Source organism: Prevotella sp. HJM029 (assembly GCF_000599605.1).
Taxonomy (GTDB): Bacteria; Bacteroidota; Bacteroidia; order Bacteroidales; family Bacteroidaceae; genus Prevotella.
The window spans coordinates 1-57,671 of the sequence record NZ_AZHT01000098.1; the positions used below are offsets into that span (position 1 = coordinate 1).

Genomic DNA, 57,671 nt, shown 5'->3' on the forward strand with positions numbered 1-57,671 from the left:
AAGCACTCTCCGAATGCTTGGAACTTTCCAGTTCTCTTCATAACTTCACTCTCGGAAACCAAACCAAGCATATAATGAACAGGAACGCAGATAAAGGCAATTCAGTGGACGAAAATAATACGCCCAAGCAAAGGAAGACTTCCTCCAAAAATGGTGAGATAGAAACCTATCTCTCCTCTTATTATGAGTTTAGGTACAACACGGTGTTGGGGCGAACCGAATACCGAAGCAAGGAAGATGCTCACTTCTCAAAAGTGGGTCGCTATGAAATCAACACGCTCCGCAGGGAACTTGACAACGATGTGGGGATTATCACATCTTCCGACAACCTCTATTCCATTATAGAGAGCAGCTTCTCTCCACGTATCAATCCCATACAGGAGTATTTCAATGGATTGCCCTTGGTGGATATTGGTAATAGCAGAGGTAATTATAGTGGCAATAGCGATAGTTGTAGTCATGGCAGTAGTGGTAATGGTAATAATGAACACAATAACCATTGTGATATTTCTTCCCTTTCACTGAAAGCCATTCCCGAATTGGCAAGTTGCGTAGTTGTGCGCAACTCTGACAAGTGGCTGCCATACCTTACCAAATGGCTCGTGGCTGTGGTCGCCAACGCCATGGACGACCGTGAATGCCGTAACCATACCTGTCTTGTACTGACAGGCGAGCAGGGCAAGTTCAAGACAACTTTCCTTGACTTGCTCTGCCCACCTGCCCTGCATGGTTACAGCTACACGGGAAAGATATATCCGCAAGAGAAGGACACGCTTACCTATATAGGGCAAAACCTCATCGTAAACATTGACGACCAGCTCAAAGCCCTCAACAAGCGTGATGAGAACGAACTGAAAAACCTCATCACCTGCCCGATAGTCAAGTATCGTATGCCCTATGACAAATATGTGGAAGAACACACTCACTTGGCAAGTTTCGTGGCATCGGTAAACGGCAACGACTTTCTTACAGACCCTACAGGAAGCAGACGCTTCCTGCCCTTTGAAGTGCTTTCCATAAATATTGAGAGAGCAAAAGCTATCTCGATGGACAATGTTTATGCGGAAGCCAAAGCCCTGTTAAAGTCAGGTTTTCGCTATTGGTTTGATGATGATGAGATTGCCGAACTATACAGGGAGAGCGAGGATTTCCAAGTGCAGACTGCAGAAATGGAACTACTACTACGCTACTTCGAGAAACCAGCGGAGGATGAAAACTATTCGTTAATGGCCACTACGGAGATACTTACCTATTTGGGTATTTATACTCACCAATCACTTGTTGCCAAGCGTATGGGCGAAGCCTTGAAGAAAGCAGGATACATAAAGGTGAGCAAACGAAGAAACGGAGGTAGCCCCATCTATGTCTACAAAATTAGGAAAATCTTGCCCTGCCCGCTCCTTAAAACTTGTAGTAGCCAAATGTAGTAGAATGTGTAGTATTGTCTTATACTAAAAAGTAACACTGATTATCAATCACTTATCACAGAATAGTATATAGTAAGAAGAAAGATGAAAAAGTTTGGAGGGGAAAAAGTTAGAAAAAGGGAAATTCATTCAAATGCAATCAAATATAATTCAGACAATCGATTATAACTCAATCACTTAAATTATTCAAGCAATGAAAGAAGAAGATTTATCACTCATCAAGCGATACTCCATCGTGGAGTATCTTGAAAGGAAAGGTATCAAACCCATGCGTAGAACACCTTCCTATGCGCTGTACCGCTCACCACTCAGAGAGGAAACGCATCCGAGTTTTAAGGTGGACACAGAGAAGAACCTCTGGATAGACTATGCCGAAGGTAGGGGCGGAAGTATCATTGACCTCTGTATGCGCTTGGAGGGCTGCACGTTATTGGAAGCCATTTGCCGTTTGGGACAAAACGCTTCCGAAAATATAACATATAATTCTTGTAAAGACTTCGTACTAAATAATTTACAACCTGCAATGGCTGCAAATGGGGCAAGGAAAATGATAGAAGTATCAGAAACCTTGCCGCCACATTTGCAGGAGTATCTTGCGAGGGAACGCTGCATTGACATGGAAAAGGCAACGCCTTTCCTCAAATGCATCAGTTACGAGGTAAGGGACAGGCGCTACCAAGCCATTGGCTTTGCCAACCTGTTGGGAGGATATGAGCTCCGAGACAATCACTCGTTCAAGGGAACGATAGCTCCGAAGGACATTACTCCTATATTCACCGACAAGATAATAAACCAAATACAGCCAACTTGTGTGTTCGAGGGTTTTATGGATTTTCTTTCTTTTCTTTCAATGAAAGAAGAAGTAACAAGTGCCTGCCTTGTGCTAAACTCCGTGAGCAATACCGCCAAAGCAATTCGGTATATGAATGCGCAGGGAATATCTTTCATTCGTACCTTTCTTGATAATGACGATGCAGGGCGGAGAGCTGTACAGGAGTTTGCAGGGGCAGGCTTTCATGTTGAGGACATGAGCATACACTACAAGGATTTCAAAGACCTCAACGAGTTTCATGTCAGTCGTGTCCGTGAGCGACAGAAGCATAAAGGGCAGAAACAAGCACACATGTCGGTTACAGACCAAAATCAAAACAAGGAATCAAAACAAGTCAAACATAAAATCAGATAGAGAAATGAAAAAGAAAACAATGATGAATGACAAAGACCTTTCGTGGTTCTTGGACAACCAAGATGATGAAATGGACAATGAGGTAATCCCACAGACGGAAGCACAACCCGTTCCTGTGGAGGAAACAACAACGGACGTAGAAATGAATGAGGACAGTGTTACTCAAGGAGAAGCGGATATCACTTCTGGGCAATCCGAGCATACACGGCATACTGAGAATTTGGCTGTTCAAAGACGTATCAGCTCCAAGATGAGAAAGAAAACACTCGAAGCCTACAAGCAAGCCTATCTTGTGCCGACCAAGTTAAACAACCGTAAGGCGGTCTATCTGAGCAGGGAGACACAGGAACGTGCCGACTTCATTGTGCGTAGATTAGGCGACAGGGGCAGCAACCTTTCAAGCTTTGTGGAGAACATCGTTCGTCAGCATCTGGAGGAATATGGTGAGGACATAGAGAAATGGAGAAGACTGTAATCCGTAAGAAAAGGTAGACGGTTTTCAGGGAAAAGGTCTACCCTTTCTTCAAAATAGGTCTACCTTTTCGAGCAAATAGATCTACCTTTTTTGCTAAAAGGGTCTACCCTTTCTTCTTCGGCTAAGTTCTCTATGAGAATGCCACGAATGCAGTTAGTCATAGAATGCACGGCATTCGTTTTTAGGCTATAAAACGTTTTAAGCGTATATAATTTGTTCGGTAGCATTGCAAGACGTCAGTTTGTACCCACAAACTGCTCTTGCTCCCCTCGTCAGACTGTCGGGGAGATAAGACCGTAATCACTCCGTTCTCATCGGTCAGCATTCAGAAATTAAGAGACAATGAATCATCTATAATGATTAACTTTCAAAGAAGCTTATATGAACAGATATAATAAAAAGACTGCCAAATGGCAGCAACAGAATAAGGAAGAGCAGAAGATGAACAAGACAGAGTTCATCAAAGTAAGATGCACCTCAGAGGAAAAGCAGCGTATCAAGTCAAAGGCGGAAAGTGCGGGACGTAAGTTCTCCGATTACTGTCGTGAGATACTCCTAAATGGAGAGGTGGCAGCCGTTCCTAAGATGACAGAAAATGAGAGGGAAGCCATTTGTATACTTCAGCATACAGGACGGTTCTATGGACAGATTTCTAACCTCATCAAAGTAAAAGATGAGAGATGGGTACATATTACACAGAACCTTTCGCTATGTGCCAAAGAGGCATTTAAGCGGTTTTACACCCCCCATTTTCATGTGGACGATGAGGTATATAAGGTCTTAAATCTAACAAAAAATGATAGGAAAATGTAAGGCGATAGCGCATGGCAGCACGGCTTTAGACTATATTTTCAGAGAGGGTAAACTCGGCAGTCGGCTTGCCTTCCACAACCTTTGCAGCAGGGAGCCAAAGACTATCTATGAGGAAATGAAAGTGGTCAGCGACTATAACAGCCGTTGCAGGAACAAGTTCCTGCGCATCGAAATTGGTATCGCACCACAAGACGAGAAAAGACTGCCTGTATCCGAGCTTATGGGAATAGCCCATCTGTTTGCCAAGCGAATGGGACTTGACAACCACCAATGGGTGGCGGTAACGCACAAGGACACCGACAACAGACATATTCACATTATTGCCAACCGCATCAGCCTTTACGGAGAAGTCTATGACACCACTTTTGTGAGCAACAGGGCAGCGAGAGTGGCGGAGGAAATAAGCAGGGAGAAAGGCTTGACCATCGCAAAGGAGATTAAGGCGGAAAGGAAATACCAAAAGGCAAAAGTCAGCCAGACGAGAGAGCAAGCAAAGAAAGTGGTGCAACAAATCTGTTATTCCATGCTTGACAAGTACAGAGATACAGGCATCACGGGGTATTCCATGTTCCTTTATGAATTGAACAAAAACGGCATTACCATAGAGCGTATGAAGAATAAGCAGGGCAAGGTATATGGCTTGAAGTTCTCCTTCAATGGACAAAGCTTCAAGGCTTCCGAAATCGGCAGGGAATTCGGCTACCGTTCCTTGCAAAAGAACTTTGAAGTAGCCAATAAAGCCGAAACAAAGGAGACGATAACAAAAGCTCACACAATGGCACACGAGACTGCAAAAGATAAAACTCACTCAGACACAGGCTATCAACTTGTTCCTCCCAGTCGTTCATACATACCGCCTACAAAAGCAAACGAAGGCTCTTCTATTGCACAAGCCGTAGGAAATGTAGCAAGCACCGCCTTGAATGCTGCCGAAGAAATGATTTTGGGAGCAGGTGGACTTATTAATCCACAGACACACGGTGATGATTATGCCGAGATGGCTTGGCAACGAAAACTCAGAAACCAAGCCAAGAAAAAGAAGAAAATAAGAAGAGGACTGTGATGGTAAATACATTAAAGATCTGAAATAAACTATTGGAAACTATCCATCGTAAATAAATTAGGCGATGGTGCAAATAACACATGATAATTGCCTTCAAAATTACACACTGTGAATTTCTAAAAAACACACCAAATAATTGGTCTAAATATTATTTTGTTTATATATATTGTAATTTAAATACGAAAAAGCTAAATATAATTTGCGGAATTAATTTTTATTTGTACCTTTACACCGTATAACAGATAAATTCAACGATTATGATAGCAGAATTCAGCATTGAGAATTTTTTCTCCATTAAATCGGCTCAGAAAATCAGTTTTGAGCCATCGGCAGATACTTTTATGTCTGATGAGTATTCGTATGAAGTTAAAGAAGGGGTAAGATTGCTGAAAGTAGGCATCATCTATGGTGCCAATGCTTCCGGTAAAACAAATATATTAAACGCCATCGAATTCTTCAAAATGTTGGTTTTGAGAATGCCTAAAGATCGGAATGAGAAAACCGGAGTAGTTCCTTTTATGCTGGATAACACTTCGAGGAATGAAACGACAAAGATGTCTATGGTGTTCTATATCAATCAATCGAAGTATATTCTTAGTTTTGAGTTGGATGCAAAGCACATTTATTCCGAGGCATTGATTGTTTATGATTCCATTCGCCCTACCAAATTGTATAATCGAAGTTATGATGTTGCGACAGATTCCACGACCATCGACTTTGGCGTGAATCTGAAAATGACAAAGAAAAGTCAAGATGTGATTTCCGGAAACACAATCAATAATTGCAGTGTGCTTGCCGCATTTGGAAAAAGCAATGTGGAACGCACTAGGCTGAATGATGTGTACGACTATTTTACCGAACAGGTAAAAGAAGTATTGGCTCCTGGTATGCGACTTTCGAGATATGTCAAATCACGATTGGATAAAGACGAAACAGGAGATTTAAAGAGATTCATTTTAAACTTCCTGAAAGCATCCGATTTCAATATAGAAGATGTTGTATTGCACGAGGAGGAAGAACTAATAACCCCTGAATTGGAACAGTTGATTCAGAATGCCCCTATTGATAAAGAGGCAAAGGCAGAAATGCTAAGGAAGGGTAAAATTACAAATACGGAGCTGACCTTCAAGCATAAGGCAGGCGACAAAGTATATGATTTATCGGAAGAATACGAATCCAATGGCACTATGAGGTTCTTGGGAATGGCAGTAATACTGAATTTCTTGTTAAAGACCAATCGATTTGTGTCTATCGATGAAGTAGAAACAAGTATTCACTATGAGCTGTTAGCTTATTTCATAAAAGTATTTTTGGCAAACAGTAACGGAACATCCCAGATGCTCTTGACTACACATGATATCAATCTTCTCAATGAGGATTTCATTCGCCGTGATACGATATGGTTCACTGATAAAGATGAATTCGGAGAAACTAAAATTGTGCGTCTTTCTTCTCTTGGGCTGCATAAGAATCTTTCCCCATACAATGCCTACAAGCAGGGAAAGTTAGTAAAGCTGCCGTTCTTGGGTAGTCAATATATCAACCTAAATGACTAATGATATGGGACGGACAGTAACAAAAAGTATCGCCATCATAGGCGAAGGGGAAACAGAATGGTTCTATTTCGATTCTCTGAGGATTATATGTCGCTATCCCTTCAAGGTTGCGCCAGCTTTTCCACAACATAGTGACATTTATCATATACTGAAATTAGTAGAATCCTATCTGAGCAAGCAATATGATTATATCGTATGCTTGTTTGATATGGACAGACTATTTAAGTATTCCTCTGAAATGCATCTATATCAGCGTGCAAAGAAGAAATATGCTGCAAAGAAATATGTCGGACAGGTGATGTTTGTAGAAACGAATCCTTGCACGGAATTTTGGTTTTTGCTCCACTTCTTACCTAATGTGGTTTGTCGGCGATATGAGAGTTACGAACAACTGCTTCCCGAATTGCAGAAATATATGCCAGGATATGAAAAGACCAAACGGTATTTCATACGTACCAATCTCTATAAATACTTGATAGAGAATGGTAACTTGGAACGAGCGATATCAAATTCTGAAAAGTTGTGCCAACTCTGCAAGGAATCGCCGGAGGATTTGAAGGCATATTCAGAAATACATAAAGCTATTGAATTACTTAATACACTCATTATAAGATAGTTGTTAAAAAGATTAGTTATTTGGCTTCCGTTAAAAACAGGCAGCATCTATTAACCATAAATTAGAAACTTATAATTGACAATAAGCATGGCATTAACATACAGTAGGTTTTTTAAGGTAAAGCATAGGGATTTTGTAAAAAAAGGGGTATATAATGCCTTTTTGGATCAAGACTCCTTGCTTCATATAGATCCGCTTCTTCTGAAAGGAAGTGAGATACCCGAATTTAAGAATGCATATACAGAATTCTTTAACTATTTTAGATTATTTATACCTTTAGTAAAAGCTTCAAAAGCTGACAATCTTCAGGACCGTTTCTTTAATCAAATGGTAAAAAGATTTACTTTCAAGGAAATCCCAAATACAGGATTGGGATTTTCAAAAGGTAATACAAGAGGAAGGGGTATCAGTGGCACTATTTCCATACAACTTGCCCATAGTGCATACACCATCATAAAGGCGGGTATTGAAGATCCTGAAATCTTTGGTTTAATGCAACTAATAGAGGATAATATGGCAGCTGATAGAATCAGTGACATGGCCATTGCCATCCTTCAAAGACACTTTCTTGAGTATACACAAAGAATAGCTCTGGAAATGGGACTAACAACTCATTCTTATACATTCGAGTATGGGGTCATGTTCCAAATCCCTTTCTACAAAGATAAGCCTATTCATTTTATTCCGGAATCATTTTTAGCAAATCTTCCCGTTGCACATGATTTTGAAGAGATAGACAATGTGTGTAATTATAATAATCGGCTCAAAAGAAAGATTGCAGAATTGATTGGTGTTAATTGGGCCGAGTACAAGGACTACAAAAAGAAAGATTGGAAGAATCTTATCGTTGGCAATAAAGATTGTTATAAAGCAGCAATTAGTTTCTATAAGAATCTCAATGCAATACCGTATGATTTCACAGCAGACAATAAGAAGCAATACCAAGTTGTATTGCTTCAAGAGCTATTGGACGAGATTCCATTCCAAAAGCCAACTGAGTATGAGAACGAAGAGGAGGAAGTTTATAAGCTCACGCTGGCAATGTGTCATCAATTCAAACATTTAGTTGAACACAATAGGATTTCGGAGTTGTTCTATCGAAATAATCGGACTCCGGACGAAACAGATTGGCAGCTTCTGCTATATACTGTGGCTGATACGTACAAAATAGCAGGTAATTTAGACCTATCTATAACACGAGAGGATAATCCTGGTGTTGGTGAGATTGATTTCCATATAACCAAAGGTTCAAGGGCAAATTCAGTTATAGAGATAAAACGTTCTACTAATGAAAATCTCATTCATGGGTATCGAACTCAGTTGCCTGCCTATATGAAAGCAGAAAGAGCACAATCAGGCATATTCATGGTAATCATGGAAAAGGATAATATTGATGAGATTAAACAGAAAATTGGAGAAGTGCAAAAGGATATGGAAAATAAAGGTGAGTATATACCTGAGATTGTCTATATCAATGGTATGCGACAATATTCTGCAAGTAACAGAAACTATATAAATCCAGAAATAGAATAAGAGTTCAATAAAGATTCCTCACGAAGCATTGGCTGACAGAAAATAAGGTGCATTGAATTACACCACATGAAAATGCAGCCATACAGCAGATGGAGTGTTATCGTGAGCATCTAAAAATCATTGTGCTTACCTTGAAATGATAAACTATCGAATTTAAACGAACAAGTATAATAGCGTGTTCTTGGCTATATAATTCAAGGACAAAAATTAGAAGGTTAGATATGGCTACAAATCCACCGTCAGGAGACGGACATCGCAAGGGCGCAGTGAGAAAACGTTCGCAGGTTTTTAATCCCAAAACAGAACAATGGGTAAAACGGGATAAAGATACAGGACGCTTTATCGACGTCAAACAGAATGGTACACCTTTTAAGGGCGTAACTAAAGAAAAGTAAATTTTTAACGAGGGCAAGAGTATGATGTTTGCCCTCGTTTATTTTTACATAGGTTTTAGCGTTGATTCTATGAAGGAGGTTTTAGTGTCTGATAGACCGTATTTCGTATAAAGTTTAATGTCTATTTTGGTAACACTATTATTTTAGATCTCTGCAAAAAACAATCAAACAGAGAGACCATAGAGATAACTCGCAAATTATCATTAGTAACAATTGGGTGTGAAAAGACTTTTGCAGAGGTCTCATATTGATTTTGCCGATAATAAGTTTGAAGTTGTGATGAAATGATAGGTGAAACGAAGAAAACCGAGACATTTGTTGCAGCCATACCGTTCGGTCATTGCGCCTACAGCGAAGCTGTATCGTCGCAATGCAAGGAAGACTTGATAAAGGGATGTAAGAATACCATACAATATTTTGAAGGTGTTCCTGGAGCCATAATCCCCGAAATAATCCGAAAGCAGATGTCATACAAAGCGACCGTAACGAGCCTGTCATTAATGATGATTTTGTCGCCTTTGCTGAAGATTGTAGCTGTGCGGTCTATCCTGCCCGTGTACGTCCCCAACAAAGCCTTGGTTGAAAATGCTGTAAAACCTCTCTACCGTTCCGTTTATTTTAATATGAGAATGGTTTTCTTCAGTCTGGATTAGTTCAATATTGCCATCATATTTCCCTGCTTGATTTCAATGAAAGGGTGAAGGCTGGCGGAAGATACCATGTAAGGGGAATATTTCTGCACAGCGAAAAAACTATCTTCGTCCGCTTTTTCAGAAACATTACGTGATGAAAGAGAGAAAACCCATGATCGTAGTAAGAATTTCTGTTCTTTGCCATTTAGCCAACAGATAAAGAGAAATCTTCATCAAAAACGCTTGTTATTCAAAACAAATGATTATCTTTGCAAATAGAATAACAAGCGTTCTTTGTTAATGTAGAAACATGCGACAGAAAGCATTTCGCTCGTTTCCAAATCGTTACCCATTTAGTTTGTATTATGAGGTAATTTCTTCTTTCTCAATTAGATACAATTTAGAAATCATCTTGATGTGTAATTGGTATGCTTTTGTGCAACCATTTGCTGTGTGAAGTGAATAATCGCAGGAGGAGCGATGGGAGTGTTGCAGAAATATTGTAACTTTGTGCAACGAGAACAACAAACAAAGTCCCCACAACGGGCATGAACACAAAAATGCATCACATGAAAAATGGCACGCTCTTCGGCTTCCTACTGTGCCTCATCGCGCTATGGCCGACCGCAATTTGTGCAGAAAACAGCGCCACTAATCCGGCACAGATGCTGCAAAAGCTGGATGAAAGCCTAACAAAAAAGATGCAATACGAACAGCAAAAGCTGCAACGCATTGCGCAACTGAAAGCACAACTCCCACGCACCTTTGACAGCAAACGCTACGTGCTTTTGCGACAACTCTACAAGGAATATGCCTCCTACCAGTACGATTCGGCCTACACCTACGCACTGCAACTGAACCAAATGGCACTGCAACTGTGCAGTCAAGACTTCCACATCGAAGCTCAATGTGCGCAGGTGTTTTGCCTGCTTTCAGCCGGATTGTTTCACGAAGGCGTCGCCACGCTGCAACAAATCGACACCAACCACGCCACAGCTCCCTATCGAAAGCTCTATTTTACCACCGCAGCTCGCCTCTATTATGATTTGGCCGATTACACCCATGCCGCTCCTTACGCTGGCGAATACATTGCTAAGGGTTCTGTTTTCACCGACTCGTTGCTCCACTATCTGCCGCGAAACAGCGATGAATGGCTCTACGCTTCAGCCATGCAAGCCATGAAATGGCGCCATTTCACAACGAGCAATCGTTATTTCAAACAGCTGCTTTCGCGCAACCATGTCGATGCCCATACACGCGCCATCATCACCTCTTGCATGGGATGGACCAAGCTTTTCCAGCACCAACAGAGCGCGGCCATCTGCCTGTTAGCGCAGGCTGCCATCTATGATAACGTCTCGGCAACCCGCGAAACCACCGCCCTATGCACGCTGGCGCGCATGCTTTATGAGCAAGGCGACATTCAACGAGCCACCGAATATGTGCGCCAATCGCTGCAAAATGCCAACTTCTATGGTGCACGCCAGCGCGTTATCGAGGTGAGTGGCATCTTGCCCATCATCGAACAAGACCGCTATCGCATGGTCGAAAACCAGCGCAACGCCTTGGCTTCCACAGCTATCATCGCCTTGTTGTTTGTCGTTGCCCTGCTCGTCTTCACCTATTTCATTCGCCGACAAATGCGCAAAACCAAGCAGGCGCAGGCTGTTATTGCACAACGCAAAGCCGAACTGGAGCGCATCAACGCCCAATTGCGCGAAGCCAACACCATCAAAGACGAATACATCGGCCAGTCGTTTTATGCCAATGCCGAATATATCAATAAGGTTGAGAAGCTCTATCGCACCATCGATGCAAAGATTGCAACGCGACAATTTGCCGATTTGCGCGCCTCGTTGAAAGAAAAGCAGCTCATTGACGAGCGCCAATCCATGTTCGAAGACTTCGATAAGACCTTTCTAAACCTCTTCCCTCATTTCATCACACGCTACAATCAGCTTTTCGATGACGCACCAGCGCACGAGAAAACCAACACGCTGACCACCGAAATGCGCATCTTTGCACTCATCCGTTTGGGCATCAACGACTCCGAACGCATTGCCAAATTTCTGCACTATAGCATCCACACCATCAACACTTATAAGACACGTGTGAAGAACAAATCGAAGGTAGACAACGACCAATTCGAAGCAAAAATCATGGAAATATAAGTCCGCTTGATACCATTTTGCACTGCATGGCGCACAAAGCTGCACACTTCAGCCCCAAGATAAGGTGCACGGCAGCCCATTTTCACGCCCGAATCATCCCGGCTTTTGCGCCAAAATCATGCTGCTACACCCTGTAACGGCACTGCTTTTGCGAAAAAACACCCAACTACACCCCGTAACTGGGGCACTTTTTTACAAAAACACCCAACTACACCCCGTTATGATATGGTTTTCAAAATAAAACTCCCAACTACACCCTGTAGTTGGGTTGCTTTTGCGAAAAACTCCCGAACTACACCCCGTAACTGGGCTACTTTTTACAAAACCACCCCAACTACACCCCGTAGTTGGGTGGTTTTTGCGAAAAGTCCCCGAACTACACCACGTAGTTGGGCCATTTTTGTGCAAAACAAGGCACTGTTGGAGTGCAAATCAGGATGAAATGGCCAACAAATGCCTTTTTTATCGGGCGAAGAACGCGGGTAAAAATGGCGAGCAAGTGCCTGTTATCAGGCAGAGAGCACAGCTGAAATGGCGAGCGATGTGGGCAACACCGCTGCGCTTATCGTGTGCCTTCGCGCTTCTTCCAATCGTCCTTAGTATAACTATCGGGATAGGTTGTCTCATAAAGAATGCGTCCGCCGCGCTCCCGAATATACGTGTCGAAGCTGCGTTTCCCCTCATAAAGCACTATCACGCGCGCGCCATTGCGCAGATGATTGTACTCGGTGTTGCCGCCCGAGAAGCGTCCATGGGCCAGCAACACGCGGTAATACATCAGCGAATAGTCATTATCGTGGTCGTGACCACAGAAGATTCCCATCACATCGCCACACTCCTTCACGGCCGAAAACATGCCGCTATTGAGGTTGGGTGCATAGGCTTTCTCCATGCGTGTGCCGATTAAAGTCACTTGTGTGTTGGCTACGGCGTCGTTATATTCGGGCAACGGATAGTGCATAAACATCAAACTATTGATGGGTTTGCCGCCATTTCGCTGGGTAAACGTGCCCGACCATCGGCGATAACGGGCAATCTGGTCGGCCGTCAGCCACTGATAGCCTCCCACACCTGCCATCTTGTTGTAGGCATGTGTGTCCATACAATAGAGCACTGCGCCCACCTTCGTGCCCGAAGTCGACTGAATCGCCAAGGCATAATCGAGCGCATTGCCCACCCGTTTGGGCTGCACGCAATAGGTATTCTGCTGCGCTAAGTCATAAAGTTGCGTAACAGGCGTGCCCTGTTCGGGGTCATGATTGCCCAAAAGATAGCAAAAGGGCGTTTTTAAGTCGGTCAACACCTTAAGCACTTCCTGCAAACACGCGTTGCCAGGTGACGAATAAATGATGTCACCAGTGAGCACAATGAGGTCGGGTTTCTCGGCCGTCACCACTTCAATAATGTTATCTGTGCCCTCTTTCGATGCAGGATTACCCTGTTTGTAATGCAAATCGGTGAACTGAACAATCTTAAACTTTCCATTTTTAAAGTGCAAATTCTGCGCTTGAATGCCACTCAAACAACCAAAGAACAAGGCTGCAGCCATCCATTTTTTCATTCCCATTTTTCTGAATTTTCGGCCAAAGTTACAGCTTTTCTATGAGTTGAGTCCGCCAAAATCGGTTTTTATTATTATTTTTGCATGGCGCAATGCAGGCGTTACCCATGCGTCACAGCGCACATTTCTTTGATTTCATTTTAAGATATTTTCCCTATGATCAATGATTCTGTCATGCATGCTCTGCGACATTGTCCGCTATTTTCGGGCATGAGTGAAGTGAGTATAGAGTTGGCTTTGGGCAGCATTGCCTATCAAATTGTGAGTCTTGAGAAGCGCGATGTTTATGCCTTGGCCGGCATGCCCTGCCATTTTGCCGACATTGTGGTCAAAGGTTCGCTGGTTTGTCGCATGGCTTCGATTAGCGGAAAACAAGTGGAGGTGAGCCGATTGCAGGCCGGCGACATCGTGGCTCCAGCGTTTATCTTCGCCAAAAACAACGCCATGCCCGTAAGTGTTGAAACCGATAGCGAGGTGAAGTTGCTGCGCATGACACCACAAACGCTGCAACAGCTCATGGATAAAGCACCCGATATCCGCATGAATTTCATTCAAACCCTCTCCAACATCGACGTGTTCCTCACGCACAAAATGAAGGTGTTGAGCCTTTTCACTGTGAGAGAGAAGGTGGCTTACTTGCTGTTGGAGACGGCAGGCGAGCAAAATTCGAACACCATTAAGTTGCAACGCAGCCGACAAGAGATAGCTAATTCGTTTGGTATTCAGAAGTTTTCGTTGCTGCGCGTGCTCAATGCGTTTGAAAAAGAGGGCGCTATTCGCATTGCAGGGAAGACCATTGAGATTCTACATCGTGAGAAATTGAAATAAAATATGCTCCATCTCCTGCCCAGCACAACAACCCATTTGCCCACAACGCTCAACAATCCATTCTATTATTCGCCCACACCCGTGTGTCGAGAAGCCGTAGAACGCGTCAAACAATGGATTGCAAAGGCGCCTATTTCGTTTCAACAAGAGGTAGAACAAGGCAAGATGTTTGGTGTGTTGGTGGTAGAAACGCAAGGCAAAATAGGCTTCTTAGCGGGCTATAGCGGGCAGATTTGTGGGCGTAGCGATTGGGATTATTTTGTGCCAGCTATAGTGGATTATCTACAAGATGGGGGCTATTTCAAACGTCATGAGGCTGACATCACGCTGCTCAATCAACGCATTGCAGCCCTAACCACACAGGAAAGTTATGTGCAAAGTCGACACGATGTAGCAGCATTGCAAACCGAAATTACCCAGCACATTGCTGCGGCTCAAGCGCAGATGCAGCAAGAAAAAGCACAACGCCCAGCCGTGTTAACCCCTGAACTCATCCGCCGTTCGCAGTTCCTCAAGGCCGAATTGCATCGTTACAAGGTGCAGAGCAAGGCGGCATTAGCCGAAAAACAGGCACTTGTTGCTGCGCACGAAGCAGAGATTGCAGCCCTGAAAGCCAAACGAAAAGACATGAGTGACGCCCTGCAGCAATGGTTATTCAAGCAGTTTGTGCTATGCAATCATCGGGGCGAGCGCCGCAACCTGCTCGACATTTTCCACCCACAAGTGCCACCAGCAGGTAGCGGTGAGTGTTGCGAACCACGCTTGTTGCACTACGCTTTCACCCACAAGTTGCGCCCTGTGAGCATGGCTATGTTCTGGATGGGGCGCAGTCCACAAAGCGAAGTGCGCCATGCACAGCAGTTCTATCCTGCTTGTAACAGCAAATGCAAGCCCATCTTGTCTTGGATGTTAGCTGGCTTTCCTATGGAGCGCAACCCACTTGACACCACGATTGCACAGCCCATCCGCATCCTTCACAAAGAAAAGAGCTTTGCAGTGGTGTGCAAACCTGCTGGCATGTTGAGTGTTCCTGGGAAACAGGTCAGCCAAAGTGTCCTTGAATGGGCAAAACAACACTTTCCAAATGCCACCGGACCACTCATCGTTCACCGCTTAGACATGGCTACAAGTGGACTCATGGTGGTGGCGCTCACCATGGAAAGCTATCACCACTTGCAACGGCAATTCAAAGAACACCGCGTTAAAAAGCGCTACGTAGCCCTATTATCACGCCCCTTTGCTGCCCCCATTGAAGGAGACATCTCATTGCCTTTACGTCCCGATTTCGCCGATCGTCCTCGACAAATGGTCGACAAAGTTGATGGGAAAACAGCCATCACACATTACCACTACCAAGGCCATCAGCGCATTTTCTTATATCCCCAAACGGGACGAACACATCAACTGCGCATGCATTGCGCGCATGCCGAAGGGCTCAACAATCCCATTGTGGGCGATGCCCTCTACGGAACACCCAGCCAACGCCTGCTGTTACATGCCGAAACGCTGCAGTTCTTTCATCCCGAAACAGGTGAGCTACTTACCTTTCATGCGCCACCCGACTTCTAATCCCTTTAGAAACCCATTCAAAAAAGCGATGACTTTGCCACGCAAAAGCATAGCTTTTAGTACACAAACAAGCGCAAATTACCCAGCAAAAGCGATGGTTTTCCGCCCTTTTTTGCGTAATTTTGCAGCCAAAGCAATAAAGTTTACAAGATAACAATGAAGGAAACGCAGTTTAAACGCACCACCGTTACGGCGGCTTTGCCCTATGCTAACGGAGGCGTTCACATTGGCCATTTGGCAGGAGTCTATGTGCCTGCAGATATTTATGTGCGCTATTTGCGCCTCAAAAAACAAGAGGTGATGTTCGTTTGCGGTAGCGATGAGCATGGTGTGCCCATCACTATCCGTGCGAAGAAAGAGGGCATCACGCCGCAAGACGTGTGCGACCGCTACCACGAGCTCATCAAAAAGTCATTCGAGGCGTTTGGCATCAGCTTCGATATCTATAGCCGAACAACCAGCAAAACACATCATCAGTTTGCCAGCGACTTCTTTAAAAAGCTCTATGATGAAGGAAAATTGGTGGAGAAAGAGACCGAACAATACTACGATGAGCAGGCTCATCAGTTCTTAGCCGACCGCTATATCATGGGCGAATGCCCCTATTGTCACAACGAAAACGCATACGGCGACCAGTGTGAGCGCTGCGGTCACGACCTCAGCCCAATGGAATTGATCAATCCCCACTCCACCATTTCGGGGTCGAAGCCTGTCATTCGTCCCACGAAGAACTGGTATCTGCCCCTCAATCAATACCAGCCTTGGCTGAAAAAGTGGATTCTTGACGACCATTCTGAATGGCGTTCCAACGTATATGGTCAGTGTAAGAGCTGGCTTGACATGGACTTACAGCCGCGAGCCATGACACGTGACTTGGAATGGGGCATTCCTGTTCCCATTAAAGGCGCCGAAGGAAAAGTGCTTTATGTGTGGTTTGATGCCCCCATCGGCTACATTTCCAACACCATTGAGCTGTGCAAGGCGCACCCCGAACGCTTTGGTTCGTGGGAGAAATGGTGGAAACAGCCCGACACACGCTTGGTGCATTTCATCGGAAAAGATAACATTGTGTTCCATTGCATCATCTTCCCCTCCATGCTAAAAGCTTATGGTGACTTTATTTTGCCCGACAATGTGCCGGCCAATGAGTTCTTAAATTTGGAGGATGACAAGATTTCTACCAGCCGAAACTGGGCCGTTTGGCTGCACGAATATTTGCAAGACATGCCTGGAAAGCAAGATGTTTTGCGCTATGTGCTCACGGCAAATGCGCCCGAAACGAAGGATAATAACTTCACTTGGCGCGATTTTCAGGAGCGAAACAACTCGGAACTTGTGGCCATCTATGGCAACTTTGTCAATCGTGCCTTGCAACTCACAAAGAAATATTGGAATGGTGTGGTTCCGGCTTGCGGAGAATTGCAAGATGTTGACCGCCAGACGCTGGCCGAATTTACTGATGTAAAAGCGAAGTTAGAGGGCTATTTAGACCAGTTTAAATTTCGCGAAGCGCAGAAAGAAGCCATGAACTTGGCACGCATCGGCAACAAATATATCACCGAATGTGAGCCATGGAAGGTGTGGAAGACTGATGCTAAGCGCGTCGAAACCATCCTTTATATCTCCCTTCAGCTTGTGGCTAACCTCGCCATTGCATTCGAACCGTTCTTGCCTTTCTCATCCGAAAAGCTGCGCCACCTTATTAATATGGAGGCTTTCGATTGGGTCGAATTAGGCAAAACCGACCTGCTCAAGGCCGGACATCAATTAGCTGAGCCCGAATTACTCTTCGAAAAGCTCGAAGATGACGTCATACAAAAGCAGTTAGACAAGCTCGAAGCCACCCGAAAAGCCAATGAAACGGCGGCCTATCATGCTGCACCCGTGAAAGAAACAGCATCGTTTGACGACTTCGAAAAGCTGGATATTCGTGTCGGGCACATCAAACATTGCGAGAAAGTGAAGAAGAGCAAGAAACTGTTACAATTCACTATCGACGATGGAACGGGTGTGGATCGCACCATTTTGAGTGGCATCGCCGCCTATTATGAGCCCGAACAGCTCGTGGGTAAGGATGTGCTTTTCGTAGCAAACTTTGCTCCTCGCACGATGATGGGCATCGAAAGCCAAGGTATGATCCTAAGTGCTGTGAACGCAGATGGAACACTTTCGGTCACAACGACGATCGATAAAGTGAATCCCGGCAGCCAAGTGGGCTAACCATTCACGCTCAACAAGCCACCCTATACCATCAACAGCACGGTTATTCTGCTCGAATAGCCGTGCTGTTTTTGCTTTTGAAGCGTGTGATTCTCCTGTAAATAGGGGCGCTAAGACATGTTGCCTCCCCTACTTCCGATAAGCCTTAGGAGAGATACCTGCCCTTTGTTTAAAGAAATTGCTAAATGCTGCTTGATCACTAAAATGCAATTCTTCGGCAATTTCGCCCATCGTTAAATCGGTCATTCGCAGCAATTTGCAAGCCTCAGTATATAAAAATCCCTGCAAATAACCATTGACAGTATTGCCCGATACCTCTTTCACTATGCGCGAAAGATAGGTGGATGAGATGCTAAGATGGTTGGCATAAAAACTGATTTGACGCTCTTGCTTGAAATGATTAGAAGCCAAATGAATGAAAATCTTAAAGATATTCTCTTTATGTTGCGCATCATGCAAGGTGCAAGGTTGATGTGCCAGCAACTCATTCACATGGATTTGGCACAAATGAACCAAATTATTCAATAGCTCTTTTTTATAGGTATGGGGGCTCACTATCGTACGCTCTATCTGCGAAAATAAGCCCACTAATTCCTTCATCGCATCTTCAGAAAGCTCTATCAAGACATGATTTTCAAGAATATTCAGTGCAAAGCTATCCCGCAAAATAGCGTCATCGCTTACTATCGAATCATAGAATGTGGACTCAATCAAGAGAAGTCGCCCAACCATATCGGGGCTACAGCGCACCACTTGCACTGCTTGTAATGGTGATGTGCGTAGGAATGTGTTGCGTCTAAGATAAGTCTTTTGCCCACAAATGGTTACTTCTGCCTCACCATTGGTCAACACAATGAGTGCATAAAAATTCACAACACCCGAAACCTCCATTAGCTTTTCGAAAAGAGATGCATTGAGAGATGTTGATGCCACCATTGCACCATAGACCGATTGGAGGGCTATCTTCTCGGCAAAGTCTTGCAAATTGTGAATGCGTTGTTGCTTCATATTCCTGATTCATGGATGCAACTACAAAAGTAAGCATTGTTTCTGATTTCGCAAAATATGGTTGCTTTTTTATAAATACACACTAAAATATTTTACATAACTTTGCCTCACGTTATTTAAAGTGAGATTAAAACTATATCAAAACGCTACGCAATAATTTATGGCGACTCTTTTAATTATTATTCAACTCCTATTGGTTCTCACACTTATCTTTATCGGTGCACGCGTCGGTGGCATCGGAATGGGTATCTACGGCATGATAGGTGTGTTCCTTTTAGTCTTCGTTTTCGGTTTAAAACCAGGCAATATTCCCATCGATGTGATGCTCATCATCGTGTCAGTTATCACAGCTGCAGCCTCTCTTCAAGCAGCAGGTGGCTTGGATTATCTCGTGCATTTGGCAGCTAAATTCTTGCGAAAACACCCCGAACACATCACTTATTATGGGCCATTGGTTACGTGGTTTTTTTGTTTAGTTGCAGGAACGGCGCACACAAGCTATTCGCTTTTGCCGATTATTGCAGAGATTGCGAAAGACACCAAGATACGTCCCGAGCGCCCATTGAGTGTAGCTACGATCGCAGCCTCATTGGGAATTACGGGCAGTCCAGTATCTGCTGCCACAGCAGCCATGATTTCTTCCGACTTATTAGGTGCTAAAGGCATTGAATTAAAGGATATTATGTTTGTCTGTATTCCTGCATCTTTGATCGCTATTTTAGTGGCATCGTTTGTACAAAACCGCGTAGGTAAAGAGCTTATTGATGACCCTGAATACCAAAGACGCGTGAAAGCAGGACTCATTCCATCCATGAGTGAAAGCCAAAAAGCGTTAGAAGACGATAGCAATCTCAATCCCCGCGCCAAATATTCAGTATTGGCTTTCTTGGCAGCAGTGCTTTTAGTAGTACTCTTTGGTTCCGTTCCATCACTGCGTCCATCATTCAATATTGATGGAAATGTAGTGAAATTACCCATGCCCGAGACCATAGAGATGGTTATGATGGCTATGTCTGCCGTCATTTTGATTGTTGGAAAAGCCAAAGTTAGTGATGCAGTGAAAGGCAATGTCTTTGGTGCAGGCATGAATGCCATGGTGAGTATCTTTGGAATTGCATGGATGGGCGACACGTTCTTCAATGGCAACTTGGCCTTCTTCAAGGAGCATATTGCCGGCATTGTGAGCCAATATCCATTCCTCTTTGCCGTGGCTTTGTTCGTCATGTCCATCATGTTGTTCTCGCAAGCGGCCACCGTTCGCACACTTTATCCCTTAGGCATTGGCTTAGGGCTATCGCCTTTAGCCCTCGTTGCCATGTTCCCTGCGGTCAATGGCTATTTCTTTATCCCCAACTATCCCACCGAAGTAGCCGCTATCAACTTTGATACTACGGGCACAACGCACATCGGACGCTACGTGCTCAACCACAGTTTTCAGCTCGCTGGCTTCATTACTACCTTTGTAAGCATTGGCGTTGGCTACCTCATCATCACGTTCCTTTTTTAAAATAACCAATCATAAATCCATAAATTAAATAGATTATGAGAACAATCAAGATTTCAATGCTGATGGTGTTCACTTTGATTTTCACCTTAGCCCTTAGTGCAAAACCCAAAATTCGCATCATTGCTACCGGCGGAACCATCGCTGGTGTGAGTGCTAGTGCCACCTCTTCGGCATACGGAGCAGGCCAAGTGGGCATTCAAACCCTCATCGATGCGGTGCCCCAAATCAAAGATTTAGCCGACGTAAGTGGCGAACAATTGGTGAACATTGGCAGCCAAGACATGAACGATGATGTGTGGTTGAAACTCGCGAAACGCATCAATCAGCTGCTCAATAACGAAGGCTATGATGGCGTATTAGTAACGCATGGCACCGACACCATGGAGGAAACGGCCTACTTCTTGACGCTCACTGTGCACAGCGATAAGCCCGTTGTGTTGGTCGGAAGCATGCGTCCTTCAACGGCTATCAGCGCCGATGGTCCTGCAAACCTCTACAATGGCGTGGCCACTTTGGTTGATCCTGCATCAAAAGGTCATGGCGTTATGGCTTGCATGAACAATCAACTCATCGACGCCAAGAGCCTCATTAAGACCCATACCACCGACGTTGCTACGTTCAAAGGCACCTATGGTCCCATCGGTTACGTGTATAATGGCAAACCCTATTATGTACACGAGCCCAACTATAAGCACACCACTGCCAGCGTGTTCAACGTGGACAACCTCATCAAATTGCCGCAAGTGGGCATCGTTTATGGCTATGCCAACTGCTCTCCCCTGCCCATTCTCTCGTTTGTCAATGCCAAATTCGACGGCATTGTGTTGGCCGGTGTAGGCGATGGCAACTTCTATAAGGATGTGTTTGACGTGGCATTGAAGGCGCAGAACAACGGCATTCAAATCGTACGCTCCAGCCGTTTGCCCACAGGTCCTACGTGTTTGAATGGTGAAGTGGACGACAATAAATATCATTTTGTTGCTGCTTTAGACCTCAATCCACAAAAGGCACGCGTGCTATTGATGCTCGCTTTGACCAAAACACACGATTGGCAACAGATTCAAAAGTATTTCCAAGAATATTAAAGTCATGAAAACAACCTTCATTGTATGCGCATTTTTGGCCACAACGACTATGGCCAATGCACAAAATGGCGGCAACATTGGCATGGGAGGTAGCGAAGGAAACTACACCTCATTAGCTGAGAGGGTGGCTCATTTGGAAAAGAAAAACGACGCATTCAACGTCTATTTCAACTATGCTGCCAGCTTCCGTGCCGAAAGAGACAGCCGTTTGAACAACTGGAATGCAGGCTTTGCCAACAAACAGTTGCGCTTAGAAATCAAAGGAAATATAGGCGATCACCTGTCTTATCGCTTCCGTCATCGCCTCAACAAAGCCAACACGGCACAAGGCGAAGACAACTTTGCCAAAGCAACCGATATCATGATGGTGGGCTGGAAGTTCAATGACAAAGTCAGTTTGCAAGGAGGTAAGATGTGTCAGATATGGGGTGGCTTCGAATTTGATGAGAACCCCATGGTCATCTACCAATATAGCGACATGGTTGACAACATGGATAACTTCATGGCCGGCGTGGTAGCGTCGTTCAAACCCGTGCCCACTCAGGAGTTGGCTGTTGAGGTTTCCAACGCTTATAACAACAAATTCAACGAGTTTTATGGCGCAAGCAGCGTTGCACGCGAGGCACTTGGCTATCGTAACCTTGAGGCTTCGAAGGCGCCACTCACCTATATTGCCAACTGGAACGGCAGTTTTCTCGACGGAAAACTCAACACCCGTTGGTCGTGGGGTCTGCAAACTCAGGCACGTCACAAGTATAGTCGCATGCTCGTTTTGGGCCAACAACTCAACCTCAACAAGCTGCAATGGTATGTAGACTATATGGGAGCCTGGGATGGTTTAGACCGTTTGGGCATCGCATCCAACGACCTTGCCGCGCATCTTGCGCCGTCCCCGTCTGCCAAAGCCTGGGCCAGCGATGTGCATTACAATAGTTTCATCACCAAGGTGAACTGGCAATTTGCACCCGGTTGGAACTTCATGGCCAAGGGAATGTATGAAACAGCCAGCGTCAGCAAGCTCGAAGTGGGCAAGAACTACCGCAAGAGCTATGGCTACATCGGCAGCATTGAGTACTATCCTATAAAGGATCAAGACCTGCGTCTGTTCTTAGCTTATGTCGGAAGAAAATATGATTTCAAGGCAGCTACAGGCTTAAAGAACTACAACACCAACCGCATTGAGCTTGGTTTTATGTATCGCATCAAGGCCTTTTAGTTCAGCAAATCTCACAAAGCAACTGGCAGCAGGCACCTTTTTGCAAGCTGCCGTTGCACCAAATAGAAATAAAAAGAAAATATCAATCCTTTAAACCAGCCACGAAGTGGTGCATTTTGCCTCGCAAAAGCATGCACATTACCACATAAAATGATAACAATCATCGTGCAAAAGCATAGCTTTTACAACGCCCCATGGCCAACACCATGCGGCAAAGGCTTGCCACAAACAGCGCAAAGCACCACCAGACGGCGCATTAAATTATGTCAAACGAACAATTCAGAGTAGAGAGCGACCTCTTAGGGGAACTCAAAGTGCCTGCCGATGCCTACTATGGCGTGCAGACACAACGCGGCATTAACAACTATCACATCTCGCGAAAAAAGATGCGTGATTATCCTGATTACGTCATCGCCATTGCCTATGTGAAGCTCGCTGCCGTGCAAACCAACCACACCCTCGGCGTAATTAATGATGAAATCGCTGGTGCCATCAGCCAGGCTTGCCAAGAGATTATCGACGGAAAGCTGCACGAAAACTTCCCCATTGACATGATGCAGGGTGGCGCAGGCACATCGGTTAATATGAATGCCAACGAGGTTATTGCCAATCGTGCGCTCGAAATCATGGGGCACAAACGCGGTGAATACCAATATTGCTACCCCAACGACCATGTCAACTGCGGTCAATCTACCAACGATGTCTACCCCACTTCTATCCGTCTGGCTTTGATTCGCATGAACAAGAGCCTCGTTTCGAGCCTCACTGGACTCATCAGTGCACTGCGTTACAAGGCTAACGAGTTTAAAGATAACCTCAAAATGGGGCGCACTCAGTTGCAGGATGCCGTGCCCATGACCATGGGACAAGAGTTCAATGCCTATGCCAATAACTTGGAAGAGGAGATTCTTAACCTCGAACGCAACATCAAACTATTGCACGAAATCAATATGGGTGGCACAGCTATTGGTACGGGCTTAAACGCTGTTCCTGGCTTTTCAAAGCTCTGTGCAGCCAACTTAAGCAAACTCACCGGCGAGACTTTTGTCCCCGCTACCGACTTGGTTGAAGCCACTCCTGACACTGGTGCTTACGTAAGTTATAGTGGTGCGTTGAAGCGTTTGGCCGTGAAACTCTCCAAAATCTGCAACGACTTCCGCCTCATGGCTTCCGGCCCACGTTGCGGTTTGAACGAGATTAACCTTCCTGCAAAGGCTCCTGGTTCATCAATCATGCCAGGAAAGGTCAATCCTGTCATTCCAGAAGTCACCAACCAAGTGTGCTTTAAGGTCATTGGTAACGACACAACGGTTTCGTTTGCAGCAGAAGCTGGTCAGTTAGAGCTCAACGTTATGGAACCTGTTATCACCGAATGCTTGTTCGAAAGCCTTTGGTGGCTCCATAATGCCATCGACACTTTGACCGAAGAATGCGTGATGGGCATCACCATGAACAAGGAACGTTGTTATGAAATGGTGAAGAACTCCATCGGTATTGTGACCGCTTTGAACCCTTATATCGGCTACAAAAACAGCACGAAGGTGGCCAAAGAAGCCTTGGAAACCAACCGCTCGGTCTACGACATCGTGCTCGAAAAAGAGCTCATGACAAAGGAAAAACTCGACGAAGCACTCGACCCCAAGAATATGTTGGTGTCGCATCAGCTCATCAAATAGTCGACGTTTTGTTTCACTCTAGGCCGCAGTGCATGAGCATTGCGGCCTTTTTATATTCCAGCAGTAAACCTTTGACAACTATAACTCACCAAATTAACCTCGAATAATTACACCAAAGGGCAGCGTCACTTGAAGTGGTTTTACACAGAAAAGAGGCCAGAAAAACCAACAAGCAATTGACCTTTCCGCTGCTTTTTTAGCCCCTTTCATAGCTGCTTTTGCGCATTTTTATGTACTTTTGTAGGCAAATAGAAACGAAAACGGCTGACCATTGCGTGCCAGCTCCTATCAATAAAACGAGATTATGGCTTTGAAATGTGGAATTGTTGGCTTGCCCAACGTTGGTAAATCAACTCTCTTCAACTGCTTGTCGAGCGCAAAAGCGCAATCGGCAAACTTTCCTTTTTGCACCATTGAGCCCAACTTGGGCGTCATTACAGTGCCCGATGAGCGTTTAAACAAGCTGGCAGCGTTGGTACATCCTGGCCGTATCGTGCCCGCAACCTGCGAGATTGTCGACATTGCGGGCTTGGTTAAAGGTGCTTCTAAAGGCGAAGGTTTGGGTAATAAGTTCTTAGGTAACATCCGTGAGTGCGATGCTATCATCCATGTTATCCGCTGCTTCGACGACGATAACATCGTGCGTGAGGGCGGCATGGCGGTCAATCCGTTAGAGGATAAGAGCATCATCGACACCGAGTTGCAACTGAAAGACCTCGAAACCATCGACAGTCAGCTGGCCAAACAGCAAAAGGCAGCTGCAGCAGGCAATAAAGATGCCAAGCTCATGTGCACCGTTCTCGAGGCTTACAAAGCCGTTTTGGAACAAGGAAAGAACGCACGTGAGGTGACCTTTGATAGCAAAGACGAGCAGCAAGTGGCTCACGATTTATTCCTGTTGACCACAAAACCCGTGCTCTATGTGTGCAATGTCGACGAAGCCAGCGCCAAAACGGGCAACGACTATTCACGCAAAGTAGAGGAAATGGCAGCCAAAGAAGGTGCCGAAGCCATGGTGATTGCGGCCAAAACTGAAGAGGACATCGCCTCATTAGAGACCTATGAGGACAAGAAAATGTTCTTAGAAGAGTTAGGATTGAGCGAAAGTGGCGTCAACCGACTCATCAGAAAGGCCTATGCTTTGCTCAACCTGCAGACGTTTATCACGGCAGGTGAGATGGAAGTGAAGGCTTGGACGTTTCACAAAGGATGGAAGGCACCACAATGTGCTGGCGTCATTCACACCGATTTTGAAAAGGGATTTATTCGCGCCGAAGTAATAAAATTCGATGATTATATGCAATATGGCTCTGAAGCAGCAGTGCGCGAGGCTGGCAAATTGGGCATCGAAGGCAAAGATTATGTAGTGCAAGATGGCGACATCATGCACTTCCGTTTCAACGTTTAAACTGAGTTTTAAAGCAAATCGCAGATGACAACACTCTTAAACTACATCGTTTGGAATCCTGATGTCTACCTCATTCAAGTGGGACATTGGGGACTTCGTTGGTATTCCACCTGCTGGCTTTTAGGTCTCTTGGGGGCTTATTTCATGGTAAAATGGTTGTTCTATCATCAACAGATTGCCGAGAAGACCGTCTTCATTGACGGTAAAAAACAGGTTATCAACGTGTTCGATCCGTTGTTTATCTATTGCTTCCTCGGCATTCTGATAGGTGCTCGCTTAGGCCATTGCCTGTTTTATCAACCCGATTACTTTCTCTCTTCGGGCACACACTTCATCGAAATGCTCATTCCCTATCATAAGATGCCCGATGGTTCGTGGCAGTTTGTGGGCTACGAAGGGCTTGCCAGCCATGGCGGAACATTGGGATTGATGATAGCCTTGTGGCTCTATTGCCGCAAGACGGGCGTGAAACTGTGGCAGGTGTTGGACGACATTGCCCTCGCAACACCCATCACCGCTTGCTTCATTCGTTTGGGAAACCTGATGAACAGCGAAATTATCGGTAAGGTGACCGACGTGCCTTGGGCATTTATCTTTGAGCGTGTCGACCAGCAACCGCGCCACCCTGGCCAACTTTATGAGGCACTTGCCTATGCATTATTCTTCTTTGTGGGCTGGTATTTCTACCGCATTCGCAAACAACCTGTTGGCAAAGGATTCTACTTTGGGCTATGCATCACGCTGATTTTCGTGTTCCGTTTCTTCATCGAATACACCAAAGATGTGCAGGTAGACTTCGAGAGTGGCATGCTTTTCAACATGGGACAACTACTCAGTTTGCCCTTTGTGGCACTCGGCATCTATTGCATGTGGCGCGCTAAAAGACAAAAATAACTTGTATTTCCATAAGTATGGGCAACCTGGCTGCTGTTTTTTCAGCACTGGGTTGCCTTTTTTCATACCTTGATGTCTGCATCAAGCCATCGCCAAAAGGCCCATCTTGGCAGACCCACCATGACAAACAGCACAAATGTTACCCGCGAACTGTGTGGCACAGGGCTTGCTGTAGCAAAAGCATAGAATTCACTTTCAGTAAACATTTAAAAGATATAAGCAATGGAGAAATTCGAGAAAGGTAAGGTTTTTGCCGCCAACAACGTGATTGACTATGCCGAAGGTGGCGTAGTGAGCAAAGAGTTTGTACACAATGCAGCAGGAAGCGTGACCGTGTTCAGCTTCGACAAAGGGCAAGGATTGTCTGAACATACAGCGCCCTTCGATGCACTTATCCAAGTGATTGATGGCACCATGCAACTCAATGTCGAGGGAACCGACCACCAAATTCATACAGGTGAGAGCTTTGTTATTCCTGCTGGTGCACGCCATTCGGTGCAAGCCAACGAGCGATTTAAAATGCTCATCACGATGATTCGCGGATAAGCGTAAGCCTCTCCCCGCAACATCCTGAAACAATATGGGCGGCATTACCGATGAATGTCGCCCATATTTTGTCCTAAAATGGTGCATATTGCATTCAAAAGTGGCGCATATTACTGAGCAATATGCGCCACTTTAGCAATGGTCATCGCCCACACTGCGCAGGCAAGACCTTCACATCAGGGCATAAAAAAAAGGACTCCGCCGAGCCCCTCTTATTAACCTTAAATCTAATACTATGAAAAACGTTGCAAAGATAATACTTTTTTAGCAACCAACGACACATCTACTAAAGAAAATGCAAAAAACTTTTTCCTCTATTATACATCGATAGGTCTCGCGACCCACTCATCCCACAATCCCATTTACAACGCTAAAGAACTTTAAAAACTTGCGCATATCAGAAATATACCCTATCTTTGCAAAAGTAAAAACATAGCGAATAGAAAGAAGGAGTTTGGAATTCTGACCAACAAGACGTGTCGGAATTCTTTCTTTTTTTGCTACTTCAACTTAGAATTTATTAACAAAAAGATAGTAATATATGGCTTACATGTCACAAGAAGGCTACGATAAACTCGTAGCAGAGCTGCAAAGGCTCGAAGCGATTGAGCGTCCTAAGGCATCAGCTGCTATTGCTGAAGCACGAGACAAGGGCGACTTGAGTGAAAATTCAGAATATGATGCGGCCAAAGAGGTGCAAGCACATTTAGAAAGTAAAATCAATAAACTGAAGCTTGACATTGCTGAAGCAAAGATTGTTGATGTATCACGCCTCTCAACCGATGCAGTTCAAATCATGAGTAAGGTAGAGATGACCAACCTTTCGACGAAGGCTAAGATGGTTTATACCATTGTAAGCGAGAACGAAGCCAACTTGAAATTGGGCAAAATCAGCATCAAAACGCCCATCGCACAAGGCATTCTGAACCACAAAGTGGGCGACACGGTGGAAGTTTCTATCCCACGTGGCACCATCAAATTGCGCATCGATAAAATCAGTATTGAGGCATAAGTTCAACATTTGCATATATAATAAGGTATGAGCACACTATTTTCAAAGATTGCTGCGGGCGAAATTCCCAGCTATAAATGTGCTGAGAACGACAAGTTTTTTGCGTTTTTAGACATCAATCCCGTTGCGCCGGGCCACACATTGGTCATTCCGCGCCAGGAGATTGACTATATTTTCGACATGAGCGACGAAGACATCGCTGCGTTTCAAGTGTTTGCCAAGAAGGTAGCACGTGCGCTAAAACAGGCCTTTCCCTGCCGAAAAGTGGGACAGGCCGTGATTGGTCTTGAGGTGAACCATGCCCACATCCACCTCATCCCCATGCAAAGCGAGGCCGACATCGACTTCAAACATCATGTAAAGATGAGCGAAGACGAACTGAAAGCCGCATCAGAAAAAATTCAAAAGGCATTTCAACAGCTATAAATGAGCGGCCCAACAAGCCGCATGCCAACAGAAAACATATAGGCAATCGTGCTATTTTTGCGCGGCCTATATGTTTTTTTTGTTTGTTTCTTTCACCAAAAGGCGACTTCTTTCAGCACAAACGACGTTGCACTATAAGCCCTTTCTGCTCCCTTTCAGCACCTGTTTTTTCCATCGAAGGCTCCATCAAAACCGATTTTCTCACATAGTTTGTGTATCTTTGTAGCAAGAACCAAAATATAACAATGATGGAAAAGATTCAATTAGTTAATGGGGTTGCGATGCCTTTATTGGGGTATGGCGTGTTTTTAGTGCCCTCAGATGAGTGCGAACGCTGCGTAAGCGATGCGTTGAAAGTGGGCTACCGCCTGATAGACACGGCGCAGGTCTATGGCAATGAGGAGGGGGTCGGTCGTGCATGGCGCAAGAGTGGCATCGCTCGCGATGAGCTTTTCTTGGTTACTAAGGTGTGGATTAGCCATGCTGGTGAGGCAAAAGCGGCTGCCAGCATTGAAGAAAGTCTGCGCAAATTGGATACCGATTACATCGATTTGCTGCTCATTCATCAGCCTTATGGCGACGTTTTCGGCACTTGGCGCGCTATGGAAAAGGCCTATAAAGATGGAAAAGTGCGCGCCATTGGTATTTCAAACTTCCAAGCTGCACGCTTCTATGGCTTCGTTCAGCACGTGGATATCAAACCGATGGTCAACCAATTGCAATGCAATGTGCTGGCACAACAGAACGACATACAGCCCATTTTGGCCGAAACCAATACCAAAACGATGGCTTGGGGACCGCTTGGTGGCCAAGGAGTTGATGGCATTATAGAGAGCGATTTGCTTTCGAGTATCGGGCAAAAGTATGGTAAGTCGGCCGCACAAGTGGCGCTTCGCTGGCTCACGCAACGCGGTATCGTGGCCATTCCAAAGAGCAGTCACATCGAAAGGATGCAGCAAAACTTCGACATTTTCGACTTCGCGCTCAGCCAAGATGAGATGAATCAGGTGGCCACGATGAACCAATCAGATACTGGTTTCATTGACTATCTGTCGCTTGATTTCGCAAAATATATCATCGATTACAAAATATAACCCTCCCACAGAGGCTATTTAGAACTGTAATAGACACTTCTTTCTCTCTCGATTTTTCTTTTTCGGAAATAAACAGGTTGTAAAATGCCACAAAATTGTTTTTTTTTCATTTTTATTTGGCGCGCATTTCGAAAAACTATATCTTTGCCCTCGTATTCAAAAGGGATATTTGTTTAATCGTATGCTCGCATAGGTTAGACAACAAAACGATTAATTTAACAAAAAGAGAGTATGAAAAAGTTTGTTTTAGCAGCTGTGATGATGCTTTCATCTGTAGCTACATTTGCACAACATGAAGAAGGTTCTTTAACCATTCAACCTCGCGTTGGTGTTAACATTGCCAGCTTAACGAAGAACGATGGCGGTAAAGCTCGCATCGGATTAGCAGCTGGTGCTGAGTTAGAATATCAGGTAAGCGACATCTTTTCATTGTCAGCTGGTGCCATGTATTCTATGCAAGGTGCTAAGAATGGGAATATTAAATTGAACTTAGATTATATCAATGTGCCTGTAATGGCCAACGTTTATGTAGTTCCTGGCTTGGCTGTTAAACTCGGTTTACAACCCGGTTTCAAAATAAACAGCAAAGTAGATGTTTTAGGAGTATCTGCAAACATTCCAGGTGCTAAATCAGTTGACTTGTCACTTCCTGTAGGTTTGAGCTACGAATACAAGAACTTTGTGCTCGATGGCCGCTACAACTTCGGCTTAACGAAGGTGAATGAGGTTGGTGATAGCAAGAACAGTGTGTTCCAAATCACTGCTGGTTACAAGTTCGACATTTAAAAATTGACGAAGGTTTTTGATTTTAATCATAATTTTTTAATTAGGTTAATAAAATTAGTTTATGGCAGGATGTATTGTGAAATACATCCTGTTTTTTTATGGTTTTGCACATCTTGATACAAAATTAGAATGCCTTTTTGGCCGTCGTTCTATTTTTTTGTAGCTTTGTAGGAACAATATTATAAGGCAATTAACAATGGAAAATCCGTATATAAAGCAGTTTCCGCAGCTCATGGCGGGCAAAACAGTGATGTATGTGCATGGCTTTCTGTCGTCAGCACAAAGCGGAACGGTGAAGATGTTGCGCGAGCTCATGCCCCAAGCGACCATCATCGCCGAGGATTTGCCCGTAGATCCAGAGGCCGCTATGCAACTATTGCGCGAGTTGGTGGCACAACATCAACCCCAACTCATCATCGGAACGTCGATGGGAGGCATGTATACTGAGATGCTAAGAGGCGTGGATCGCATTGTGGTGAACCCCGCTTTCGAGATGGGTGACACGATGAGTAGCATGATGGGACGGCAGGAATTTCAAAATCCTCGACAAGACAAAGTGCAGGAGTTGATGGTCACCAAGGGCCTCATCAAGACCTATAAAGACTGCACCACCCACTGTTTTGAAGGCTTGGACGAGGCCGATCGACAACGTGTTTACGGGCTCTTTGGCGACGAAGACCCCGTGGTGCACACCTATGATGTGTTTCATGCCCACTATCCCAACGCCATTTATTTCCATGGTGCACACCGACTCACCGACAAGATTGCGCTGCATGCCCTCATTCCTGTCATCAGATGGATTGACGATCGGCAAAACAATACCGAGCGACCTATCGTGTATCTGCATTACGATGCCTTGCATGATGCCTATGGAAAAGCCACCAGCAGCATGCACAAAGCCTATGAGCTGCTGTTGGAGAACTATCAGGTTTATGTCGTAGCGCCTGCGCCTACCGACAACCATCCCTATCTCAACGCGGTGCAAACCTGGGTAGAAGACTTCCTCTCCACGCCCGCTTTCAACCGCCTTATCTTCTGCAATCAGCCGCAACTGCTCTATGGCGACTATTTCATTACGCCCTATGCCATCCCCAATTTCATGGGAACGGTGGTGCAATGGGGTAGCGACGAGTTCAAGACGTGGGAAGAAATCATCACCTTTTTCGAACGTTTGGGCGGACAATGAGCACCCGCTACCATTAAACCCATCAACACAACGGCAGCACTCCTACCCTCTTGCATGCACAAGTAACATCCCCTGTGGCCACAATCTGCATGAAATTTGCCCACAATCAGCGCTACTTTGCAGCGTAAAATGCACCACATTTCATCACCATCTCATCCACATTTCTCGACAATGAACAACGAAATCGTTTATGGCTTCACCGAAACGCCCTTCGGAACCATCATCGTTGCCCGCACCATCGTTGGCATTTGCGATGTCGCTTTCCTTAGTTGGAACCGCGCAGCAGTCATCAAAGAGTTGGCAACCCATTGGGGAACCTATACGCCAACCACGCAAAACAACGTGATGGCCGACACGGTAAGGCGTGTCATCTTTGAGGGTTACGACCACCCTTTGACACTCGATTTGCAAGGAACGCCCTTTCAACGCAAGGTGTGGCAAACGCTTATGCAAACCCAACGTGGCGAGACGCTGTCCTATGAAGCGCTGGCTTTGCGCGCCGGTGAGCCCAAAGCCATTCGCGCAGTGGCCTCGGCTGTGGCGCAAAATCGCGTGGCAATGCTCGTCCCTTGCCACAGAGTAATCCACAAAGACGGCACGTTGGGCGAATATCATTGGGGGAAAACGCTCAAACAACAGCTCCTCGACTGGGAGAAAAACGCATAGTTCATGGCGCATTTCACCACGAGCGACGAACTCTTTCAGCGCATTGTCGACATGGTTCACACACCCGAGACCACGCCGATACAACAACCTTTGCACGACACTTTGGTGCTCGTTTGTCAGACAGCCTTGGCCGATAGTCCGCTCATCTTTGGCAATCTCTTTGCACAAGTCGACTACATTTGCCAAAAAGCCCATTGCACTGCGGCCGACACCCACGCCATTCAGCACATGAGAAGGGTGAGCAATCGCAGCGAAAAGCTAACGCGTGAAGAACGTTTACAGACCCTTCGCGCCTTGGCTTTGCTGGTTTCGGCAGCCTTTAAAACGCCCATTCCCAACACGTTAGTAGGCTTATTGCCCGAGCGAGAGGCCACCCCTATCACGGCCACCCACATTGATTATCGCTACATGCGCGGCATTGTGCAACGCGTGTCGGCCGACAGCATCACCTTGTTGATAGACCAAACGGTGCACGAAAACCCGTTCACTGTGAAGCTACAACCCCACCAGCATTATCTTCTTGACATCGTTCAGGTCGGCCATCAGCTCAACCTCATCGACGTAAACACCGCGCATGAGGCCGCCATCATCGTGTTCGAACCCGACTTTCTCGTCGACATCAGCAGCATTGCCCATTGCTTCACCGACTATGGCCACCATCCTTTTGCCTATTTGTTGCATGCTTTCGAACCCTCATTCATCAATCAACCCATCCTCTTAGGCTACTTTGCGGGAGCGGCACTCGACGACATTATCAACCAAAAAGGCGACTACCATTGGCAGAAAACCTTGAAGAAAAGTTTCAAAGAGCAGGCCTTAGCCTATTGCGCCTGCAAGGATTTCAATCAGAAAGAAGACTTCAAAACGGCCGCTATTCAGCAGACACAACACATCGAAAGCATTGTAAAAGCGCTCTTCGATGCACCACTTTCTCAGACAACAGCACCGACCGGCGAGGCCGTTTACAATCGCAATAAAGCCGTTTTAGAACCCTCTTTTGTATGCGAAGCCTTGGGATTGCAAGGCCGTGTCGACCTGATGACCACCGATTTCAAACTGTTGGTGGAGCAGAAATCGGGTAACAATTTCAACCTTCAGCGCCAACAACCCAACTCATTTGGCAGCTACCAGTTGGAGAATCACTACGTGCAGCTGTTGCTTTATTACGGCGTTTTGCGGCAGAATTTCAACGTGTCGACACAGCATATCGCCATGCGTTTGCTCTATTCCAAATATCCCTTGCCGGGCGGTTTGGTGGCCGTCAACTTCTATCAAAAGCTGTTTCGCGAGGCCATTGCACTGAGAAACCGCATCGTAGCCCATGAATATCGCTTTGGCAAACAGGGATTTCAAGGCATCATCGAGACGCTTTCGGTCGACATGCTCAATGAGAAAAAGCTCGAAACGCCCTTCTTCAAACAATGGATAGCACCTCAACTCAACGGCATTATTGCGCCACTTCATGCCCTAAACCCATTGGAAAAGGCCTATTTTGAGCGCATGGTTTCGTTTGTTTTCAGCGAGCAATTAGCGGCGAAAGTGGGTGCGAAAGAGGGCATCACCCACAGTGTTTCCGACCTGTGGAATATGCCTTTGGCTGCCAAAAAAGAGGCCGGCGAGATTTATACCGATCTCACTTTGGCCGAGAAACGCAAGAGCAAACCGATGCATGGCTACGATATCCTCACATTTAACGTGCCGCAGCAGGGCGAGAACTTTCTGCCCAATTTCCGCTTAGGCGACTTGGTTTATCTCTATTCCTACGCCGAAAACGAGGCGCCCGACGTGAGAAAGGCATTGCTTTTCAGAGGGAACCTCACCGAAATCAACAGCCAGCGACTAACCATTCAGACGGCAAACCCCGTGGCTTTGGATGGAAAATGCTGGTGTGTGGAGCACAGTAGCAGCGACATCACCACCACTTCGGCGCTCAAATCGCTCTACACCTTCATCACAACAGCACCCTATCTGCGCCAATTACTGTTAGGACAGGCGACCCCTCGAGCCGACAAAACCATCCGGTTAAGTCGCTCTTACCACCCCATGTACGACACATTGATTGAGAAAGTGTTTCAAGCGCAAGACTATTTTCTGCTCGTAGGCCCCCCGGGGACGGGCAAAACGAGCATGGCTTTGCAGTTCATGGTGCGCGAAGCCATGGCCAAACAGCAGACGGTGTTGCTGATGAGCTACACCAATCGCGCCGTGGATGAGATTTGCGAGATGCTGCAAAGCAACGCCATCGACTATCTGCGCATCGGCAACGCCTACACTTGCGACAAGCGTTTTCGCAGCCATCTGTTGAGCGAATGTATCGATGCGCAACCCCAACTGTCGGCCATTCAGGAGCGATTGCGCCGACAAGCCGTCATAGTGGGCACCACCAGCACGCTGCAAAGCAAGGCGTTTCTCTTTGATGTGAAGGCGTTTGACTGGGCGATTATCGATGAAGCGAGCCAGATTTTAGAACCGCAACTCGTGGGATTGCTGAGCCATTTGCCCAAATTTGTGCTCATTGGTGACCACAAACAGCTGCCCGCCGTGGTGCAACAAGATGCCGAAGTGTCGGCCGTTGCCGAGCCTTTGCTCCATGAGATTGGCCTCACAAACTGCCGAAATGCGCTGTTCGAACGGCTCATCACCCTCGAACGGCAGCACCAACGCACCGATTTTGTGGGCACATTGCGCTATCAAGGGCGCATGCATCCCGCTGTTGCGGCCTTCCCAAACGCCATGTTTTACGCTGAAGAACAGCTGCAACCCGTGCCGCTTCCTCATCAAACAGCCGAACGATTGGCCTACGACCTGCCCGCTGAAGACGCCTTAGATGAGGCGCTGAAGCAGCATCGTGTGCTGTTTATTCCATCGAAAAAAAGCCACGAAGTGCAGGCTTCTGACAAGGTAAATTGGCATGAAGCGCAGCTCGTGGCGCAGGTGTTGCGTCGCATTCATCGCTTTTATGGCGCGCGATTCGACGCTGATAAAACGGTTGGCGTGATTGTTCCCTATCGCAATCAGATTGCCATGATTAGGCAAGCGATAGAGCCTTTGGGTGTGCCGGCACTCGAAAACATCAGCATTGACACGGTGGAACGCTATCAAGGAAGCCAGCGCGACGTGATGATTTATAGTTTCACCGTGCAACATCGCTACCAACTCGACTTCTTAACCGCAAATAGTTTTGAGGAAGGGGGGCGCATCATCGACCGCAAACTCAATGTGGCGCTCACACGAGCTCGCCTGCAAATGATTTGCATCGGGTGCGAAGAGGTGTTGAAAGAGGATGCATTATTCAAAAAACTCATCGCCCATTCTGCAAGCATCACGCATAGAGAAAGGGAAGATGAGTTCTAATTATTAACGCTAAAAATTAAATCTTCAGTTAAAAAGAGGGGTCATTCCACCACTTTTAGCGGTGCTTCCCAGCCCATGATGTGGGCTATTTGGGGAATGAGCGACATGGCTACCTTGCGTTGTCCTCGGTAGTTGGGATGCCAAGAGGCACCATAATCGGTGGCATCATCGATGATGTTGTTCATCGAATGGCTCACAAACACGTGGCCATCCGCGGCTGTTTCGCGTTCCAAGAGGTCTAAAGCCAACTGCAAATAGCGCGAAGCCGACTGCGGACGAATGCAGAAAACGGACACGTTGCCATAATGAGTGCGCAAGCTTCGGAGCAGCTTTTTATACTGCAAGACATAGGCTTCGGGCGACGGAATGGCCAAGGGCGAGAAGTCGTTGGTACCCAAATTGACCACCACCAATTGGGGTTTGTAGGCCGAAAAGTCGTAGAGTGGCGCTTCATCGGCATCGAAAAGGCGATTGTGTTTGTCGAACATGTTGCCTTCGGATTGCGCTTTCGGCGCACCATAATTACGCAGAATGCCGCGCCCACTGTGGGCAACAAGGGCATAATCGGCATCGAAATAGCGTGCGATGATGCAGGCGTAAGCCTGGTTACAATTCTCGGTTTCCAACGTAAACGGCTCGTCATGGCTTGTGCCTTCGGTGCCATAACCGCAGGTATAGGAGTCACCATAGAACTCGATGAAACGCTGTTTGCGTGGCGATTTGCGCAACTGTTCGCCATTGTTGAGCAAGAAACCATGGATGGTTGTGCGCCCATGTTCGCCCTCAGTGCATTGTTGTAGGCGCAGGGTGTGCCAGCCTTTGCCGAGCCCTTCGGCCAAAACAATGCGGTGGGGTTGCGTGCCTTGCAGCAAAATCTTACGCACCAACCGGCCGTCAATCATCACATTGTGATAGGTTTTGCCTTGTGCCGAGGCCTGTATAGCGATGCTATTGCCCGAGAATTGCGTTTCTAAATAGGTGCCCACCCAATTATAACTGACGCTGCCATCGCCCAAAGTCTGGGTGCGTCCGACATAAGTCACGTTGGATTGCCACAGCCGTTGCTTGCTAAATGATGTGGCAAAGGCACTGAAAACAGGCAGCAAGAGTGCCAAAAGTAACCCATATTTCTGTTTCATGTTGCTGGATATAGCGCGGAATGAATGTGCCTTTGGAGGCTTCACCGGCGGCTATGTTTCGTTTTAAACGTTAAGAATTTAAGTAATGCACAGCAAAATTAAGCAATTATTTATGATTTCGTGCGCTTTAGTTCCATTATTTTTTAACGCTCACGCATTTTACTTTCTTTCTCGATGTCAAACACATGCCCACGGACTTCATCATCCTTTCGTGGATAAAAACAAGCGAAACGCCCCCAGGAGGCTCGGCTATTCCTTTTAAAAATATGCGAAACTCCCCTGGGGTTTCGACTGTTTTTCTCAAAAATGAGCGAAACACCCCCGGTTCTCAGCTATTTTTTTCAAAAATAAACGAGACGCCCCCAGTTCTCAATTGTTTTTCATAAAAACGAGTGAAAACACCCTATGGTTTCGCCTATTTTTATCAAAAACGGGCGAGAACCCCCTGTGGTTTCATCCATTTTCAGTAAAAACAGATGAGCACCCCCTGTGGTTTTGGGTGTTTTCGGCCTACACATGTGGGCTACCTGCTGTGGTTTCGTGACCGAAAAGAAGCGCTTCCACGCACTGCCTCATGCTTCATCGGCACGAAAAAAGGTCTATCCACCCTTGCGGATGAATAGACCTTTTGAAGTTTTATTACTTGAAGTTTAGAGCTGTGGGCCAGCAGCAACGAGTGCTTTACCAGCGTCATTAGTCTCGTACTTCTTGAAGTTCTTGATGAAACGAGCAGCCAAGTCTTTAGCTTTCTCTTCCCATTCTGCTGCGTTAGCATAAGTGTCGCGAGGATCAAGGATGTCGGTTGCAACACCTTCTAACTTCGTAGGAACAGTGAAGTTGAAGTAAGGAATCTGCTTAGTTGGTGCATTATCGATAGAATGGTTGAGGATAGCATCGATAATTCCACGTGTATCGCGGATAGAGATGCGCTTGCCAGTACCATTCCAACCGGTGTTCACTAAGTAAGCTTTTGCACCGCTCTTCTGCATCTTCTTCACCAATTCTTCAGCATATTTGGTTGGGTGAAGCTCCAAGAAAGCTTGACCGAAGCAAGCAGAGAAGGTTGGTGTAGGCTCGGTGATGCCGCGCTCTGTACCTGCTAATTTAGCAGTAAAGCCAGAGAGGAAGTAGTATTTTGTTTGCTCTGCATTCAAAATAGATACTGGAGGCAATACACCAAATGCGTCAGCTGACAAGAAGATGACTTGCTTTGCAGCAGGACCTTGTGACAAGGGGCGCTGGATGTTCTTGATGTGATAGATAGGATAAGAAACACGAGTGTTCTCGGTTACGCTCTTATCTGCGAAATCAATCTTACCATTTGCATCAACAGTAACGTTCTCAAGCAATGCATCACGGGTGATAGCACCATAGATATCGGGCTCAGATTCTTTGTCAAGGTTGATAACTTTCGCATAACAACCACCTTCATAGTTGAAGATACCCTTGTCATCCCAACCGTGTTCGTCGTCACCAATAAGCTTACGTTTTGGATCGGTAGAAAGAGTTGTCTTACCAGTTCCTGAAAGACCGAAGAAGATAGCGGTATTCTCACCGTTCATATCGGTATTTGCAGAGCAGTGCATAGAAGCCATACCCTTCAATGGCAAGAAGTAGTTCATCATAGAGAACATACCTTTCTTCATCTCACCACCATACCAAGTGTTAACGATAACCTGCTCTTTTGAGGTTACATTGAACATTACACAAGTCTCAGAGTGCAAGCCAAGCTCTTTCCAATTTTCAACCTTTGCCTTCGAAGCATTGTAAACAATGAAGTCGGGTTCTTGGTCAAAGTCAGCTTCATCCTTTGGACGAATGAACATGTTTGTAACGAAATGTGCCTGCCAAGCTACCTCAACGATGAAGCGAATCTTCATACGTGTGTCCTTGTGTGTACCGCAGAAGCCATCAACAACAAACAAACGCTTGTTTGAAAGCTCTTTCTTTGCAATTTCTTTCACTGCATTCCAAGCTTCTTTTGTTGCGCGATGGTTGTCGTTATGATATTCTTCTGAGTCCCACCAAATCGTATCATGAGAGGTTTCATCATCTACAATGAACTTGTCTTTAGGCGAACGTCCAGTGTAAATACCAGTCTTTACGTTGATAGCGCCAAGTTCTGTTTCCTGACCTACTTCATAACCTTGGAGACCTTCTTTTGTCTCTTCGTTGAACAATACTTCATAAGAAGGATTGTAAAGCACTTCTGTTGTACCAGTAATACCGTACTTTTCGAGTACTGATTTGTCAAACTTTGCCATTTTGTAATAATGTATTTAAGTTGTGAAAATAATTTCGTTATCGCAATGTTTTGTTATTCTGACCGCAAAGTTAGAAAAAAAATATATAATCATAAAGCACAAAGCCATGAAAAATAGGGGTAGCCTTTTCCTTTTAGGTTAAAGATTTTAAAAAACGAGTACGGCTTCAGACATTTGCAAAACAGACTTTGCAAAAGCATGGAGAAATAGCTAACTTTGCAAAAATTATTACCAGACACCAATGAAAATAATAAATTTATCCGAGCAAAATAGCATCATCAATCAATACATGGCAGAAATACGTGATGCTGAGTATCAAAAAAATCGGCTTCTCTTTCGCAACAACATCATGCGTATTGGCGAGTTTGAGGCATTCGAGCTCTCCAAAACGTTGGATTATGAGCCCAAAGAAATAACTACACCCTTAGGCATTTCCACCGTGAATGTACCCACCGACAAGATTGTTTTGGCCACCATTTTCCGCGCCGGGCTCCCCTTTCACAACGGGTTTCTCAACGTTTTCGACCACGCTGGCAATGCTTTTGTCAGCGCTTATCGTGAATATAAGGATGCCGCACATCACGAAGTGGGCATCCATATCGAATATTTAGCCACGCCCAGCATCGACGAAAAAAATCTCATTATCGCCGACCCTATGCTGGCTACAGGCGGCAGTATGGAATTGGGCTACAAGGCTTTTCTCACGAAAGGCACGCCGAAACAAATCCATGTGTGCTGCGTTATTGCCTCACCCGAAGGCATTGAACACATCAAAAAGACATTTCCCAACGAGAAAACCACCATCTGGTGTGCGGCCATCGACCCCGGCATGAATGAGCATAAATACATTGTTCCTGGCTTTGGTGATGCGGGCGACTTATGTTATGGCGAAAAACTATAAAACAATCTCTACTGGATTACGCAATAATTACATGCAAATGACAACGTAATAACAAGCATTTTACATGGTTATTGCGCCCAAATCATTAAACAAACAAAATAAAAAAGGTCAGCTATCAAAAATGAATGCTGACCTTTTTTATTTTAAAGAAAAACTCTTTCAAAATATAATGGTAACCTCACGGTCCCCATTATTATCCTTTTAACAATCTATTAAACTTTACCTTTTAATAACTAAAACCTAAACTAAATACTACTAACCTAAACAATCTATTAACCTTTTGATGATGCAAAGGTAGACGTTTGCTGAGAAACATGCAAACGTTTGCACCGAAACAATGCGATTTTTAGTCTTTTCTTGATATAAATCAAAAGTTTTAATGCAAAAAGACTTAGGAAAAGCCCAAAATAAACGCAGCGCGCTTTCAGATTCGTTTTCCACACACCCTTTACACACTATTCCGTCAGCAGCATGAGTTCTTCACAAACAAACTTACACCATGGGAGAAATCAGAAAAGATGTTGCACAAAGAAAGGAATGAAAGAAAAAACTATACCTTTGCATAAGCAAGGCGGCACTCGGCCATTTGAGCATCTATGTTCATGGCGCTCGTTGGCACTTGCTTTGCATAAGCAAGGCGGCACTCGGCCATTTGAGCATCTATGTTCATGACGCTCGTTGGCACTTGCTTTGCATAAGCAAGGCGGCATGTAGCAAAACGCTTACACCTTATTATATATAAGAAAAGGAAATGCTAAGCCAACCCATTGACGTCCGCAGGCTATAGACAGAAAAAAGCAAATGAGAGTTTTAATTGTGAACACAAGTGAGCGCATCGGAGGAGCTGCTTTGGCGGCCAATCATCTCATGGATGCTCTCAACAATAATGGTGTAAAGGCCACAATGCTCGTGCGTGATAAGCAGACAGATGATATCACCGTGGCGGCTTTACCCCACCCTTTCCTTAATCGTTTGCGCTTTCTTTGGGAGCGTTGGTGCGTGTTTTGCCACCTACATTTCAGCCGAACGCATCTCTTTGAAGTCGACATCGCCAACACAGGTGCCGACATCACAGCGCTACCCGAATTCAAATCGGCCGACATTATTCACCTGTCATGGATTAATCAGGGGATGCTCTCGCTGAAAAGCATTCGCAAAATTCTGCGCTGTGGCAAGCCCGTTGTGTGGACGATGCACGACATCTGGCCTGCTACTGGCATCTGTCATGTCACGCTCGACTGCACACATTTCCACACATCTTGCGGCCAATGCCGACTGCTTCCGCATGGAGGTTCGCGGCACGACCTGTCCTATCGGGTGTTTAAACGCAAGAAAAAGCTGCTGCACGACGCACCCATTTCCATCGTTACGTGCAGTCAATGGCTTGCCGACGAGGCGCGCAAGAGCGGCATCCTCGCCCATCAAACGATACAAGCCATTCCCAATCCCATCGACACCCACGTGTTTCGTCCTGGCAATCAACAACAAGCTCGCGAGCGAATGCGGCTGCCACAAGACAAGAAAATTATTCTGTTTGCTGCCCAACGCGTGAGCAATCCCAACAAAGGTTTCTTCTATCTTTGCGACGCCTGCCACAAATTGGCTGCCGAGCACCCCGAGATGCTGCAAACAACGGCCATCGCCGTGATGGGCGAAGCACGCGGAAAATTAGCCGATATCTTCGACTTCGAGATTTATAACCTCGGCTATATCAGCGACACCCAGCAGTTGGTCGACTGCTACAACGCCGCCGACGTGTTCGTTTTGCCCTCGCTTTCCGAGAATCTTCCCAACACCATCATGGAAGCTATGGCCTGCGGTGTGCCTTGTGTAGGCTTTGATGTGGGCGGCATTCCCGAGGAAATCGACCATCGGCAAAATGGTTATGTGGCCCAATACCGCAGCGTTGACGACTTAGCGCGCGGTCTTCGCTGGGTGCTTTGCGAGGCCGATTACGACCAATTGCGTCGCGAAGCACTGCACAAAGTGTCCACTCACTATTCCCAACAGGCGGTGGCTAAGCAATATATTGAAGTCTATCAGCAAGCATTGACCCACAAAAACCCCTACCTATGATTACATTTTCAATCATCACCTGCACGTTTCAGGCCGAAAAAGAAATTCAACGCACCCTCGAAAGTGTGGCGCAACAAACCTATCCGCATGTAGAACATGTGCTCGTAGATGGTGCTTCGCGCGACCAAACTACCACGCTCATCGAGGCGTATATTGCCGAACAACGCACGCAACACGAGCCACTTCACCGCATAGTTTACCATTCGGAACCCGACAAAGGACTCTATGACGCGATGAACAAAGGGCTGCAACGCGCCACGGGCGACTACGTGTTGTTTCTCAATGCCGGCGACACCTTTCCCCAAACCGACACTCTTGAGCAAGTGGCCAGTGCTGTTGGCGAGGGCGAAGTGCTGCCCGGTGTGCTCTATGGCGACACCGATATTGTGGACAACACGGGGCATTTCCTGCGTCATCGCCGCCTCATGCCACCCCAAAATCTATCGTGGCGCGACTTCAAATGGGGCATGTTGGTGTGCCATCAAGCCTTTTATGCCCGCACAGACCTTGCACAACGCGTCCCCTATCGCTTGCAGTTTGGCCTCTCGGCCGACGTGGATTGGTGCATCCGTGTGATGAAAATGGCCGAGCAAAAAGGCCTCGTTTTGCGCCCCATCCATGCCGTTGTGGTCAACTATTTGGATGGCGGCATGAGCATAAAACATCATCGGGCATCGCTCAAAGCGCGCTTCAATGTGATGCGGGCACACTATGGTTTGCTCACCACTTGCGGGGTGCACCTGTGGTTTCTAATTCGAAGCTTTTTGCGAAAATAAGTTTAAAATAGTTTGCTTTTTCGTAAATCCTTTCTCCAATTTGAAAGAATACGCTACTTTTGCAGCAATCAATTTTAAAACAACAAAGTTATGAAGAAGATGATTTTAAGCGCAACCCTGTTGGTTGCCGCATTTAGTTTCGCAACAGCACAAAACGTAAAGAACGCCGATAAGAAAGAAAACAAGACCGAACAGTGCGCTAAAGACAAGAAGCAATGCGCCGAGAAGAAGGATTGTTGCAAAGAAAAGAAGGCTTGCTGCGACCAAAAGAAAGCTGAAGAAAAGCCTTGTTGCAAGAAGGAAGCTGCAAAGAAGCAGTGCGACAAGAAGCAGGAATGCGTTGGAAAGGATGCTGCAAAGAAATGCGATAACAAGCAGGAATGCAGCAAACAGCCCGTTGCTAAGAAGCGTAAATAAAAGGCTTGGCAACGAAAACAAGAAGAAAGTATTTGCTTTTATTGTATGGGGTGCACAACCGTCTTTGATGGGAGTGCACCTTTTTTATGTGTGCTTGTGTTACAGCGCACCCCGCCTCTGCCCACCAACACTTTCACGTTGCTTACCCATCAGGTAGCTCGCATGGCGCCATTTTGTGCTGACTTACGCGTAAGTCGCGCTGCTTTTGCTCGTTTTGCCTCGACTTACGCGTAAGCAAGCCCACTTTTTGCCATTTCAACCCTGCTTACGCGTAAGTCGAAGCGTTTTTATTTTTTCCAGCGTGACTTACGCGTAAGCAAGCCCATTTTTGCTCTTTTTGCGCCGACTTACGCGTAAGTCGCTCCATTTTGCCTTGATTTAGCCCTGCTTACACGTAAGCAACACCACCCTTTATAGCAGCAACAAAGGTGGCTTTGGCAAGCCTTTCCGTTTTAGTAAAACAAACTTAAAAAACAAATGATTAAGCCTTAATTTGCATAATTAAGAACACAAAACACCCACTATTTGCAGAATTCTACTTAAATTTGCAGCCAAAAGTCATTAAATAATAGGATTTGCTCCTGGCTTTCCATCAGGAAAAGAATGCAATGAAACAGAAATTATTCCTCTTCACCATATGTTGCACGACACTATGTGCACTGACTTCGTGCCTAAAAAGCAACGATGACACTGGCATCACCTATCACGATGCTGCCATTACAGCCTTTTCTGTGGGCACACTCAAATACAACAAGTTGGTGAACGACACGCATGGCAACGACTCTATCGCCCACACTACGCTCAATGGTGCGACTTATCGTTTCTATATCGACCAGATTCGGCATGAAATTTACAACGCCGATTCGCTGCCCTATGGCGTAGACGTGAGCAAAGTGGTGTGCAACCTGACGGCCAAAAACGAAGGCTTGGTGGTCTATAAGCCCGCAGGTTCCACCGAATTTAATTATTTCTCGACCAACGACTCCATCGACTTCACACAGCCACGCACGTTTCGTGTTTATAGTCCCGATGGCAGTTCTGACTACAACGACTACACCATTCGCGTGAATGTGCGCCACTATCCCGAAGGAAGATTTGCATGGAATGCCACCGCCTACACTGCCTCTGCCTTGCAAGGACTCACGATGATGAAGGCCGTAGCGCTCAATCATCGTCTCTTTGTCATGGGCTTTAAGAACGGACAGGCGCATCTTTATGCCACAGCCAATAACCAACCCACGGGCTGGAGCGAGCTAACAATGAACGTTGTGATGGGCGAAACGGCCGTCAACAGCCTCACAACTGACGGGCAACACCTCTTTACTTATAGCAATGGCGGCGTGTATCGCAGCACAGATGGGCAGATATGGCAGCTCATGAGCACACCCACACTGCAGCAAATCGCAGGCTACGACGACGGAAAGCTCTATGCTGTAGCCGCAGGAGCACTGCTGGTTTCGGCTGATGATGGTGTCAACTGGAGCGCAGAAACGCTGCAAGACAACAGCAACGACCTGCCACAAAGCTGTCTTCACCTGCTGTCTTTCGCTTCAAGAGTGAATGCTAACGTGCACAATCTTGTGCTCATCGGCAACCCTGCAACAAGCGTTTCCACTGGCGCACAGGCACAACTTTGGAGCACTACCCTCAACAATGCCGCCGCAACCCACGCATGGAGTTACTATGGATTGGCGCAATCGACATTGCAAGCACCACGCTTAGCACAACTGCAAGTGGTGAAAATCGGCGAAAACTTGATTGCTTTCGGTGGACAAGGGCTCGGAACCAACACGCAAACAGCGTTTAAACAATTCTACATCAGTGGAGATCAAGGCCTCACTTGGCATCAGAATGCCGACCTAAAGAAGCCTATTGGTTTCGAAAACAACGAACTTGCCGCAGCCATTGCCCTCGATGATGAACAAAATGTGTGGCTCATCACCTCGAAAACAGGTAAGGTGTGGAAAACCAACACCGCAGGCTTGCGCAACCCATAAAATCGTTTCATTGTGCGAACAACCCTATTTACGCTTCTTTTCAGCCTGCCGTTCACAACCATTACGGCACAAACCGACGACCAATATCTCATGGAGATGGGCGGCGGAATAGGCTTATTGGGCTATTTAGGTGACTACAACAACAACCTCACCCGTTGCTTACAACCCCTGTTTACATTGTCTATGCGCCGCAACTTCAACCCCTATACGGCCATAGAATGGGGCGCAGGCATCGGCCAACTGAAAGGAAATGCGCGCCAAGCAACCACATACACGCCAACGATGGGCAGCTACCCAGCCCAGTTTAGCCACACGTTGGTCGACACACATGCCACCTTTGAGTATCATTTCTGGCCTTATGGCACGGGCAACGACTACTATCATGCCCAACGCTTCACACCCTATCTCTTCGCAGGTGTGGGCGCAACCTATGTCAAAGGAACACAGAAAAAGCTTTTCACAGCCAACATTCCACTCGGAATCGGTGTAAAATATAAAATCAACAAGCGTGTCAATGCAGCACTCTCATGGGCTATTCACTTCGCCACAAGTGACAAGTTGGACGGCATAAAAGACCCCGTTGGCATCCCTTCGAGCGGACTTTTGAAGAACACGGATGCCTATTCGATGCTGCAATTCGCACTCACCTACAGCTTCAAAGCAAAGTGTGCGACGTGTAATAAAGATTAATATGGTTATGAATGAATTGTCGTTAGATAGAACAAAAATTCCACAACACATTGCAATCATCATGGATGGCAATGGGCGTTGGGCTGCAGAAAAAGGACAACCTCGTCGCTATGGGCATCAAGCTGGTGTTGATGCGGTGAAGAAGATTGCAGCTGAAGCCACACGCCTCGGTGTGAAATATTTGACGCTCTACACCTTTTCAACTGAGAATTGGAACCGCCCTGCCGACGAAATCAGCGCACTCATGGGCTTAGTGCTCACCTCTTTAGAAGATGAAATCTTTATGAAGAACAACGTGCGCTTTCGCGTAATAGGCGAACTTTCGCGCTTACCCGAAGACGTAAGACAGAAACTTCACGAGACAGAGGAGCGCACAAAGCACAACGACACCATGACGATGGTGGTGGCATTGAGTTACAGTTCGCGCTGGGAAATCACACGAGCTGTACAAAAAATCGTAGCCGAACAGCAGGCAGCACGGCAAGAAGGCCGGCCTGAACCACCCATTACCGAAGAGACTTTAGCGCAACATCTGTGCACAAACTTCATGCCTGATCCCGATTTACTCATTCGAACAGGGGGCGAACTGCGTGTGAGCAACTATCTGTTGTGGCAAATAGCCTATTCAGAACTCTATTTCTGTGACACCTATTGGCCTGACTTTAAAGAAGAAGACCTGCACAAAGCGATTGCAGATTACCAACATCGTCAACGCCGATTTGGCAAAACAGGGGCACAAATTGATGCCGAAGCTCCCACGAACAAATAAGAATAACGTTTCGAAATAGTATCGATAATGAACAATATAAGAAAAGTAATTTTCATCTTAGCTGCAGGCTTTGCCTATCACACAGCCCTCTATGCACAAGACAAAATCGTGTTTCCCGACATCTCTTATGCCGGGACACCACGCGTTTGTGTTATTGGTGGCATCAAAGTGTCGGGCATACAAGGCTATGAAGATTACATGCTCACGGGCATTTCCGGCCTACAAGTAGGACAAGAAATCACCGTTCCTGGCACCGATATCACCAATGCCGTGAAGCGCTATTGGCGACATGGGTTATTTTCCAATGTGCAAATCTCAGCCGATTCGATTGTTGGCAACAAGATTTATCTCAATATTGCCCTACAAGCACGTCCGCGTGTGTCGACCATTAACTACACGGGACTGAAAAAAAGTGAGCGCGACGACATGGAAAATAAGTTAGGATTGCTGAAAGGTTCTCAGATAACGCCCAACATGATTGACCGTGCTAAGATTTTAGCCAAGCGCTATTTCGATGATAAAGGATTTAAGAATGCTGAGATCAACATCACACAACGCGAAGATGTGGCCAACAAAGGGCAAGTCATCTTGGATGTGAATGTAGATAAAAAGCAAAAGATGAAGGTGCGCCGCATCATCATTGAGGGAAACAAAGCCCTCACCTCGAGCCAGATAAAAGGTGGCTTATTCAAAAAAGGTGCATTCTCTAAAATCCACGAAGCCGGCACCTTGGGCAGCTTTTTAAAAGCAAAGAAATTCACACCCGAGCGCTGGGAAACCGATAGAAAGAACCTCATCGACAAATATAATGAGAATGGTTTCCGCGATGCTACCATTTTAAAAGATAGCGTTTGGACAGCCGATGATAAGCATGTTGATGTCTATGTAAAGGTAAAAGAAGGTCAACGCTACTACTTGCGCAATGTCACTTGGGTAGGAAATACCGTTTATCCCACCGAACAGCTCAATGCAATGCTTGGCATGAAGAAAGGAGATGTCTACAATCAGAAGCTCCTTACCAAGCGCATCAGCTCGGATGATGATGCGATCTCCAACCTCTATTACAACCATGGCTACGTGTTTTCGCACATCGAACCCACTGAAGTCAACATTGATGGCGACTCCATTGATCTCGAAATGCGTGTCACCGAAGGACCACAAGCCTATTTAAGTCATGTGCGCATCAACGGAAACACGCGCCTTTATGAGAATGTTGTGCGGCGAGAACTGCGCACAAAGCCCGGCGATCTCTTCTCACGTGAGGCGCTGATGCGCTCATTGCGCGAAATACAATCAATGGGTCATTTCGATCCTGAGAAGAGTTCTAACCCCGATGTAACGCCCAATCAAGAAGATGGAACCGTTGATATCACTTACAACCTCGAGCAAAAGAGCAACGACCAGATTGAATTCTCTTTAGGATGGGGACAAACAGGTGTCATCGGTCGTGTGGGATTAAAACTCAATAACTTCTCAATGGCCAACCTCTTCCGCAAGAATAAAGAACGCAGAGGCTTTATGCCTATCGGTGATGGTGAGGTGTTGAGCCTTGGTGCACAAACAAATGGTAAATATTATCAAAGCTATAACGCCAGCTACTCCACCAACTGGCTCGGCGGAAAGCGACCCAATCAGTTCAGCCTTGGTGGCTATTTCAGCAAGATGACCGATGTGTCGAGTAGCTATTACAATGATGCCTACCGCCAAAACTACCTCAGTTCCTACTATGGCAACTATGGTTATGGTTATAATGGTAGCAGCCTGTATCAGAATTACCTCGACCCCGACACCTATATGCTCAACTATGGTGTCAGCGTTGGATGGGGAAAACGCTTGCGATGGCCAGATGATTACTTTGTGCTCTCTACTCAGTTGGGCTATCAACGCTATGAGTTGAAGAACTGGCGCTACTTCCTCATGAGCAATGGTGCAGCCAACAACCTCAACTTGAGCATCTCGTTGAGCCGCACATCAACTGATAATCCGCTCTTTCCACGCTATGGTTCCGACTTCACAGCCAGCGTAACCATCACACCACCTTGGAGCCTTTGGAACAAAAAGGATTATCGCCACCTGGCTATGAACCCCAATTCTCCAACCTTCTCTGCCGAGCAACAGGAGAAATATCGGTGGATAGAATATCACAAATGGAAATTTAAAGCACGCACATACACGGCATTAAGCGGTGGACAAAAGTGCTTTGTGCTCATGACTCGCATGGAGTTAGGCCTCTTAGGCAGCTACAATAAATACAAGAAATCACCATTCGAAACCTATTATGTCGGTGGTGATGGCATGAGCGGAAGCTCCTCAACCTATGCCGATGAAACGATAGGTCTGCGCGGATATGAAAATGGTTCGCTCGCTTATAATGGCTATGCCTACGACCGTTTCACCATGGAGTTGCGTTATCCGTTAATGTTAGGCAACACCACCATCTACGGATTGGGCTTTGTTGAAGCCGGAAATGCGTGGGACGACACCCGCAAATTCAATCCCTTTGATATGAAACGCAGTGCCGGTCTCGGTGTACGCATCTATCTTCCCATGGTGGGCTTGATGGGTATCGACTGGGCCTACGGTTTCGATCGCGACAACGTCAACAATCGAAAAGGTGGCAGTCAGTTCCACTTCATCTTAGGACAGGAATTTTAAAATAACTCATATAAAAAGTAAAAACATGCAGATGGGATGACAAAAGCTATCGAATGGTGTCACAATGCAGTGCACTTTATTCCGCAATATGGCGCACTTTGCGATGCCTTTCGGTAACGCGCTCATCCGCAGGACTATAAAACAACAAGAAGAAAGGATGTGAACATGAAACAGAAACTCATTCGGAAAAATGGTTTGCGCCTACTGATTGCGCTACTTGCCATGGCACTCTTGCCCACAATGGCACATGCACAGAAATTTGCTTTGATTGACATGGAATATATTCTAAAGAACATTCCCGCCTACGAGCGCGCCAATGAGCAACTCAATCAAACCAGCAAAAAGTGGCAAGCTGAGGTTGAAGCCCTCAACAACGAGGCCAGCACACTCTATAAGAACTATCAAAACGAGGTGGCGTTTCTCTCGCAAGAGCAGAAAAAGGCTAAGCAAGAGCAAATCATGAACAAAGAAAAAGCTGCTGCCGACCTCAAGAAACGCTACTTTGGTCCTGAGGGAGAGCTCTTTAAAAAGCGCGAAAGTCTCATGGCTCCCATACAGGAAGAGGTATATAACGCGGTGAAAGAGGTGGCCGATTATCGTGGCTACAGCCTCGTGCTCGACCGTTCCAGCGACCAAAGCATCATCTTTGGCAGTCCCAGAATCGACATCTCGAATGAGGTGTTGCAACGTTTAGGTTACAACCGATAAAAAGAATTATTTAATTAATATAAACAATAAAGACAAAACAACATGAAGAAGTTAGTTTTAATGTTGCTCATGTTTGCACCTTTAGCAACATTTGCACAACAAAAATTTGGTCACATCAATGCACAAGAAGTGATGTCACAAATGCCTGAGTTCATCAAAGCACGTGGCGAAATGGAAGCCAAAGCAAAGCAATATGAGAATGATCTCAAAGCTATGCAAGATGAATTGCAGCGCAAAAGCCAAGAGTATGACAAGAATAAGTCGACCATGAATGCTACCAAACAGCAGGAGACAGAGACCGAGCTCAACAACCTCTACCAAAAGTATCAGCAGGCATTGCAAGACAACCAACAGTCATTGGCTAAGGAACAGCAAGACAAGATGCAACCCATCACCACCAAATTGGTAAACGCTATCAAGGCTGTTGGCCAGGCAGGCGGCTATGTTTACATCATGGATACCAGTGCTGGCATCCCCTATATCAGCTCTACTTTGAGCAAAGATGTTACAGCTGACGTGAAAGCGCAGCTCAACAAAATGAAATAAGACCATACAAACAGCGCAGAAAAGAGGAGATGTCGAGAGGAAAGACACACTTCATCGTGTGTCGATAGCACATGAACTATAGGGCATCACCCATGTGGACGCACAAATGGTGCGTCCCAACTTTCGTTTCATACAGATGCCTCGATACCCCCTCTTCGTGCGTTTTAACTGCCAACACCATGCCCATGGCATGATAAAGGCTCTCCCAACAACCCATTATCAAGATGAAGAAAACATTTTTATTGCTCGCCTTCGCTTGTGTATGTACACTCATGCAAGCACAAACCTCATTCAAATATGGCTACCTTAGCTTTGAGACAGCACTCAAAGCCATGCCTGACTATGCTGCAGCCGAGCGTAATTTAGCTGATTTAAAAGCAAAATATCAGGCAGAAGCACAGCGCGTAGAAGATGAGTTCAATAAGAAATATGAGCTCTTTTTAGATGGTCAGCGCACCTTTCCGCTACCCATCTTGCGCAAACGCCAGGCCGAAATTCAAGAGCTTTTAGAGAAGAATGCGGCCTTTGCAGCTGAGTCTAAACGGCTATTAGAGCAGGCAGAACAAGACGCTAAAGCACCTGTCTTGGCACGCTTACGTACTGTTCTTAACCGCATTGGTACTGATCGGGGATATGCTTTCATTCTTAACACCGACAACAATGCCGTGCCTTTCGTCAACAAAGCGATGGGCGAAGACATCAATGCCTTGGTAAAGGACATCGTTAATCGCCAGCAGTAATGCCCCTTTCGCAACAACCTGGCCCCATAGGGGTATTCGATTCGGGCTATGGTGGCCTCACTATCCTACATGGCATCCGCCACCAGCTGCCGCAATACGACTACCTTTATCTGGGAGACAATGCACGTGCGCCCTATGGTACACGCTCGTTTGATGTGGTTTATCAGTTCACTCGTCAAGCAGTCATCAAACTTTTTGAGTTGGGTTGTCAACTGATTATCTTAGGTTGTAACACCGCATCGGCCAAGGCTTTACGCAGCATTCAGCAACATGACTTGCCTCATCTTGATGCCAATCGACGTGTATTGGGTGTCATTCGACCGACAGCTGAGGTCATTGGAACGCTCACATCGAACAACCATGTGGGGCTCTTGGCCACCGAAGGCACCGTGAAGAGCAACAGCTATACGCTCGAAATACAGAAACTTTGGCCGGCAATCAAGGTCACAGGTGTGGCTTGTCCGTTCTGGGTTCCGTTGGTAGAATATGGCGAAGCCAACAGTCCTGGTGCCGATTATTTTGTAAAAAAGCGAATGGATGAGCTCATGTCGCGCGATCCTCTCATCGATACTGTCATCTTAGGTTGCACGCACTATCCGCTGTTGCTGCCCAAGATTAAGAAATATGCCAGCTCCAATGTACGCATTGTTCCGCAAGGTGAATATGTAGCCCATAGTCTTCAGGACTACCTTTCGCGCCATCCTGAAATGGAAAGCAGGCTCACCAAGGAGGGAACCTGCCATTATTTCACCACCGAAAATCCCTTAAAATTTCAGGAAAGTGCACAGATTTTCCTGCACGAAAAGGTGGATGTGGAGCACATCGCCTTGTAAATTCTACCTTTAAAAAGAAGTACTTACATCCCATTGCAGCGCATCATTGCGCATGTAACAGCACACGACGCAAGGAAAAGCCACCGCTATTTGGCCATTTTTCCTTGCGTTTCGTTTTCCCATTGCTGCCACTCTTCCATAGCTTGCTGCCAATCTGTGGCACCATTATCGAGGCCTTCTTGCTGTCGTTCAGTAGCTTCGCGGGCACGAACCTGCTCCCATTTCGCCTTCATGGCAGCGATAGTGACCTCGTCTAAAATCTGAATGGCACCGCGATTGATAGCGGCTTGCAGTTCGGTTTCGCCGAAAGCCTTGCCGGGTTGGTTGAAATCTGAGATGCTAAACCCATAGCCGATGCGCAAATCATGGCGCACTAATTTCTGTTTTAAACGGTTACCGGCGTTCTTAAGGCGCAGCAACTTCTTGATTTCAGCAATCTCTTTGGCCGAGAATTTGTTTCTTCCCATGTGCAAAAAACCTTTACTATGGCTGTTCAGAATAAATCACCTGCACCATAGTCTGCCCCACTGCACGCAGCGTTTGCTTATCGATGTTCGCCATGTTGTCGGCCATTGTGTGCCAGGTGGGACCGAAACTACTTTGCCGACAATCGGGATAATACGGAATAATATCTATCGTTGGGATGCCTGCCAATTCGTTTACGGGCACGTGATCATCGATAATGCCGCCACCATCTTGCTTGAGAAAGAACGAACCAAAGCCCACTTGTCGAGCCGCACGCCACACTTTTTTCACCACATCAGGGGCATATTCCAGCGATTTTAACTCGCGATAGAACTGCGCTCCCATGCCACCTACCATGTCAAGCAGCACACCAAAGCGCGGCTTCACTGCGGCATCATAATGACTGGCCCAATATTGTGCGCCCAAAGCCCACGTCGACTCGTTGTCGGGTTGCGACGACCACTGCGGCGTTCCCCAATCTTCGGCATCGAAACAAACGAAATCTATGCCCACATTGGCATTGAGCTTGCCATCTTGTTGAATGGTTCTGGCTAACTCAAGCATCACGGCTACGCCACTAGCTGCATCGTTAGCGGCCAAGATAGGCTTGCGCCATTGCGTGCTGTCGGGGTCGTTATCGGCCCAAGGACGGCTGTCCCAATGGGCACAAAACAGCAGCCTCGTCTTGGCTTTGGGATGAATGTGGGCGATGATGTTCGTGCTGTGCAGCGGCGTTCCGTCATAACCTTTGAGCACAGCCTTCTGCGTTTCCACCGTGCAGCCATAGCGTTCGAACTGCGTTATAATCCACTTTTCGCAATGGTCGTGCCCTTTGCTGTTCATATCGCGTGGGCCAAAAGTACATTGTGTGGCCGTAAACGCATAGGCACTGTCGGCATTAAACGTGGGACCTACGGGCGAAGATTTCTCCACTTCGGCCGTCTCTTCCACATCAGCCGATGCCGTTTGATGCGTTTTATACCAGCGCAGACCACCCAAAATCACTGCGGCGGCCACCACTCCCATTGCTATTTTCATTGTTTTTTTCATACATGTATTGTTACAACTGCCCTGCTTCCACCATCAGCACCACGCGTTCGGTAAGACGATCGACACCATTGGGGTCGTATTTCTTAGCCAAACTTGCACCGAAAGTCCATGCAAAAGCCTGCCAAAAGCCCGCGCGCACAGGACCTAAAACGGCCTGCAACGTGCCATAAGCCGAGTTGCCTGTCTCTCGATAAACCAACTTGATGAGCAGTTTTCCCTGCTGATAGGTGAGCTTTTTCATGCGTGGCGAATACTCCTCCTTGATGCTTTTCTCCACATAGGCCAAATGCTTATCCTTGGCTTTCTTGTTGGGCAGCGTCTGAATGTAGTCGTAGGTCTCCACAATAATACGGTTCACCTCTTTGGCGATGGGCAGCACCTTCTTCACATTATACACCAAACGGTTGTAGGCCTGCCGCTGTTCTTCGTTTTGAAACGTGGGCTGTGGATAGACATAGATGTTGTTGAGCTCGACATATTGCACGGAGTCTTTGCCCAAAAGCACCTTACCCACCCGCACCATTGGCACGAAAGTGGGGTCATCCATGTCGACAGGTCGATCCTCGGGAGCTACCGCATGCGCCGCCCCTTTCTCATCTTTCGCCTGTGCTTTCACCTGCTGCACCGCAACAGTAAGCATCATCAACAAGAGGATGTTCCACTTCATCATGTCGCAAAATTACAGATATTTTCGCACATTCGCCCACAAAAGCTTTTAAATATCGTGAAAGCAAAGAAGCACACCTTGTATAAGTTCTGCGCACACGACTGCAAAGCTGAAAACAATATAGGCCACTTTAGCCGATAATATGCGCGCTATTTCACCGCAAAATGGGGCATATCGTAATGCTATTTGCATGATTTTGCTGCCCCATCACACGGGAAAGGACGATGCAGTCAACAAGGATGAGGCTCGACCTGGCTCATACTCACGCTAAAAACAACAAAAAAAGCGCGCGGCATTCACATGCCACGCGCCTGCCTTGTAATCTGAATTGTTTAAAAACATGCGTTTAACAATGAAAATTTCAATCTGTGCATCGCTATGCACATGAAAATGTTAAGAAAAAGAGGAGGCCACATGCAGATTTCAAGACCACGGATGCATCTCTACTTTCTGCCCACATCCTTCCGCCGGCTATGATGTATTTTCATGCACTACCCGTGTAGCCAAGGCAGTTATGGTGTGGCCTTATGTGAGAATGTCTTACTGCTTAATGAGCTGAATGGCAAATCCGCCACTCTTTGCCAAATGGATGGGCAGGAGTGTCTCTGTAGAAACGAGCTGCTGATCGATAGCTAACGGATAGGGATTGCCTTGATAAGAGGCGCCATCTCCATCGCGATAGATGATAGCTTTATAGCGAGCACCCTTGTCAAGGAAATCAAACTTCAGCGTGAGGTCGCGCGCTTGCTCATCTGTCATGCCACCAACATACCAGTTTTCGGTATCGCGATCTTTGCGAGCTGTAACCACATATTTGCCCAACTCGGCCATCAACACGCGTGATTGCTGCCAGTTGGTGGGCACTTCCTCAATGAATTTGAAGGCAGGCTGCCCCTGATAGTTCTCTATTTCATCGGCAGCCATCTGCCAAGGGGCATAAATCACTACGTAAGCCGCAAGCTGTTTGGCCAAAGTTGTTTGTGGATGGGTTTGCGGATGCACACGCCCTTCGATGCGAAAGATGCCTGGTGTAAAGTCAAGTGGACCCGCTAAGATACGTGTAAAGGGCAAGATGCAAAGGTGAGAAGGTGGATTTCCGCCATCACCCGACCAAGCATTATACTCCTGTCCACGTGCACCTTCGCCCGAAACAAGATTGGGATAAGTGCGTTGCAGGCCTGTAGGCATCACAGGTTCATGATTGATAATCATGAGATGATATTTTGCTGCCGTCTCAATCACCTTGCGATAATGGCGCACGCCATACTGAGAATGTTGCAATTCGCGATGGTCTAACTTATCGTTTACATAGCCTGTTTTCACCACTTTAATACCCATACGCTGGTACAATGCAAAGGCACTATCAAGCTGTTGCTCGTAGTTTTTGGCTGCACCTCCCGTTTCATTATGAGCAACAAGACTCACACCTTTTGACAAAGCATAGCGTTGAAGCCCTGCAAAATCATAGTCGGGATAGGGCTTTGTAAATGAGAATTTGTCACCTTCTTTGCCCCAATCGTTGTCCCAACCATAGTTCCAACCTTCAACCAGCACACCTTTCATGCCGTGGCGTGCTGCAAAATCGATATATTTTCGGGTGTTCTCGGTCGTTGCTCCATGCTTGTTGCCTTGTGACCAGGTCATGGTATTCATGTGCATTCCCCACCAAATACCGACATATTTTCCAGTCTCCAACCACGAAGTATCGCCGATTTTACAAGGCTCATTGAGGTTTAACATGAGCCGAGAGGCCGCTACTTCAGCTAAGTTATGCGCTACTATCACCATACGCCAAGGCGAAACGAAGGGTGCTTTGGCATAGACCAAGTCACCATTTTGCCAAGGGACGAGCTTCGATTGCACTGTAACGCCGCCTTGTTGGCTTGAGATTGGCTGAAGATTGAGTGCAGCATAATCCGTGAGATTGGCCTCGTGAACCACCATATAGAGGCTATCATCCACCTCCATCGTGATAGGTGTCGACACCATTGGCTTTTTACTGAGCGGCGATGCCGTCCACAAGGCTTCATAATAATGGGTGCCTTCGGTGGGAATCGACCAGGTTTGCGCATCGAAAGGGAAAGCAAACTGTGTCTCTTCGTTCATGATAACGAAGTCAGTAAGCTGCGGTTGACGCGGAAAAACATAGCGAAAACCGATGCCATCGTTGAAAACACGGAAGACAATGTTGAGCAAACGGCCTTGCCCGGCGCACTGCTTAAGCTGCATGGTGAGCTCATTATAATGATTACGCACGCTGGTTTCCTCGCCCCAAGGCTGCTGCCATGTTTCATCTTTCGTGGCACGTGTGAAGCCAAGTAGGCGGAAATCCCTATCCAAAGCACCATCCTTGAGCTGCAAACCCAATAGTGAGGGCTGGATGAGCTGACGCTTGCCGCGCTGCAATTGATAATAGGGTTGTCCTTGTTGTGTGATACCAGTGGTCAAAGTGAGCATGCCATCGGGCGACGACACTTTCGTTAACACCTTGCCACTCACTACAGAAGTGAATGCCAAGGCTACCACCAAAAACATAAATCTAACTAACTTCATCTTTTATTTTACTTTAAAATCTCGCGTGCCTTATCTATTTCCAAGCGCACAAGTGCTTGATAGGCCGTTTGAACACGTGGGTCATTGGGCTTGCTTTGACGCAAGGTGTACCAACGATAAATAAGTTCTAAATCGGCTTGACGATAGGAAACACCTGCAAATTGCTGCAAGGCTACGAGATATTGATAACCATATTCGCGTGTTGGTTCTATCGTTGTGCCCTCACCATAATCATTCCATGTGCTCACTTGCAGCCATTTTAGCCCAGCCGATTTGGCTGCATTGAGCTGTCGATTGAAGAGTGCTCCGTGCTCAGCATCGTAGGTTGTATAACCCGTTCCTGCACCACCTTCCTGATAATAGTCGTGGAAACCGGGCATCGCCCCACCGATATAATATTTAAAATGCTGTGCTACCGAGTAGTCGGGAGCAGGATTTACCCACTCATATTCGCCCTCACTATTGGTGTAGCCACCATTATTGACATATTGAGCATGTCCGTTTAAACAGAGAAAA

The 57,671-nt window shown here is 46.3% G+C and carries 49 protein-coding genes (1 of these 49 running past the window's edge); 40 read left to right on the top strand and 9 right to left on the bottom strand.

Features of this window, described 5'->3' with window-relative positions:
- The 11 genes from X919_RS0105510 to X919_RS0105565 form a co-directional block, all read left to right on the top strand.
- Window positions 1-1,427 (top strand): virulence-associated E family protein (locus X919_RS0105510; RefSeq protein ID WP_036917226.1); only part of this gene is annotated, 1,427 nt, incomplete at its 5' end.
- Window positions 1,428-1,620: 193 nt separating this feature from the next.
- Window positions 1,621-2,613, top strand: a complete 993-nt coding sequence (locus X919_RS0105515) for a toprim domain-containing protein (RefSeq protein ID WP_028899330.1) — start codon at window positions 1,621-1,623, stop codon at window positions 2,611-2,613.
- A gap of 4 nt (window positions 2,614-2,617) precedes the next feature.
- Window positions 2,618-3,088, top strand: coding sequence for a DUF3408 domain-containing protein (locus X919_RS0105520; protein WP_028899331.1), 471 nt, complete (start codon window positions 2,618-2,620; stop codon window positions 3,086-3,088).
- Between the two features lie 381 nt (window positions 3,089-3,469).
- Window positions 3,470-3,901 (top strand): plasmid mobilization protein, encoded by a 432-nt coding sequence (locus X919_RS0105525; RefSeq protein WP_028899332.1) that lies wholly within the window; start codon window positions 3,470-3,472, stop codon window positions 3,899-3,901.
- Window positions 3,885-4,964 (top strand): relaxase/mobilization nuclease domain-containing protein, encoded by a 1,080-nt coding sequence (locus X919_RS0105530; protein WP_028899333.1) that lies wholly within the window; start codon window positions 3,885-3,887, stop codon window positions 4,962-4,964. Before X919_RS0105525 ends, X919_RS0105530 begins: the two co-directional genes overlap by 17 nt.
- A gap of 257 nt (window positions 4,965-5,221) precedes the next feature.
- On the top strand, window positions 5,222-6,520 hold the full coding sequence (locus X919_RS0105535) for an AAA family ATPase (RefSeq protein ID WP_025000178.1): 1,299 nt from the start codon (window positions 5,222-5,224) through the stop codon (window positions 6,518-6,520).
- Window positions 6,521-6,524: 4 nt separating this feature from the next.
- Window positions 6,525-7,136 carry an RloB family protein gene (locus X919_RS0105540; RefSeq protein ID WP_028899334.1) on the top strand — a complete coding sequence of 204 codons (612 nt, stop codon included), beginning with the start codon at window positions 6,525-6,527 and terminating at the stop codon, window positions 7,134-7,136.
- Between the two features lie 87 nt (window positions 7,137-7,223).
- Window positions 7,224-8,669 (top strand): hypothetical protein, encoded by a 1,446-nt coding sequence (locus tag X919_RS0105545; protein WP_025000176.1) that lies wholly within the window; start codon window positions 7,224-7,226, stop codon window positions 8,667-8,669.
- Between the two features lie 221 nt (window positions 8,670-8,890).
- On the top strand, window positions 8,891-9,064 hold the full coding sequence (locus X919_RS16845; protein ID WP_172642716.1) for a hypothetical protein: 174 nt from the start codon (window positions 8,891-8,893) through the stop codon (window positions 9,062-9,064).
- Between the two features lie 284 nt (window positions 9,065-9,348).
- On the top strand, window positions 9,349-9,717 hold the full coding sequence (locus X919_RS14895; protein WP_028899336.1) for a hypothetical protein: 369 nt from the start codon (window positions 9,349-9,351) through the stop codon (window positions 9,715-9,717).
- A gap of 527 nt (window positions 9,718-10,244) precedes the next feature.
- Window positions 10,245-11,867 carry a DUF6377 domain-containing protein gene (locus tag X919_RS0105565; RefSeq protein ID WP_028899337.1) on the top strand — a complete coding sequence of 541 codons (1,623 nt, stop codon included), beginning with the start codon at window positions 10,245-10,247 and terminating at the stop codon, window positions 11,865-11,867.
- Between the two features lie 562 nt (window positions 11,868-12,429).
- On the opposite strand, the gene X919_RS0105570 is transcribed toward X919_RS0105565, so the two are convergent.
- On the bottom strand, window positions 12,430-13,428 hold the full coding sequence (locus X919_RS0105570) for a metallophosphoesterase family protein (RefSeq protein WP_051502444.1): 999 nt from the start codon (window positions 13,426-13,428) through the stop codon (window positions 12,430-12,432).
- A 156-nt stretch (window positions 13,429-13,584) separates the two neighbouring features.
- Here X919_RS0105570 and X919_RS0105575 point away from each other — a divergent pair, with 156 nt between their 5' ends.
- From X919_RS0105575 to metG, 3 genes are all read left to right on the top strand, one after another.
- Window positions 13,585-14,256: a Crp/Fnr family transcriptional regulator gene (locus tag X919_RS0105575; protein WP_028899339.1), complete on the top strand. Its 672-nt coding sequence runs from the start codon at window positions 13,585-13,587 to the stop codon at window positions 14,254-14,256.
- Between the two features lie 3 nt (window positions 14,257-14,259).
- Window positions 14,260-15,825, top strand: coding sequence for an RluA family pseudouridine synthase (locus X919_RS0105580; RefSeq protein WP_036917232.1), 1,566 nt, complete (start codon window positions 14,260-14,262; stop codon window positions 15,823-15,825).
- Window positions 15,826-15,975: 150 nt separating this feature from the next.
- Window positions 15,976-18,045 (top strand): methionine--tRNA ligase, encoded by a 2,070-nt coding sequence (gene metG / locus X919_RS0105585; protein WP_256380400.1) that lies wholly within the window; start codon window positions 15,976-15,978, stop codon window positions 18,043-18,045.
- Between the two features lie 129 nt (window positions 18,046-18,174).
- Here the strand turns inward: metG and X919_RS0105590 are convergent, their stop codons facing one another.
- Window positions 18,175-19,053 carry a helix-turn-helix domain-containing protein gene (locus X919_RS0105590; RefSeq protein ID WP_028899342.1) on the bottom strand — a complete coding sequence of 293 codons (879 nt, stop codon included), beginning with the start codon at window positions 19,051-19,053 and terminating at the stop codon, window positions 18,175-18,177.
- Between the two features lie 160 nt (window positions 19,054-19,213).
- On the opposite strand from X919_RS0105590, the gene X919_RS0105595 reads away from it, so the two are divergent.
- From X919_RS0105595 to X919_RS0105670, 14 genes are all read left to right on the top strand, one after another.
- On the top strand, window positions 19,214-20,560 hold the full coding sequence (locus tag X919_RS0105595; protein ID WP_028899343.1) for an anaerobic C4-dicarboxylate transporter family protein: 1,347 nt from the start codon (window positions 19,214-19,216) through the stop codon (window positions 20,558-20,560).
- Between the two features lie 35 nt (window positions 20,561-20,595).
- Window positions 20,596-21,645, top strand: coding sequence for an L-asparaginase 2 (gene ansB / locus X919_RS0105600; RefSeq protein ID WP_028899344.1), 1,050 nt, complete (start codon window positions 20,596-20,598; stop codon window positions 21,643-21,645).
- Window positions 21,646-21,649: 4 nt separating this feature from the next.
- Window positions 21,650-22,861 (top strand): porin, encoded by a 1,212-nt coding sequence (locus tag X919_RS0105605; RefSeq protein WP_028899345.1) that lies wholly within the window; start codon window positions 21,650-21,652, stop codon window positions 22,859-22,861.
- Window positions 22,862-23,124: 263 nt separating this feature from the next.
- Window positions 23,125-24,537: an aspartate ammonia-lyase gene (gene aspA, locus X919_RS0105615; RefSeq protein WP_028899346.1), complete on the top strand. Its 1,413-nt coding sequence runs from the start codon at window positions 23,125-23,127 to the stop codon at window positions 24,535-24,537.
- A gap of 304 nt (window positions 24,538-24,841) precedes the next feature.
- Window positions 24,842-25,945, top strand: coding sequence for a redox-regulated ATPase YchF (gene ychF / locus X919_RS0105620; protein WP_028899347.1), 1,104 nt, complete (start codon window positions 24,842-24,844; stop codon window positions 25,943-25,945).
- A 24-nt stretch (window positions 25,946-25,969) separates the two neighbouring features.
- On the top strand, window positions 25,970-26,839 hold the full coding sequence (lgt, locus tag X919_RS0105625; RefSeq protein ID WP_028899348.1) for a prolipoprotein diacylglyceryl transferase: 870 nt from the start codon (window positions 25,970-25,972) through the stop codon (window positions 26,837-26,839).
- 222 nt (window positions 26,840-27,061) lie between these two features.
- On the top strand, window positions 27,062-27,385 hold the full coding sequence (locus X919_RS0105635) for a cupin domain-containing protein (RefSeq protein ID WP_004381289.1): 324 nt from the start codon (window positions 27,062-27,064) through the stop codon (window positions 27,383-27,385).
- A gap of 541 nt (window positions 27,386-27,926) precedes the next feature.
- Window positions 27,927-28,397, top strand: coding sequence for a transcription elongation factor GreA (greA, locus tag X919_RS0105640; RefSeq protein ID WP_025069818.1), 471 nt, complete (start codon window positions 27,927-27,929; stop codon window positions 28,395-28,397).
- 27 nt (window positions 28,398-28,424) lie between these two features.
- Window positions 28,425-28,823, top strand: a complete 399-nt coding sequence (locus tag X919_RS0105645; protein WP_025069819.1) for an HIT family protein — start codon at window positions 28,425-28,427, stop codon at window positions 28,821-28,823.
- Between the two features lie 248 nt (window positions 28,824-29,071).
- A complete protein-coding gene (locus tag X919_RS0105650) occupies window positions 29,072-29,917 on the top strand; it encodes an aldo/keto reductase (protein ID WP_028899349.1) in 846 nt (281 codons plus the stop codon).
- 231 nt (window positions 29,918-30,148) lie between these two features.
- Complete coding sequence (locus tag X919_RS0105655; protein WP_028899350.1) at window positions 30,149-30,703, top strand: porin family protein; 555 nt, start codon at window positions 30,149-30,151, stop codon at window positions 30,701-30,703.
- Between the two features lie 196 nt (window positions 30,704-30,899).
- The gene (locus X919_RS0105660; RefSeq protein WP_028899351.1) at window positions 30,900-31,889 is read left to right on the top strand and encodes a YqiA/YcfP family alpha/beta fold hydrolase; all 990 of its coding nucleotides are present in this window, start codon (window positions 30,900-30,902) and stop codon (window positions 31,887-31,889) included.
- A 171-nt stretch (window positions 31,890-32,060) separates the two neighbouring features.
- Complete coding sequence (locus X919_RS0105665; RefSeq protein ID WP_025069824.1) at window positions 32,061-32,555, top strand: methylated-DNA--[protein]-cysteine S-methyltransferase; 495 nt, start codon at window positions 32,061-32,063, stop codon at window positions 32,553-32,555.
- A 3-nt stretch (window positions 32,556-32,558) separates the two neighbouring features.
- Entirely contained in the window at window positions 32,559-35,909 is a 3,351-nt protein-coding gene (locus tag X919_RS0105670; RefSeq protein ID WP_028899352.1) for an AAA domain-containing protein, read from the top strand.
- Window positions 35,910-35,950: 41 nt separating this feature from the next.
- Here the strand turns inward: X919_RS0105670 and X919_RS0105675 are convergent, their stop codons facing one another.
- Window positions 35,951-37,048 (bottom strand): SGNH/GDSL hydrolase family protein, encoded by a 1,098-nt coding sequence (locus X919_RS0105675; RefSeq protein ID WP_028899353.1) that lies wholly within the window; start codon window positions 37,046-37,048, stop codon window positions 35,951-35,953.
- A 650-nt stretch (window positions 37,049-37,698) separates the two neighbouring features.
- The gene (gene pckA, locus X919_RS0105680) at window positions 37,699-39,312 is read right to left on the bottom strand and encodes a phosphoenolpyruvate carboxykinase (ATP) (RefSeq protein ID WP_028899354.1); all 1,614 of its coding nucleotides are present in this window, start codon (window positions 39,310-39,312) and stop codon (window positions 37,699-37,701) included.
- 241 nt (window positions 39,313-39,553) lie between these two features.
- On the opposite strand from pckA, the gene upp reads away from it, so the two are divergent.
- The 12 genes from upp to murI all read left to right on the top strand — a co-directional run bounded on the left by upp (window position 39,554) and on the right by murI (window position 52,420).
- Complete coding sequence (upp, locus tag X919_RS0105685; protein ID WP_028899355.1) at window positions 39,554-40,213, top strand: uracil phosphoribosyltransferase; 660 nt, start codon at window positions 39,554-39,556, stop codon at window positions 40,211-40,213.
- An 801-nt stretch (window positions 40,214-41,014) separates the two neighbouring features.
- Window positions 41,015-42,289, top strand: coding sequence for a glycosyltransferase family 4 protein (locus X919_RS0105695; RefSeq protein WP_028899356.1), 1,275 nt, complete (start codon window positions 41,015-41,017; stop codon window positions 42,287-42,289).
- The gene (locus X919_RS0105700; protein ID WP_028899357.1) at window positions 42,286-43,065 is read left to right on the top strand and encodes a glycosyltransferase family 2 protein; all 780 of its coding nucleotides are present in this window, start codon (window positions 42,286-42,288) and stop codon (window positions 43,063-43,065) included. The genes X919_RS0105695 and X919_RS0105700 overlap by 4 nt, the downstream gene beginning before the upstream one ends.
- 90 nt (window positions 43,066-43,155) lie before the next feature.
- Complete coding sequence (locus tag X919_RS14900; protein WP_036917237.1) at window positions 43,156-43,482, top strand: hypothetical protein; 327 nt, start codon at window positions 43,156-43,158, stop codon at window positions 43,480-43,482.
- A gap of 608 nt (window positions 43,483-44,090) precedes the next feature.
- Complete coding sequence (locus X919_RS0105710) at window positions 44,091-45,479, top strand: DUF6242 domain-containing protein (protein ID WP_028899358.1); 1,389 nt, start codon at window positions 44,091-44,093, stop codon at window positions 45,477-45,479.
- Window positions 45,480-45,491: 12 nt separating this feature from the next.
- Window positions 45,492-46,169, top strand: a complete 678-nt coding sequence (locus tag X919_RS0105715) for a type IX secretion system protein PorG (RefSeq protein WP_051502442.1) — start codon at window positions 45,492-45,494, stop codon at window positions 46,167-46,169.
- Window positions 46,170-46,176: 7 nt separating this feature from the next.
- The gene (locus X919_RS0105720; protein ID WP_028899360.1) at window positions 46,177-46,938 is read left to right on the top strand and encodes an isoprenyl transferase; all 762 of its coding nucleotides are present in this window, start codon (window positions 46,177-46,179) and stop codon (window positions 46,936-46,938) included.
- 27 nt (window positions 46,939-46,965) lie between these two features.
- The gene (locus X919_RS0105725) at window positions 46,966-49,593 is read left to right on the top strand and encodes a BamA/OMP85 family outer membrane protein (protein ID WP_028899361.1); all 2,628 of its coding nucleotides are present in this window, start codon (window positions 46,966-46,968) and stop codon (window positions 49,591-49,593) included.
- A 165-nt stretch (window positions 49,594-49,758) separates the two neighbouring features.
- Window positions 49,759-50,301, top strand: coding sequence for an OmpH/Skp family outer membrane protein (locus X919_RS0105730; protein WP_028899362.1), 543 nt, complete (start codon window positions 49,759-49,761; stop codon window positions 50,299-50,301).
- Between the two features lie 42 nt (window positions 50,302-50,343).
- The gene (locus X919_RS0105735; RefSeq protein WP_028899363.1) at window positions 50,344-50,847 is read left to right on the top strand and encodes an OmpH/Skp family outer membrane protein; all 504 of its coding nucleotides are present in this window, start codon (window positions 50,344-50,346) and stop codon (window positions 50,845-50,847) included.
- A gap of 224 nt (window positions 50,848-51,071) precedes the next feature.
- Window positions 51,072-51,587 (top strand): OmpH/Skp family outer membrane protein, encoded by a 516-nt coding sequence (locus X919_RS0105740; RefSeq protein ID WP_028899364.1) that lies wholly within the window; start codon window positions 51,072-51,074, stop codon window positions 51,585-51,587.
- A complete protein-coding gene (murI, locus tag X919_RS0105745; RefSeq protein WP_028899365.1) occupies window positions 51,587-52,420 on the top strand; it encodes a glutamate racemase in 834 nt (277 codons plus the stop codon). The genes X919_RS0105740 and murI overlap by 1 nt, the downstream gene beginning before the upstream one ends.
- Before the next feature lie 86 nt (window positions 52,421-52,506).
- Here murI and X919_RS0105750 read toward each other — a convergent pair whose 3' ends face one another.
- The 5 genes from X919_RS0105750 to X919_RS0105775 all read right to left on the bottom strand — a co-directional run.
- Window positions 52,507-52,887: a hypothetical protein gene (locus X919_RS0105750; protein WP_028899366.1), complete on the bottom strand. Its 381-nt coding sequence runs from the start codon at window positions 52,885-52,887 to the stop codon at window positions 52,507-52,509.
- Window positions 52,888-52,903: 16 nt separating this feature from the next.
- Window positions 52,904-53,935, bottom strand: a complete 1,032-nt coding sequence (locus tag X919_RS0105755; protein ID WP_028899367.1) for a M28 family peptidase — start codon at window positions 53,933-53,935, stop codon at window positions 52,904-52,906.
- 10 nt (window positions 53,936-53,945) lie between these two features.
- Window positions 53,946-54,602 (bottom strand): DUF4294 domain-containing protein, encoded by a 657-nt coding sequence (locus X919_RS0105760; RefSeq protein WP_028899368.1) that lies wholly within the window; start codon window positions 54,600-54,602, stop codon window positions 53,946-53,948.
- Between the two features lie 540 nt (window positions 54,603-55,142).
- Complete coding sequence (locus X919_RS0105770; protein ID WP_028899369.1) at window positions 55,143-57,155, bottom strand: glycoside hydrolase family 97 protein; 2,013 nt, start codon at window positions 57,153-57,155, stop codon at window positions 55,143-55,145.
- Window positions 57,156-57,163: 8 nt separating this feature from the next.
- Window positions 57,164-57,671: the 3' portion of a glycoside hydrolase family 99 protein gene (locus tag X919_RS0105775; RefSeq protein ID WP_051502443.1), read on the bottom strand. It continues 692 nt past the right edge of the window; 508 of the gene's 1,200 nt are visible here — the last part of the coding sequence; its start codon lies off the right edge, out of view; its stop codon occupies window positions 57,164-57,166.

Bases quoted from the DNA above. Each gene is read 5' to 3' on its own strand.
- X919_RS0105515 (WP_028899330.1), top strand. From the start codon at position 1,621: ATGAAAGAAGAAGATTTATCACTCATCAAGCGATACTCCATCGTGGAG.
- X919_RS0105520 (WP_028899331.1), top strand. From the start codon at position 2,618: ATGAAAAAGAAAACAATGATGAATGACAAAGACCTTTCGTGGTTCTTG.
- X919_RS0105525 (WP_028899332.1), top strand. From the start codon at position 3,470: ATGAACAGATATAATAAAAAGACTGCCAAATGGCAGCAACAGAATAAG.
- X919_RS0105530 (WP_028899333.1), top strand. From the start codon at position 3,885: ATGATAGGAAAATGTAAGGCGATAGCGCATGGCAGCACGGCTTTAGAC.
- X919_RS0105535 (WP_025000178.1), top strand. From the start codon at position 5,222: ATGATAGCAGAATTCAGCATTGAGAATTTTTTCTCCATTAAATCGGCT.
- X919_RS0105540 (WP_028899334.1), top strand. From the start codon at position 6,525: ATGGGACGGACAGTAACAAAAAGTATCGCCATCATAGGCGAAGGGGAA.
- X919_RS0105545 (WP_025000176.1), top strand. From the start codon at position 7,224: ATGGCATTAACATACAGTAGGTTTTTTAAGGTAAAGCATAGGGATTTT.
- X919_RS16845 (WP_172642716.1), top strand. From the start codon at position 8,891: ATGGCTACAAATCCACCGTCAGGAGACGGACATCGCAAGGGCGCAGTG.
- X919_RS14895 (WP_028899336.1), top strand. From the start codon at position 9,349: ATGATAGGTGAAACGAAGAAAACCGAGACATTTGTTGCAGCCATACCG.
- X919_RS0105565 (WP_028899337.1), top strand. From the start codon at position 10,245: ATGAACACAAAAATGCATCACATGAAAAATGGCACGCTCTTCGGCTTC.
- X919_RS0105570 (WP_051502444.1), bottom strand. From the start codon at position 13,428: ATGAAAAAATGGATGGCTGCAGCCTTGTTCTTTGGTTGTTTGAGTGGC.
- X919_RS0105575 (WP_028899339.1), top strand. From the start codon at position 13,585: ATGATCAATGATTCTGTCATGCATGCTCTGCGACATTGTCCGCTATTT.
- X919_RS0105580 (WP_036917232.1), top strand. From the start codon at position 14,260: ATGCTCCATCTCCTGCCCAGCACAACAACCCATTTGCCCACAACGCTC.
- X919_RS0105590 (WP_028899342.1), bottom strand. From the start codon at position 19,053: ATGAAGCAACAACGCATTCACAATTTGCAAGACTTTGCCGAGAAGATA.
- X919_RS0105595 (WP_028899343.1), top strand. From the start codon at position 19,214: ATGGCGACTCTTTTAATTATTATTCAACTCCTATTGGTTCTCACACTT.
- ansB (WP_028899344.1), top strand. From the start codon at position 20,596: ATGAGAACAATCAAGATTTCAATGCTGATGGTGTTCACTTTGATTTTC.
- X919_RS0105605 (WP_028899345.1), top strand. From the start codon at position 21,650: ATGAAAACAACCTTCATTGTATGCGCATTTTTGGCCACAACGACTATG.
- aspA (WP_028899346.1), top strand. From the start codon at position 23,125: ATGTCAAACGAACAATTCAGAGTAGAGAGCGACCTCTTAGGGGAACTC.
- ychF (WP_028899347.1), top strand. From the start codon at position 24,842: ATGGCTTTGAAATGTGGAATTGTTGGCTTGCCCAACGTTGGTAAATCA.
- lgt (WP_028899348.1), top strand. From the start codon at position 25,970: ATGACAACACTCTTAAACTACATCGTTTGGAATCCTGATGTCTACCTC.
- X919_RS0105635 (WP_004381289.1), top strand. From the start codon at position 27,062: ATGGAGAAATTCGAGAAAGGTAAGGTTTTTGCCGCCAACAACGTGATT.
- greA (WP_025069818.1), top strand. From the start codon at position 27,927: ATGGCTTACATGTCACAAGAAGGCTACGATAAACTCGTAGCAGAGCTG.
- X919_RS0105645 (WP_025069819.1), top strand. From the start codon at position 28,425: ATGAGCACACTATTTTCAAAGATTGCTGCGGGCGAAATTCCCAGCTAT.
- X919_RS0105650 (WP_028899349.1), top strand. From the start codon at position 29,072: ATGGAAAAGATTCAATTAGTTAATGGGGTTGCGATGCCTTTATTGGGG.
- X919_RS0105655 (WP_028899350.1), top strand. From the start codon at position 30,149: ATGAAAAAGTTTGTTTTAGCAGCTGTGATGATGCTTTCATCTGTAGCT.
- X919_RS0105660 (WP_028899351.1), top strand. From the start codon at position 30,900: ATGGAAAATCCGTATATAAAGCAGTTTCCGCAGCTCATGGCGGGCAAA.
- X919_RS0105665 (WP_025069824.1), top strand. From the start codon at position 32,061: ATGAACAACGAAATCGTTTATGGCTTCACCGAAACGCCCTTCGGAACC.
- X919_RS0105670 (WP_028899352.1), top strand. From the start codon at position 32,559: ATGGCGCATTTCACCACGAGCGACGAACTCTTTCAGCGCATTGTCGAC.
- X919_RS0105675 (WP_028899353.1), bottom strand. From the start codon at position 37,048: ATGAAACAGAAATATGGGTTACTTTTGGCACTCTTGCTGCCTGTTTTC.
- pckA (WP_028899354.1), bottom strand. From the start codon at position 39,312: ATGGCAAAGTTTGACAAATCAGTACTCGAAAAGTACGGTATTACTGGT.
- upp (WP_028899355.1), top strand. From the start codon at position 39,554: ATGAAAATAATAAATTTATCCGAGCAAAATAGCATCATCAATCAATAC.
- X919_RS0105695 (WP_028899356.1), top strand. From the start codon at position 41,015: ATGAGAGTTTTAATTGTGAACACAAGTGAGCGCATCGGAGGAGCTGCT.
- X919_RS0105700 (WP_028899357.1), top strand. From the start codon at position 42,286: ATGATTACATTTTCAATCATCACCTGCACGTTTCAGGCCGAAAAAGAA.
- X919_RS14900 (WP_036917237.1), top strand. From the start codon at position 43,156: ATGAAGAAGATGATTTTAAGCGCAACCCTGTTGGTTGCCGCATTTAGT.
- X919_RS0105710 (WP_028899358.1), top strand. From the start codon at position 44,091: ATGAAACAGAAATTATTCCTCTTCACCATATGTTGCACGACACTATGT.
- X919_RS0105720 (WP_028899360.1), top strand. From the start codon at position 46,177: ATGAATGAATTGTCGTTAGATAGAACAAAAATTCCACAACACATTGCA.
- X919_RS0105725 (WP_028899361.1), top strand. From the start codon at position 46,966: ATGAACAATATAAGAAAAGTAATTTTCATCTTAGCTGCAGGCTTTGCC.
- X919_RS0105730 (WP_028899362.1), top strand. From the start codon at position 49,759: ATGAAACAGAAACTCATTCGGAAAAATGGTTTGCGCCTACTGATTGCG.
- X919_RS0105735 (WP_028899363.1), top strand. From the start codon at position 50,344: ATGAAGAAGTTAGTTTTAATGTTGCTCATGTTTGCACCTTTAGCAACA.
- X919_RS0105740 (WP_028899364.1), top strand. From the start codon at position 51,072: ATGAAGAAAACATTTTTATTGCTCGCCTTCGCTTGTGTATGTACACTC.
- murI (WP_028899365.1), top strand. From the start codon at position 51,587: ATGCCCCTTTCGCAACAACCTGGCCCCATAGGGGTATTCGATTCGGGC.
- X919_RS0105750 (WP_028899366.1), bottom strand. From the start codon at position 52,887: ATGGGAAGAAACAAATTCTCGGCCAAAGAGATTGCTGAAATCAAGAAG.
- X919_RS0105755 (WP_028899367.1), bottom strand. From the start codon at position 53,935: ATGAAAAAAACAATGAAAATAGCAATGGGAGTGGTGGCCGCCGCAGTG.
- X919_RS0105760 (WP_028899368.1), bottom strand. From the start codon at position 54,602: ATGAAGTGGAACATCCTCTTGTTGATGATGCTTACTGTTGCGGTGCAG.
- X919_RS0105770 (WP_028899369.1), bottom strand. From the start codon at position 57,155: ATGAAGTTAGTTAGATTTATGTTTTTGGTGGTAGCCTTGGCATTCACT.